This is a genomic window from uncultured Parolsenella sp. (assembly GCF_934660935.1).
GTDB lineage: Bacteria > Actinomycetota > Coriobacteriia > Coriobacteriales > Atopobiaceae > Parolsenella.
The window spans coordinates 1-55329 of the sequence record NZ_CAKUIH010000006.1; the positions used below are offsets into that span (position 1 = coordinate 1).

Sequence of the window (55329 nt, forward strand, 5' to 3'; positions counted from 1 at the left end):
TCGTCGGGCCGCCGCCCCGCGCGCACGCTTTCGCCAAAACCTACCTCTTGTAACGTTTCGAGGCACTTTTCGGCCCCAAACCCTTACAAGAGGTGGGTTTTGTTGCCCGCGTCCCCCGGATTCTGCCCCCGCTTCACGCTCGCCGCCCGGACTCGCGCCCGTCCCCGGCCTGCGCCCCGGAGTTCGCCCCCGGCCCGCGCCCCGGAGTTCGCCCCCGGCTCGCGGCTGCTCCGGCTCGCGTCGACAGCGCATGCCGTCGCGGCGGCGTTCTCGTGTGTTGCGAGTAAACTGCTTGCGACCCATCCTCGACTGTTTTTCTGAACGGCGAATCAGGTTTTTCAACAGGAGCAACGACTCGTCTACCGGCGGCTTTGCTATTTGTCTGAAACGCTTTGGCACGAAATCGCGAAATCCTGTCGGATTCGTGTTTGATTCGCGTCCGGGCGCGTGGGACTTTTTTGCGAATCGCGGTGAATGCGAGCTGCACGCGCTGGAAACTGTCTCCAACTGCGGAAGCGATTTGGAGGCGAGACGAGGGTGGAGCACTCTCCCTGCGCAAGCTATAGCGTTGACGAGGCTCTTGCGGACAAGTTCGCGTCCTTCGAGCGCAGGGGACGCTGCCTCGCTGCTCATTCTGCGGCAGATAAGATGGCGCTTGGAACAAGGCTCCGTAGCGGCATCGTTATCTCCCCATGGAGAGGACTGTTTGCGCGAGGTGAGTATTGGGACGAGCTCAATGCGGCCGAGAGATGCCTTCATGTTGCTCGTAGTCTCGCGGAGCGTAATCCAACCTGGGTGTTTGCGGGCGTCACTGCGGCGCTCGCCTACGGCTTTTCGGTTTCATACTCGCTGCTTGACTCTAATGGCATCCGTATCGAGACGATGGCTGACCGCGGGAGGTCCGCTGGCGTCCGTAATGGCGTGCGGAGGCTATCCTACGCGGAGGACAACCAATGGAGGGCATCGGGTTTGACGGTCACTTCGCCTGTCCTCACCGTATTCGAGTGCGCTTGTAGGCTGCCGTTTGGTGACGCTTTGGCTATCGCGGATTCTGCTCTTAGAAGTGGTCTGGTCAAGAGAGCCGAGCTCGAGTCGATGGTGGACGGCGCTGGACGCGTGCGGGGTATTCGTCGAGCTCGTAGGGTTGTGCAATATATGGACGACAGAGCGGAGAGCGGGGGAGAGTCGCAGACGCGGGCTCGTATGATCGAGCTTGGCTATGAGGTTCCTGATCTGCAGGTTGAGTTTGCGAACCCGCTTGATCCGAAGCGGAACTTTCGGGTCGACATGCTCGTGGATTGTGGCAATGGCAGGCGAGTCGCCGTCGAGCATGATGGCGCCTGCAAATACGAAGACCTGGCGATGCTAAACGGTCGTACGCAAACGCGGGCCTTCATGGACGAGCGACAGCGCGAGGCCTTACTAACCTCTTGTGGAATTGAAGTCATGCGAGTTCGCTGGGCGGACCTACATGACGAGCAGCGCTTCAGGCGGCTGATGGACGCGTATGGCGTACCGAAAAGGTGGGAGCGAGGGGAGTAGCTGACCGTCGCCCGATACACGAAACCCACCTCTTGTAAGGGTTTGGCCGGAAAAACGGGCTCAATTCCTTACAACAGGTGGGCTATGGCGCGAAGTCGGCGCGGGTTGCTGGCGGCAGGCGGCAGGCGGTCGCCGCCTGCCCCGCGCGGGCCGCGACGCGCTAGACCTCGAGGTAGTCGAGGCCTTCGGCGGCGAAGCGCTGGCGGAGCTCAGCCATGATGGCGACGCTGGCGCGGGCGCCGATGCGCTCGGCCCCGGCGGCGACCATGGCGAGCATCGTCTCCGCGTCGCGGATCTTGCCGGCGGCCTTCACCTTGACGTTGGGGCCGACGTTCTCGCGCATGAGGCGCACGTCATCGACGGTGGCGCCGCCCGTCGAGAAGCCGGTGCTGGTCTTGACGAACGTGGGCTCGACCTCGCGGGCGATCTCGCAGAGCTTGAGCTTCTCGTCCTGCGTGAGCAGGCAGTTCTCGAAGATGACCTTCGAGGGGACAAGGACGCCGCGGCGCTCGGTCTCCTCGCGGCAGACATCGACGATCGAGCGCATCTCCTCGGTCACGTAGGTCCAGTTGCCCTCCTTGACCTCGGTAAGGTTGACGACGTAGTCAATCTCGTCAGCGCCGGAGGCGAGGGCGTCTTTGGTCTCGAACGTCTTGGAGGCGATGGAGGTCTGGCCGAGGGGGAAGCCAATCGCTGCGCCAACGTGGATGTCGGTACCCTCGAGCATGGCGTGGCAGCGAGCGCTCTGACCGGAGTTGATGGCGACCATGCAGAAGTGGTTCTCGAGCGCCTCGTCGCAGAGTTTGCGCATGTCGGCGTCGGTGGCGTCCGGCTGGAGGTTCGTGTGGTCGAAGAGGCGGGCGAAGCCATCGAGCGTATAGCGTTTGGTCATGGAGCACTCCAATCGACGAAGAGACACGTGAATACAGCCACCTTATAACGTTACAATACGTATTAAAGTTGGCACGTCGCTTCTTCTCGGCAAGCGGTGCGAGACTAGCGATGTTAATGTCCGAAAAGTGTTCTGGCTGGTTAGGCGTTACTATAAAAAGATCAATGCGTGCCGTTGGGTCGGCGTCTCACTAGAGGCGCGCCGGCGCCCCGGCAGCATGCCGACGGTACTTCATTGCCGCGTTGGCGACATGGCAATCAAACGGAACCGGGAGGTACGGGACATATGGCAAAGCAAGTGATGACATCGTCGCTTATGCCCTTGTACCTGCAGGTTGTTGGTAATATCAAGTACGCTATCGATTCCGGCAAGTATAAGGTCGGCGACAAGATTCCCACCGAGGCCGAGCTGGGCGAGCAGTACGGCGTCAGTCGCATCACCGTTCGCCGCGCCGTGAGCGAGCTCGTTGAGGCCGGATATCTCGTAAAGCAGCAGGGCCGCGGCACGTTCGTCAAGAGCGCGCGCGATCTCATGATGGTTCAGCACAGGACGGACCTCGAGGTCCAGAGCTTTAGCGAGGCCTGCCGCAACAGCGGATACGCTCCCGGTTCAATCGAGACGGAGCACTGCGTTCGCGAGGCGGCTCCGGATGAGTGCGCATTCCTCGGCCTTTCCGAGGGCGACGAGGTCATCTCTTTCACGCGAGTCTGCCTTGCGGACTCGACGCCCATCATGATCGAGACGAACGTGTTCCCGAGGGCTGGCTTCGAGTTCCTCGTGGATGCGAAGCTTGGCGGTATTTCGCTTTACAAGCTGATCGAGGAGAAGGCCGGCAAGGTCCCCCACATGGTGGGCGAGTGCCGAATCAGCTCCATGCGTGCCGACGCCCCGCTCGCAGACGTGCTTGGCGTCTCGGTTGGCGAGCCGCTCTTCGTCTTCACCGCGCAGTATAACGATCAAGACGAGAAGCCCCTCTACATGGGCATTCAGCGCGTCGTGGGCTCGCGCTACACCTTTGCGTTCTAGCGGCGGCGCGCCTCGCGTTCTGGCGCCGGTGCGTCGTGGCCTCGCGCTACACCTTCGCGTTCTAGCGACCCTGCGCCCAAAAATCGTTATCTAGCGGCAAGCTTGAAAGCTGCGCAGGAGCCCCGGGCGTCGCGATGTCCAGGGCTTTTCTCCACCCGGCGTTGTTGATTGTGAATATAACGATATATAACGTTTGCCGGAAGTCTCATACCGTTCACCCCGGTTGGCTGGTCAGATGGCTCCCGGGCGTCTATGGTGAAGCTGTCGTTATAACGATATATGACGTTTCGCAAATGGAAACAAGCGGAGACGACACTTGGAAACAGGCTGAAGCGACACTCAAGGCGACCTCAGACGCGCTCGAATAAAGCGCGGAGCGATGCCGGATGCAAGCGGGGAACGGGGGATGAGGTGAAGATGGCGAACTCGATGGCAGAGAACAGGACGGGCGGCTACGCCGACCTCTTTCTCACGACGCTATGTTGGAGCTTCGTCGGGTTCTTCACAAGGTCTAACACTTGCTCCGCATGGCTCACTTCTGCCGTGGCCTCACTATCCGGCCTGCTGTTCCTTCTCATCGTCGTGCGTCCCACCCTCAGGTTCACCGGGCGCGCCGTGTTCGTTGGCCTTGCGAACTGCGTGATGAGCTTAACGTTCATATTCGCCAATAAGCTTACCTCTGTGGGTAACGCGATCGTTTTGCAGTACAGTTCGACGATCTTCGTCATCATCTACGAGTCGATCGAGCGCCACCATCTCCCCCGAGCCTCAAAGGTTGGCGTCGTGGCGATGGCGTTTGCCGGCATGCTGCTGTTCTTCTTTGACGAACTTACGGCCGAGGGAATGCTGGGCAATCTCCTCTCGATCGTCTCGGGCGCATTCTTCGGCCTCGCGTTCTTCATGAACGCCAAGCCGGGCGCACTCCCCATGCCCTCTTCGCTTGTGGGGTTTGCCGTGACCTCACTCGGATTCCTCGTCGCTGCCCCCGAGGTCCCAAGCGTCTCTCCTATGAATTGGGCGCTCATGCTTGGCCAGGGCATCGTGTGCTCTGGCGTCTCGAGCATCTTCTACGCCCGCGGCATTCGTCGAGTTCCCGCGCTCACGGCGAACATGATCTGCATGAGCGAGGTCATCCTCGCGCCGACATGGGCGTTTCTCGCCTTTGGTGAATCCTTCGGGCGCTTCGCTCTCATAGGCGCCGTGCTGATCGTAGCAAGCATCGTCATCAACCTTGTCCTCGATAGCCGATCGGCGCGTAAGGACGAGGGTCCCACTGGGCATATATTGTCCTGTGAGGGGTGCGAAAGCGCCCGGTGAACTAACCAGGGAGAACGGAGAGCATCATGGCAGAAGCAGGAATCGTCTGGACGCGCATCGATAACCGCCTCGTCCACGGCCAGGTGGGAAACGCCTGGGTGGGCGCCACCGGCGCCAATCTCGTTATCGTCGCTGATGACGCGGCCGCCGAGGACAAGGTCCAGCAGCAGCTCATGAAGATGACGGCGGAGTCCGCGGGCTGCGACATCAAGTTCTTCACGCTCGATCACACCATCGACGTCTTCTCTCGCAAGACCCCGAAGAAGTCGATCCTGCTCGTGGTCCATGACCCCGCGGCAGTTCGCAAGCTCGTCGAGGGCGGCGTGCCCATCAAGAGCGTGAACGTTGGCAACATGCACGCGGACGGCAAGAAGACCGTCTACCACGAGTCCCACGTCTATGTGGATGATCAGGACCTCGCCGATTTCGACGCCGTCAAGGCGGCTGGCGTTGACCTCTTCATCCAGATTCTCCCCACCGACCGCAAGACCGAGATTTAGGAGGCGATGCCTGCACAGCTAGCCGTTTGCACGTGTCTGTTTGGAAGAAAGGAAGGAAAGCATGGAGATTACCCTTGTACAAGGCCTGCTTCTCGCGCTCGTCGCATTTATCTGCGCGCTAGACCAGGTCTTCGAGGCGTTCTATTGGTTCCGTCCGCTGGTCGTGTCGTTCTTTGCCGGCATCATGCTGGGCGACATGCAGCTGGGCATCGCCTGTGGCGCCGTGGCGGAGCTGAGCTATCTCGGCCTGCTCACCGTCGGTGGAACCGTCCCGCCTGACCCGCTGATGGCTGGCCTGATGACCGTGGTCATCGCTTACACTACCGGCCAGTCTGCTGAGGCGGCCCTTGGCCTGTCCCTGCCGTTCGCCCTCCTCGCGCAGTGGCTCGGCATCTTCTTCAACACCGTGTACGTCTCCGTCGCCCACAAGTGCGACGGCTACGCCGCGGCTGGCGACGCGAAGGGCCTCAACCGCACCGTCTGGGGCGCTCTCATCCTGAAGGCCGCCGCGGTGGCGCTGCTCGCGTTCCTCTGCTCCTTCGCCCTCCAGGCTCCGCTCCAGGCCTTCGTCAACACCTTCCCCGTCTGGCTCGTCCACGGCTTTGAGGTCGCTGGCGGCATCCTGCCCGCGGTTGGCCTTGGCCTCCTGCTCATGGTCATGCTCAAGAGCAGCAACATCGCCTACCTGTTCCTCGGCTTTATCATGGCCACGTTCATGAACCTCCCGAACGTCCTGCCCATCGCCATTGCCGCGGTGTGCCTTGCTTACATCAACTTCGTGCATGAGAAGAAGGGTGACGACGCCATTGCCCTCGCCACCTCCTCGCACAGCGACACCGATGGGAGCGACGACGATGACGACATCTAACGAGACCACCGAGCGCAAGCTCACCCGCAACGATCTTTACAAGCTCGGCATCCGCTCCATCGCGATGCAGTCTGGCTTCAGCTTCGAGCGCATGCAGGCCCCTGGCTTCACCATGTCGATGATGCCCACCTTCGAGAAGCTCTACGGCGACTCCAAGGAGGATATGGTCGAGTTCATGACTTACAACATGGAGTTCATGAACACCGAGATGCACATGGGCACCTTCCTCATGGGCCTCATCCTCTCCATGGAGGAGAAGCACGAGGACCGCAAGCTCATCGCCGGCATCCGCAACGGCCTCTTCGGACCGCTCGCCGGCCTGGGCGACGCCATCTTCTGGTTCACCCTCCTGCCGATCTCTGCTGCCATCTGCTGCTCCCTCGCGCAGAACGGCTCCCCGCTCGGCCCGATCCTCTACATGCTCATCTGGGGCTTCTCGGCCATCTCCCGCATCTGGTTCGCTGAGCTCGGCTACAACCTCGGCTCCAAGTTCATCGACAAGATCAGCGAGAATACCAAGTACGTCACCGAGGCTGCCGGCATTCTCGGCACGATGGTCGTGGGCGGCCTGATCCCGTCCTACGTCTCCCTCGCCTTCAGCGAGGAGCTCGTCTTCGGCATCGGCGGCACCACGGTGCAGAGCGTCTTCGATGGCGTGCTGCCCAACATGCTCCCGCTCGCCCTGGTCTTCTTCATCTACTGGCTCTTCAAGAAGAAGGTCAACGTCATCGCGATCATTCTCGGAATCATCGCGTTCGGCATCCTTATGTCGTTCCTGGGCTGGATGTAGTCCGGTCTAGCAACACCCTGGTTAGGGGAGGGGCCTTCGGGCCCCTCCCCGTGGGGGTCCTTCCTGCGACGTCCCGTCTCGGGCGAGCCGTCGCAGGGCGGACCGATGGGGCATCGGTCTTGCTCGTGCGGGCGCATCCGGAAGCGCTCGCGTGCCCCTTCTGCAAATACGTCAATTACCTTGGAGGTTAAAGGTCCATGGCAGAAATGGTCACATTCAACGAGGAGACGATCCTTGCCCAGGGCGAGGCGATCTATGGTCGTCGCGCCGAGATTGAGGCAATGGCCGACGCCGTCACCGAGAAGGGCTTCTCCGGCATTCTCATTTCCTCCTCCGGCGGTTCCCAGGCCATGCTCGCGCCGTTTTCCGCGATGATCGACGAGCTGAGCGATATCCCCTGGCGCGCCGTCCTTTCCGCCGAGCTCGTGCTTACCGGCTGCAACATGGTGGACGAGAAGACCCTCGTGCTCATGACGAGCAAGTCCGGCGACACCACCGAGACCCTTGCCGCTGCCCGCTGGCTCAAGGAGCGTGGCTGCACGATCTTCTCCGTCATTGGCAAGGCGGATTCCCCGCTCGAGGAGATCTCTGACTTCAGCTTCGTCTACGGCGATGGCCGCCCGCAGGAGCTCGTCGTCTACCTCTTCCTGGGCCGTCTACTCCACAACGCCGGCTGCTTCGACGCCTATCCCACCTTTGCTGACGAACTCGCCAACCTTGTTCCGGGCCTCGTCTCCGTGCGCAAGCAGTTCGACGCCCGAGCTCGCGCCTACTGCGAGCGCTATCACGACGCTCCGTACCACATCTGGGTTTCCTCCGGTGACATCTGGCCCACCTGCTACGCCTACGCCATGTGCGTGCTCGAGGAGAGCCAGTGGATTCGCACCAAGAGCGTCTCGAGCCCCGAGTTCTTCCATGGCACGCTCGAGCTCCTCGAGAAGGACGTGCCGCTCACGCTGCTCGTGGGCGAGGGCTCCACGCGCGCCCTTGACCTGCGCGTGAAGGATTTCGCCGAGAAGGTCACTGACGAGCTCACCGTCATCGACGCCGCCGAGTTCGACATGCCCGGCATTTCCGCCGAGACCCGCCACTGGCTTGGTCCCGTCGTGATGAACGCCGCCCTCCAGCGCATCTCCAAGAATATGGAGGACGTCACCGGTCACTCGCTCGACATCCGTCGCTACTACCGCAAGCTGGAGTACTAATGAAGGTCCTCGGCCTGGGAGACAACGTCTTCGACTCCTACGACAACCTCGGCATCGCCTATCCCGGCGGCAACGCCGTGAACGTTGCCGTGAGTGCGTCGCGCCTCGGGCACGAGGCGAGTTACCTTGGCCGCGTGGCGGATGACCTCTGGGGAGAGCGCCTGCTTGGCGCGCTCAAGGCAGAGCGCGTGGACGCGAGCGCCTGCGAGATCGTCCCCGGCGGTACGACCAAGCTCTGTCATCAGGATCGCATTGACGGCGAGCGTCACTTCAAAGGCGTCGAGCTGGGGGAGGCCTGGCCGGGAGCTCCCGTGCCGAGCGCCTCTTCCGTCGAGTACGCCTGTGGGTTCGACGCTATCCTCACGAGCTGTAACGCGAAGGTCGACGATTGGCTGCCCCTGCTCGACGGGCGCCAGGGCGTCCTCTCCTATGACTTCGGCGAGAAGGACAAGTACCGCACGCCTGAGAACCTTGCCAAGATAGTCCCCCATATCGATTTGGCGCAGTTCTCGATGAGTGGCGTCGACCAGACGGTCATTGACGAGTTTCTCGCCAACTGGCAGTTCGATTGCCCCGTGCTCGTTACGAGGGGCAGCCTGCCGCCGCTTCTCTCTTGGAGCGGAGGACGGGCCCACGGAGTCGCTGCTGCGGGCGACGCCGTGGACACGATGGGCGCGGGCGACTCGTTCGTGACGGCGCTCGTGACCTCCCTCGTCGAGAGGGGCTGGCGTCGAGGTGGGGCGTTGCCCGAGGCAAGCCGGCTTGAAGACGCGCTTGCTGCCGCTGCCGCGCACGCGGCGAGGATGTGTCAGGTCGAGGGCGCCTTCGGCCACGCCGCGCGCGATGGCGAGGTTCGTGCCGTCGTCTTTGACATGGATGGCGTGATCATCGAGTCCGAGCCGCTTTACCTCGCGATTATTGATGACTTCCTTACGAGCCGCGGTGCCACCAAGCTCACCGAGGAAGACCGCAACGCGATGTACGGCTGCACGACACAGATTCAGAACATGACTATCGCCAAGCACCTCGACGAGACCGCGGAAGAGATTGCACCTGCCATCACGGCGTATTTCGAAGCACATCGCATCGACTATCGCGAAGCTCTCATTCCCGGTATCCGCGAGCTGCTTGCGTGGCTGCATGAGGAGGGCATCGCCGTTGGTCTTGCCTCCTCAAGCTCCATGCCGGAGATTCGTCAGATGCTCGACGAGTGCGAGCTCGGACACGCGTTCGACGCCGTCGTCACGGGTGATGATTTCGAGGAGTCCAAGCCCAACCCGGAGATCTACTTCCACACGTTTGGCGAGCTTGGTTGCAGTCCGAGCGAGGCAGTCGTCGTTGAGGATTCCGAATATGGCATCACCGCCGGTAGGCGAGCGGGTGCTGAGGTGGTTGCCCTCTGCAAGACGCATGGCAGCATCAGCGACCGCGACGCCACGCTGGCATTCGATACGCATCGGGAAATTCTCGAGTACCTCAAGAGAAGGATTGGAGAGTCCAAATGATCGGTTTGATCGTTACGGGCCACGGTCATTTCGCGACCGGCCTCAAGAGCGCGCTTGCCCTTCTCGGCGGCGAGCCGAGCGACTTCGTCGCCGTCGATTTCCCCGACGGTGACACCACCGAAGACCTCGCCGCGAAGCTGGCGGCGGCGCTCGATGAGCTTGCCGGCTGCGACGGCATTCTCGTCTGCTGCGACCTTCTCGGCGGATCGCCCTTCAAGGCTGCCGTGGTGCTCGCGCAGGATCGCGACGACGTTCGCGTCATCGCCGGCACCAACCTGCCGCTTCTTGTCGAGACGCATCTCACGCGTGCCGGCTTTGACTCCGTCGATGCCCTCGCGGACGCTGCGATTGCCTCCGGTCACGCCTCGCTCGTGAAGTTCGAGATGCCCACGAGCGCCAACGACGATGACGACGAGGATGACGACATCTAAGAAGCACTTTGTCCTTCAGGCCTAACAATGACTCCAAGGGAAGGGAACGGACATGTCCGAAGAGAATCGTCCTACCATGCTCACCTACGTCGAGGAGACTCCGGCTCAGCTCGCCGCTAACATCGAGAACCGCCAGGCGCTCGTTGGTGGCCTCGTCGATGCCTATGTCGATGGCGGCTACCACAACATCTGGATCGTCGCGTGCGGCTCCAGCTCCAACGCCTCTCAGTGTGCCAAGCCGTTCATGATGAAGTACCTCGACGTTGACGTGCAGGTTGTGCCGCCCAACACGTTCATCGCCTACAAGGATCGCCTCGCCGCGGACGACTTCGTCTTCGTGGTTTCCCAGAGTGGTTGCTCCACTAACTCCATCGAGGCGCTCGACAAGCTTCGCGCGATGGGCCGCAAGGCTGTTGGCCTTACCGGCAACCTCGAGTCTGACTTCAAGGATCACGCCGACGTCCTCGTTGACTATGGCGTGGGCGAGGAGTACGTGGGATACGTCACGAAGGGCGTGACCACGCTCGCCGAGTTCCTCATGCTGTTCGCCATCGAGGCCGGTGCCAAGCGCGGCGTCGCCTCCGCCGAGGCTCACGATGCGGTCATCGCCGAGATGAAGAAGTGCCCCGAGCGCCACGTTGCCTTCCAGAAGCAGGTCCACGAGTTCTATGACCGCAACAAGGCTGCGCTCACTTCGATGACGGTCGCCTACTCCTGCGGCTTCGCCCAGGGTTACGGCATTGCCTGCGAGGGCGCCCTCAAGATTGGCGAGACCATCCAGATCCCGAGCTTCGCCTATGAGGCGGAGGAGTTCAACCACGGTCCCAACCTGCAGCTCACGCCCAACTACACGCTGTTCTTCATCGATGACCTTGGCAAGACGTCTGATCGTCTCGTCCAGCTCGCCCGTGCCTCCCGCAGCGTGAGCGACCGCGTCTTTGTGGTCACGAACAACCCCGAGGTCGATGATGCGCACGCGCTGCGTCTGCCCGAGGATATCGAGGAGCCGCTGCTCATGCCTCTCTACGTGCTGCCGCTGTTCCAGATCCTGGCGTATCGCGCGACGACTGACCTCCACAAGTGGGAGAAGCACCCCATGTTCGAAAACTTCAGGAAGCTCTGCGAGTCCAAGACGGCTTCCATCTCGAAGATCATGCCTTTCGAATAGGTTTTGCTAGAGTGTCTCCTGCTTCGCGTTCGAGCGCCACGGCCTGGCGTGGTGGGGCGGCTAGCTTGGCATTGTTGATTTGAGCTGGTGGGGCGTCGGCGTGTCCGGCGCCCCGTCTGTATCCGGGAGAAGGCATATGTATAGGTTTGCGCAGCGTAGGATGGGGATTGTGGCGGCCGTGATTATCGCGGCCCTTGCCATCGTGATCTTTGCGGTGTTTCCGGGCATCTATGCGGACCCGAAGGGTGGTCCCGTCTCCGCGCTGCTGATGGTCGTTGCCGCGACTGCCGTTGCCTATCTGGTGCTGCGTTTCGCGGCAGTCCGCGCGGAGGCCGTGCTCGTGGCACTTCGCGTGCGCCGCGGCAAGATCGCCCTCGCGCGCATTGACAAGATCGAGGAGCTGGGCGAGGCGCGCGACATCTGCCTTATGCCGCACCGTCTTTGCGCGTTCGAGACCGAGGTGTTCGTGCCGGGCGGCGAGAGCTTCTCGTGCCGCATCGTTGAGGACATCGATAAGAGGTTCGAGGTCAAGACACCTGCCTGGGTGTATGTCACCTACGAGGGTGAGGCCGCGCGAGACCGGGTTGGGATCGTGCCCACCTCCGTGCTGTTCGCCACGCCGAGCCTCGAGCCCGTGGTTCGCGAGCTCGAGAAGCGCTGCCACCCTGCCTACGTCGAGGTCTCCCGCGGCCTTCACGGCCTCGCGATGGCGCCGTTCAAGCGCAAGGGCTAGCGAACGCCGAGCGAGCCAGCGACGAAACCTACCTCTTGTAAGGGATTCGGGCCAAAAACGGTGCCAATTCGTTACAAGAGGTAGGTTTTGTGCTCGCGTGGCGCGTGGCGCGGGTCGCGTCGGCGGTAGCGGGCGCGTCGGCGGACCCTGCGAGCTGCCGCGCCGCGGACTCTACGCCACCGTGAGGCCGTTGGCGCGTAGGCGCTCGACGGCGTCCGGACGAACCTCGTCGCAGATGGCGAGGTCGAAATCATCGAGCGTGGCATAGCGGTAAGTGCCCGCGTGGCCGAGCTTGTCTGTGTCGCAGAGCAGCACGTTTACCTCGGCTCGTGCCATCGCCGCCTGCTTGGCGGGAACGTCTTCCATGTCGAGCGTGAGCACGTCGCCAGCCTCGGCCTCGACGCCCACGGCTCCCATGAATGCGGCGTCGAAGCGGTAGGGGTCGAGCGCGCTCGCGGCGAGGTTGCCGACGAACCCGTTGTACTCTGCGTCATACGAGCCACCGGGGCAGAAAGTGCGCACGTTCGCGCCGGCACTGGCCTCGCGCAGGACGTCAACGGAGTTGGAGACGACAGTGAGCGACAGGTCGCTGGCGCCCACAAGCTGGGCGAGGAGGATGTTTGAGGAGGAGAAGTCGAGGTAGACGGTCTGCCTGGGCTTGAGCATCGCAAAGGCCTTGGTGGCGATGGCTTGCTTCTCGGGGCGGAGGAGGTCGACGCGCTCCGCGACGACGCGGTTTACCTCGGGGTCAACACGCGTGGCCCCGCCGTAGACCTTGCGACAGCGACCCTCGGCGACAAGTCTGCGAAGGTCCTTGCGAATGCAATCCTCCGTCACATCGAACTTGCCGGCGAGGTCTGAGACGGTAACGTGGCCCTCCTGGTCGATGAGCTGGGCGATAGCCTCCTGTCGCGCTTCGAGAAACATCGGGCCTCCGTCTCGTTTCGTTCGGTTTCATAGCTTGCGCCCGAATCATACCATCCAAATTGCGCCGAATACGAACAAACTGAGACAGAATAAGAGAAAGTACTTGCAAATCAATAATCTCAGAAGTAATCTGAGCGCAGAGAACGGCGTCGCCGCGAGGCGTCGCAAAAGGAATCGTGCGAGGGTTTGCAAGAGGGTGCTGCGCTCGTCGCCCTCGCCAAAAAAGACCGCTCGCGGTCAGTCGAAGGGATTGCTCATGGAACTCATCATCGATACCGCCAACCTCGACGAGATCAAGAAGCTCGATGCTCTGCTCAACGTCGACGGCGTGACCACCAACCCCACGATCATCACCCGCAGCGGCAAGACCCCCGAGGTCGTCCTCCCCGAGATTATTGAGTATCTCCGTCCGGACCAGAAGCTCTTCGTCCAGGTCGTCTCCGAGGATTACGACGGCATCATGGAGGAGGCCCGCTACATCAACGGCCTTCGCCCGGAGAACACCTACGCCAAGATTCCTGTCACCCGCGATGGCCTTAAGGCCGTGAAGGATGCCCACAACGAGGGCCTCGGCGTCCTCGCCACGGCGATCTTCTCGCCCGAGTCCGCCTTCCTCGCCGCCCTCAACGGCGCCGACTACCTCGCTCCCTACGTGAACCGCATGTCCAACTACGGCGACGGCATTCAGCAGGTCGCCGACCTCATCGAGATGCTCGCCGTCCAGGGTCTCGACACCAAGGTCATGGCCGCGTCGCTGCACAACACCAACCAGGTGCACGAGCTCATCCTTGCTGGCATTCAGGCCATCACCTTCCCGCCGGCGGTCCTCAACACGATGATCGACCAGCCGGGCACCGTGAATGCCGTGCACGATTTCACCGCTTCTTGGGAGAAGAACTACGGCCGCACCACACTGAGGGCGTAGCTCACGGATTCCCAACGGGCCCCAGCCGGCTACGTCTCGCGCTCAGACAGCTTCGCCTTCGGCGAAGAACTCGCGCGAGACGCAGTCGGACTGGGGCCCTTTTCCATATCGAGCTGGCCTTGAGTGCGATCTAGGTTCAGATTCTCTAGCTGCTTTTCGCTTCGCCTGCGGCGCAATGTGCAGGGCTGCTATTCGCTAGCAGAGGGCGGGGGTGCCGGTGGAGGTGATGGCGGTGAGGATGTCGCGGTTCGAGGTGTCCGTGATGACGGCGCTGAAGTCCGAGATGGAGGCATAGCGGTAGCCCGTGCGAATCGCGAACTTCCCCTCTTCTGCCAGGAGGAAGCAATAGGAAGCGTTCTTGATGACCTGCTCGTTCACGCGGCCATCGTCGACAGAGGTCGCCAGGACAGCGTTCTTGGAGAGATCGACGCCGCATGCGCCGATAAAAGCCTTTGAAAACAAGAGCGGCTCAAGAAGGCTGATCGTGGACGGACCCGTGAAGCCATTGAGGTGCACGTTGAGATAACCACCCGTTGCGAGGGCCGTGACCTTGGGATTTCTCGCGAGGCGGGGGAGGACGTCAATCATGTTCGTGGTCACGATAAGGCGCTTGTCGCTTGAGGCGATCATGTCCGCGAGATAGAGGTTCGTGCGAGAGACGCCCAGGAAAATCGCATCGCCATCGCTGATCTCGAGGAAGGCGCGGGCGGCAACGGCTCGGCGCCCGTCGTCCTCGGCATCGCGCTGGAGGGCGACGGTCTCTGCCACGCTATCGTGCTGGGGAGTCTGCGCGGCAGGATTGTCCGCCTTAAGAGCTCCGCCATACTCACGCTTAATCTTCCCCTCTTTCTGAAGTGCCTTGAGGTCCTTTCGGATGCTGTCAACGCTGACGGCAAAGCGCTTGGCGAGATCATCCACGGTGGCAAAACCAGTGGAATTCACGATGCAGACGATCTCTTTGCGGCGCTCTTTCGGGAACAACGTAGACTCCGGTCGAGGGTGGTTTGACGGGTTAATAGGGCGGTTGCTTACATAATAAGTCCGAATTTGTCCTTCACATGCCTGGAGATAATGTGCTAATCGACTCGCATATTAACGAGGCGAGATCTAAAACCCCAGGTAAAACTATTTACTAAGTCGCGCACGAAGTGGATGGAACAGGAAATAAGACAGACCGGCACCTACCGTTCGCGGCTAAAAACCTACCGTAAGCGGGAAGCAAAAAGGACAAAACAGGAAAAACCAGGAAATGTCGAATCTGTTTCTTGCCGGTCGTGTACAATCGGTGAAGAATGTGAGTGGAACTATGCCTTTTTAATGCAGAAAGGGGTTTGTCCATGGCCGGTATGGAGGACATGCTCAAGCGTGAGAACGTGCAGATCATCGAGAAGGTCTCTGACTGGGAGGAGTCCGTCCACGTCGCGGTTCAGCCGCTCGTCGACCAGGGCTACGTCAAGAGCGATTACATCGACGGCATCATCTCGAACGCTAAGGAGTTCGGCCCCTACTTCGTCATCTGCCCCGATCTCGCCCTTCTTCACGCTCGTCCCGAGCAGGGCGTCATCAAGCAGCAGCTCGCCGTTACCGTTCTTCGCGAGCCAGTGCGCTTCAAGGAGGAGGGCCCGGATGTCCGCCTTCTCGTGACGCTCGCCGCCGAGGATGCTGACTCTCACATTGAGGTCATGCGCTCGCTCGCCGTTATGTTCAGTGATCCCGCCAACATCACCAAGATTGCCGAGGCCAAGGACGCGGATGAGGTTTACGCCGATTTCGTCGCCCCTGCCGAGGCGTAACTTTTTGATATTGGCGATCGCGCCGCGCGGAGTGTCCGCAGCCACAAAACGCGGCATTTGTAGGAGTAATTTGGAAGGAAAGGAAGGGAAGAATGGCTGTTATTAACTTTATCGTCAGCATTCTGACCGAGCCGGCACTGCTAGTCGGCCTCCTCGCACTCCTCGGTCTCGCTCTCCAGGGCAAGGCCATGGAGGATATTGTTATGGGCACCGTGAAGACCGTTGTCGGCTTCCTCGTGCTCACTGCTGGTTCTAGCTACCTGCAGTCCGGCTCCCTGCTCGCCTTTGGCGAGCTGTTCAACTACGCCTTCCACATGCAGGGCGTCGTCCCGAACAACGAGGCCGTCGTTTCCATGGCTCTCACCCAGTTCGGCTCTGACTCCGCTCTGATCATGTGCGTTGGCATGGCCCTGAACATCGTGCTTGCTCGCTTCTCCCGCATGCACTATATCTTCCTCACTGGTCACCACACGCTGTACATGGCCTGCATGCTCGCCGTCGTGCTCAGCATCGGTGGCCTCGAGGGCCCGATGCTCATCATCGGCGGTGGCTGCGTCCTCGCTATGATCATGGTTCTCTCGCCGGCTTACTGCCAGCCCACCTTCCGCAAGGTGACTGGCGCTGGTGACGCCGTGGGCTTCGGTCACTTCGGTGGCATCGGCTACGCCATCGCCGGCCAGGTCGGCAAGCTCTTCAAGGGCGGCAAGTCCACTGAGGACATCAACTTCCCGAAGCGCCTCATCTTCCTGCGCGACACCACCGTCGCCATCTCCATCACGATGATGCTCTTCTTCCTCATCGTGACCGGCGTTGCCGTTGCCAACGGCATCCTCGACGCTGACCCGACGCAGTTCTCCAACCTCAACGTTCTCCTGAACGTTGGCACCGAGACCACGACCAACTGGATTGTCTGGGCCCTCGAGTCCGGCATGGCCTTCGCTGGTGGCGTCTACATCGTTCTTTCCGGCGTCCGTCTGATCGTCGGCGAGATCGTCCCCGCCTTCAAGGGCATCTCCGAGAAGCTCGTCCCTGGCGCCATCCCCGCCATCGACTGCCCGGTCTGCTTCCCGTACGCTCCTAACGCGGTCATCATCGGCTTCCTCGTCTCCTTCCTTGGTGGCATCCTGGGCCTCTTCATCCTTATGGCCATCGACGCCAACCTCGCTCCTGTTGCCCTGATTCTCCCCGGCGTTGTCCCGCACTTCTTCTGCGGCGCTTCCGCTGGTGTCTTCGGCAACGCTGAGGGCGGCCTCAAGGGCTGCGTCGCCGGCGCCTTCGTCCACGGCCTGCTCATCACCTTCCTGCCTGCCATCTGCATGCCCGTCTTCACGGCTCTGGGCTTCACCTCCGCTACCTTCTCTGACGCCGACTTCTCCTGGCTCGGCATCGTGTTTGGTAACCTCGCCCAGGCCACCCCTGGCATGCCGCTGTTCGTCATCTGCCTCCTTTGCTTCGTTGTGCCGATCGTTTACAACTTCGTCGCCCCGAAGCCCAAGGCTGCTGCTGCCGAGTAGCATCTGCTGCGGAGGGTTAACGACCAACATGGCGTTCTAGCTCGTGTTATCCGTCTAACCCTTTAATAGTGTCACTTACCGGTTGCGGGGTCGGGGCTGCGGCTTCGGCCCCGCAATTGGGTAATATCTGATATGCGCGGGCATCCGCGTACCGCCAACAAGCGGTTGGCCTTCCGGTCAATCGCGATATGAAAAGAGGAAACATGGAAGTCCGCAGCATTATGTGCGCTTGTGGCTCTGGCCTTGGCTCCAGCCTTATGGTCCAGATGAACATCGAGAGCGTCCTCAAGGAGCTCGGCAAGAGCGACGTCACCGTCGGTCACACCACCACCTCTGACGTTACGCCCGAGATGGCTGACCTCTTCGTCGTCGGCCGCGATCTCGCCGACTTCATCAAGGGTGTTCCTGATGAGCGCAAGGTCGTTCTCACCAACATCGTTGACAAGAACGAGCTCAAGGAGAAGCTGGTCGCTGCTCTCGAGCAGTAGGCATCTCCGCGCCCCACGGGCGCACACCATCAGATTTGATGGAATCCTTTCCAGAGGAACGGGCCCGGTGCTGTCGCGTGGCGAAAGCTGGCGGCAGCCCGGGTCTTTCATTTGAACGTTGCTCTGGAGAGTTTTGTGTCATTTCCGGGTGTGACCCGCCCGCTCTATGCGCGCCCCCTGTTAATCTCCAGCAAACCAAACCAGACTTGCCTTTGAAGCAGGGTGCACCTTTGGCGTGTCCCGCTTTGTAGGCAGGGCGCCTGCGGGCGCTAAGCAAGGGAGGAACCATGGAACTTAACCGCATGATTGATCACACGCTGCTGAAGGCCAACGCCACGCGCGCTCAGATCGAGAAGCTCTGCGACGAGGCCCTCGAATACAACTTCGCCTCCGTCTGTGTGAACACCTGCTGGGTGCCCCTGGCGCACGAGAAGCTGGCTGGCAGCGAGGTCAAGACGTGCTGCGTCGTCGGCTTCCCCCTGGGTGCCATGCTGACTGAGGCCAAGGCCGCCGAGACCCGCCTTGCCGTTGAGGCCGGTGCTGACGAGGTCGACATGGTCATCAACATCGGCTGGCTGCTTGATGGCGAGTATGACGCCGTTCGCGATGACATCGCGGCTGTCGTGAAGGCTGCTGACGGTAAGTGCGTGAAGGTCATCATCGAGGCCTGCCTGCTTACGGATGAGCAGAAGGCCAAGGCTTGCGAGCTCTCCGTCGAGGCCGGTGCGACCTTCGTGAAGACGAGCACGGGCTTCTCCACCGGCGGCGCTACCGTGGCCGATGTCGCCCTCATGCGCAAGACCGTGGGCGACCGCTGTCTGGTTAAGGCCGCTGGCGGCATTCACACCGCCGATGAGGCCCGTGCCATGGTCGAGGCCGGCGCCGACCGCCTCGGTTGCAGCGCCGGAATCCAGATCATGGCCGGCTGCTAACGGATCCCAAGCCGAAAGGGTGGGGGAGGGCCTCGGGGCATACTTGCGCGCTTTGCGCGCTGCGAAAATGCCCCTCAACCCTCCCCCACCCTTTCGGCGGTCGTTAGAGCGCTTTCATTCGCTTCTTTAGAGCGGGCAGGGGAAATGCCTCTCAACCTTCCCCTCGCCCCGCCGCGATCGTTGCAGCGCTTCCATTCGCTTCTTTAGTGCGGGTTTAAGAAGAAGCTAAGGGAAACGTGTCGACAACGTAGAGGAAGGGCCCCATCCCATTGAGGAGCATTTTTCGAGCGCCAAAGGCGCGAGAATGCGACGAAATGGGATGGGGCCCTTCCGGCTTGTGCGTAAGCGAGACTAGAACTGCACCCGGGGTGCGGTGGCGTCGGCCTCGGAAATCTCGAAACCCTTCCTGGGCATGCGGCCGCCGGCGAAGAGGGTGCCGGGGAAGGTCTGGATGGCGTTGTTGAACATGAGGACGCAGTCGTTATAGCTCTGGCGAGCGTAGACGATCTTGTTCTCGGTCTCCTCAAGCTGCGCCTGGAGCTGCTGGAAGTTGACGTTGGCCTTCAGGTCAGGGTAGCTCTCGGAGAGGGCGAAGAGCTGGCGGAGGGCGCCGGTGAGCTGGTTGTCGGCAGCCATGACATCCTCGGGCGTGCTGGCGGTGGTCACGCCGTTGCGGGCGGCGATGACGGCCTCGAGCGTGCCGGACTCGTGCGAAGCGTAGCCCTTGACGGTCTCGACGAGGTTGGGAATGAGGTCACCGCGGCGCTTGAGCTGGGCGTTAATCTGATCCCAGGCGTTATCGCAGCGGTTGGAGGCACGGACGATGTCGTTGCTGATCTTGATGCAGAACGCGACGACGGCAATCGCGATAACGGCGATGACAATAATTGCGGGCATGGCAATCTCCTTGCGGTAATGCCGCTTCCTGCGGCGCTTGGTAGGAAGTATACCCAGGCCTCGCGCCATCCGATGTCCCTCTCGGCCTAATAGAAAAGCGGAACAGCGACCTTGTGATCGCTGCCCCGCTTGCTCGTCAAATGGCGGAGGAGGAGAGATTCGAACTCTCGAGACGGACGAGCCGCCCAACGGTTTTCAAGACCGCCGCATTCAACCGCTCTGCCACTCCTCCGGGCAGAAGAACATTCTACCGAACCCGCGCGCTTCGTGTTGCGCGCAATGCTGGCCGAGAGGCGTCGATGGGGCCAAGCGGTATTGCGAGATGCCGCAACCGAAATGCTCTCGCTATTCGTGGCCTACGGCGATGCCCCTAGTACTCGGGGTTCGGGTCCTCGATCTTGTCGACCTCCTGGAAGGGGGCGAGAGTGGAGACCATCTTGATGGGCTCGTCATACGGATTGTTCACGAAGTGGACCTCGCCCGGGCCAATGTGAATGAAGTCTCCGGCGGATAGCGTGTGCACGACGCCGTCGACCACGATGTCGACCTTGCCCTCGAGGATGAAGAAGTTCTCCTCCATGATGTTGTGGTGGTGGGCCTGGAAGTTCTGGTGGGGCTGGAACTGTACCAGCGCGTAGTTCATGCGCGGGCCCTTCATGAGATACTTAGGGCCAGAATCACCGAAGCGGTACTCGAAGTCGTTCTCGTTGACGACGAAGGTCTCTGCCATGTTTTGCTCCTTTTACTCGCCCAGGTTTGGGCGTGCGGACTGGGACTAATTGATACGCGAGCGCGCGGCCGGACTGCTGGCGTGCAAACGCTCGCGCCTGCCTGATGGGCGGATCGGCGCCGCGGTGACGCACGACTGTGAGCCACCGCGGCGTGCGAGGACGTTACAGGCCGGGCGCGCGCCACATGCTCTTGGTCACGCCGGCCTCGCTCAGCGCAAACTGCGCCTTGTAGACCTCACGCCACGTCTTGTAGAGCTCCTCGTAGACGGCGGCGTTCTCGGGGTTGGGCTCGAAGGTGCGCTCGAACTTGACGACCTGCTTGGCGCCCTCGGAGACGCTCGGGTAGATGCCCACGCCGGTGCCGGCGATGATGGCGGCGCCAAGGGCGGTGGCCTCCTTCACCACGGGGACCTTGACCGTCTTGCCTGTGACGTCGGCGACGATCTGGCTCCAGAGCGGGCTCTTGGAGGCGCCACCGGCGAACATGAGCTCGTCGGGCTCGTTGCCCGTGGCCTCGCGGACGAGGTCGATGTGACCGCGAACAAGCAGCGCCGTGTTCTCGAGGATGGCACGGTAGAAGGTGTACTTGTTGAACTTCTCCGGCTCGAGCTCGAAGTTGGTGAAGGTGGGCGAGGAGTGCGTCCAGTGGATGTAGTTCATGACGTCGCTGAAGCAGCAGAGCATGCCGTAGGAGCCCGCGGGGATCTTCTCGGCGTGCTCGTTCATGACGTCATAGACATCGCGGCCCTCGGCCTTGGCCTGTTCCTTCTCCGCCTGGCAGAAGCCATCGCGGAACCAGCGCATGACGAGGCCCGGCTTGAAGGCGAGTGCCTCGTACTGCCAGACGCCCGGGGTGGCGTGGCAGTTTACGCGCACGCGGCACTGCGGGTCGGTGGCGGCGTTGTCGGTGTTGAACTCGTACTGCCAGAAGCTGCCGCCAAAGACGCCGGCCTGGTTGGGGAGACAGGCACCCACGCCGATCATGCCAAGCTGGCAGTCGCCGCCGCCAACGATGACGGGCGTGCCCTCGGCAAGGCCGGTGTCAGCGGCGCCCTTGGCGTTGACGTGGCCGGCGAGCTCGCCGCTCTCCTTGACTGCGCCGAAGATGTCGGTGCGCAGGCCACAGCGCTCGGCGATGGTCGGGTCCCAGTTGCGGGTCTCGAGGCTCATGATGCCGGTGGTCGAGCCGTTGGAGGGCTCGACGGCCAGCTCGCCGGTGAGCTTGTAGATGAGCCAGTCGTTGAACATGCCGATGCGGGCGGTCTTCTCATAGACCTCGGGCATCTTGTTCTTGACCCACAGCAGGCGCGGGAGGGCGCCGAGGGCGTAGGTCTGGCCGCTCTCGCGGTAGAGCTCCGCCTCAAGCTCCGGGTTCATGGCGATGAGTTCGCCCACCTCGTCGTTTGAGCGGGCGTCGACGTTGGCGCAAGCCCAAATCTCGTTGCCCTCCTCGTCATAGAGGAGGATGCCCTCGCGCATGCAGGTGGTCGAGACGGCGGCGATGTCTGAGGCGTCGATGCCCGTCTCGGCGAGAACCTCGCTCACACAGGTGCGGGCGAGATCCCAGTTGGTGACCCAGTCGAAGTCCATGCTGCCAGGCCAACGGGGATCCTCGTTGTGGGTCCACTCCTTCTGGACGCAGCCCACCTGGTCGCCTTCGGTGGAGAAGATGACAGCGCGCACGCTGCCGGTTCCCGCGTCCATTGCCATCAGGTACTTTGCCATGGCGTACATCTCCTAGCTCTTGGTCGAATACTCGAGGAGTTCCTTTGCCGTTTGTTCGTCCGTAACGAGGACGTTGAAATAGCCGTGCGTGAGGGCCGCGTGCATGGCGGGCACCTTTACGGAGCCTCCCGCCGCGCCGATGACGTTGCGCATGCTCTGGAGCTTGTCGAGGCTCGAGCTGACGATGCGGTCCTCGATGGAGGTGCCAACGGGGTTGCCGCCGGCGTCGATGAAGTGGTTGAGGATGTCTCCCACGGCGCCCTGCATCTTGAGCAGCGCGAAATCCGTCTTGGAGAGGATGCCGTTGCGGATGATCGTGGCGTCCTCGTCCATGCTTCCCACGCCCACGACGGTCATGTCCGCATGGGAAGTCATGCGGAAGACATCCTGGATCGCCGGCTCCTTGAGGAGCTGGTCCCTGAGATCCGCGGAGGAGAGGATCAGGGGAGAGGGCACGAGGTAGAGGTGCATCGCGAAGACATCGGAGCTCACCTTGGGAAGGTAGTAGCTCACGCCGCCCGTAAGGCTCGCGACATTGATGTCGAATCGGCGGTTCGAGGCGAGGTTGTCGAGGATGAGTCCCGTCATGTCGCCATAGCCGATGTTGAGGAAGCCGTCCGCGCGAAGGTGATCTGCAATATAGACGGAGGCCGCCTGGGCGATGCTCTGCGTGAGGTCTGCCGCGTGCGCCGGCGTGGGCACGACGAAGGCGTCGTCGAGGTGGAAATAGCCGATGAGAGCGCGCTCGACCTCCATGCGCATGCGGTCATCGTCGCGGAAGAGGAAGCGGATGACCCCGGTGGCGCGCGCCTCGTCGAGAAGGCGAATGACCTTGGCCCTGCTCACGCCCAAGAGCTGAGAAATCTGCTGCTGGGTGTAGTTCTCCATGTAGTAGTACCAGGTTGCCTTGAGCATCAGCTGGTAGTCCGCATCGGCCATGTGCCGCCCCCTTCCTCGTGCGCGCCTCTCTGTCGCATGGCCATTCCAGTGCCGCGCGACCGCTTTCATGTGGGGCTCTGAATGAACCCTTAAAAGCGAACAAATGTCGAAGCGACCAACAAAAGTACACTTTTGCTATACCCCTCACATAAGGGAGAGTCAATCGAATGCGATGGTAATTCCCGCGAGAGGTCTGAACTCCTAGGCGAACAGCACCAATGGGATGTCAGCGCGTTAATAATCGCATTTATATGGGGTGTAATCCGCATGAAACAAAGCTGCTGCGTGAGATGCAAATCTGTCCGCAATATGTTGGGCCTGGTTGGTGGGCCGCCACAAGCCTGTTATGGCGACACTTGATTGCTTACAATTCTGGACAATCGTCCACCTCGTGAGCAAATTACCGTTCGTTGGCCAATTCCTACCGTTCGGTCTCCACGTCATTTGGCGGGCGGACTCGAATGGATACCGTCTTAGGCGTATCGAAATATTTCGTTGCTGACTGTGTCATTTGTCCAAGGGGAGGGAATCGAATGACCAACGATACCCAGACGACGCCCACGACGGGCGCCACGCATGCCCTCCGCGAGGTTGTCGAGGACATCCAGAGCCGTGACACGCTTCTGTCAGTGCACGACATCTATAAGTCCTTCGGAACCAACGCGGTCCTGAAGGGCATTAGCCTGGAGGTCCGTCCGGGCGAGGTGCTCGCACTCATCGGAGGTAACGGCGCTGGTAAGTCGACGCTCATGAAGATCATCATGGGCATCTACTCGGCTGATAGCGGAGAGATCGAGATCGGCGGAGACAAGGTTGACATCTCCAACCCCAAGGCCGCTCTCGCCCACAGCATCTATATGGTTCCGCAGGAGCCCATGCTGTTCCCGAACATGACCGTGCGCGAGAACATCACGATTGGCTTCAACGAGAAGCCCTCCGTGCTGTCCGAGCGCCTCGAGAAGGTCATGGATACCACGGGTTGGCACATGGACCTCGACCGCAAGGCCCTCACGCTCTCCATCGCGGAGCAGGGCATGGTCGAGATTCTCCGTGGCCTCATGCGCGACCCTGAGGTGCTCATCCTCGACGAGCCCACCTCGGCACTCACCTTCGATGAGGTCCAGAGCCTGTTCAACTGCGTGCATGAGCTGCAGAAGAAGAACATTGGCATCGTCTACATCACCCACCGTCTGGCCGAGGTCTTCGAGCTCGCCACGACGGTCGCCATCCTCCGCGACGGCATCGTCGCCATGCAGGGCAGCGTGAAGGAATTCACGCGCGAGGACCTCGTCCGCGGCCTGCTTCCGCCTGATGCCGGCAACATCGAGAAGGAGAAGGTTGTCGCGTCTGACGTTATCGACTATGACGCGAGGCCCGTTCTCGAGCTCAAGGACTTCAGCGGCTATGGCTTCGCCGATGTCAACCTCAAGGTCTACCCCGGCGAGATCGTGGGCATGGCTGGCGTCGTGGGCGCCGGCCGCACCGAGATGGCGACCACCATCTTCGGCCGCGACAAGGTGCTGGGCGGCAAGGTGCTCCTCGACGGTCGCGACATCACGGGCATGAAGACGCCTGACGTCATCAACGCCGGCGTCAACTACCTGCCCGAGGACCGCTTCGCTGACGCCCTCTTCCGCATTCGCGACGTCTCCGAGAACACGACGAGCTCGCTGCTCTGCGGCAAGAAGATCGGTAGCTTCCTGCTCAACTCCAAGAAGGCTGACGAGATCAGCCAGGGCTACGTCAATGACTTCCGCACCAAGGTAACGGGCCTCGATCAGGAGGTTGGCGGCCTTTCCGGCGGCAACCAGCAGAAGATCATCATCGGCCGCATCTTCGCGACCGAGCCCAAGCTCGTCATCCTCGACGAGCCCACCCGCGGCATCGACGCCGCGGCTCGTGGTGACGTCTACGCCGTGCTCCAGGAACTCCGCAAGACCGGCGTTTCGATCCTTCTCATCTCCTCTGACATGGAGGAGGTCGTCGAGCTCGCCGACCGCGCCGTGGTCATGTTCCAGGGTCGCATCAACAGCGAGTTCAAGAAGGCGGATATCACGCAGGACAACCTCATGGCCGCCGCCTTTGGCGTCTCCGGCGACAAGGAGGCGGTGCCGGCATGAGCCTAAACCGCCAGATCGAAGAGACCCGTTCGGATAGCGACCAGAGGAAAGAGGTGTAATCGATGGAGAAGGTAAAGAAGCTATTCAAGGCGCGCGAGCTCACCAGCCTGATCTTCCTCATCGCGCTGTTTGCCATCGTTGGCTTCATGAACCCGATGTTCTTGAGCCCGTCCAACGTCTCCGCGTGCTTCAACACGTCCGTCGTCTACACGCTTATTGCAGTTGGTATGGCCTTCGTCCTGTTCATTGGTGAGATCGACGTTTCCGTCGGCTCGAACCTCGGCCTCGTCGCCGCTGTCGTCGGCACGTTCCTGCGCGACGGGCAGTCGCTCGTGGTCGCAATCGTCGTCGCCATCATCATTGGCGTCGTCATCGGCCTCATCAACGGTTGGGGCGTCTGCATCATGGGTGCGCCGTCGCTGATCTTCACCCTCGGCGTCAACGGCATCCTGCGCGGCATCATCTACCTGTACACGAATGGTGCCTGGGTTGAGAACCTGCCCAAGTCCTTCAAGGACTTCTCGTCCGTCACGCTGGTTGGCCCCCTGACGGTCTACTACTGCGCCGTCATCGCGCTCGTTATCATCATCCACCTCATCCTCACCCGCACGCGTCAGGGCCGTTACTTCGTGGCCGTGGGCGACAACGCCCAGGGTGCCACGCTCGTCGGCCTGCCCACGCTCAAGACGAAGATGCTCGCCTATGTGATCTGCGCGGTCATGGCCTCCATCGGTGGCGTGATCTTCTGCAGCCGCATCGGCTTCGTCACCCCGATGAGCGGCAACGGCTATGAGATGAAGGCCATCGCGGCCTGCGTCCTCGGTGGCATCTCGCTCGCCGGCGGCGTCGGCTCCGTGATCGGCTCTGCCATCGGCGCCGTCATCATGGCCTCGATCTCCTACCTGCTCGTCTTCATGGGCTTCTCGTCCAACTACGACAACGCGATCACCGGCATCATTCTGCTCGTCATCGTCGTCGTCGACGCCGTGATCCAGCACCGCTCGCTCGTCAACAACCGTCACGCGAGGCTCGCTGCCCGCGTCTCCGCCTCGGCTCCCGCTGCGGAGGCCCCTGCTGCGGATGCCAACGCCGAGAAGGGCGGTGAGCAGTAATGGATAAGCTCAAGAAGGTGCTCACCCACGGCCAGTCCGCCTGGAACATCCTGCTCGTGGTTCTTATCGTCCTGGAGTTCGCCATCTTTGGCGGCGCCAATCCCAAGTTCCTGCGTCCGGCACTCCTCTTCACCAGCATCAACGACAACCTTGCCGTGTTCATCCTGTCGCTCTTCGTCACGCTCGTCATGTGCACTGGCGGCATCGACATTCAGGTTGCCTCGCTCGTTGGCCTCACGTCGATCATCATCGGCGTATCCTGGCAGGACTTCGGCCTGTCCATCTGGGCCGCCGTTGCGCTCGCTACCGTCGTCGTCTGCCTCTGTGGCGCGCTCTCTGGCTTCTTGATTGGCTATTGCGGCGTCCAAGCGATGGTCATTACCCTGGGCGGCAGCTTCCTGTACTCTGGCCTCGCCCTGCTCGTCTCCACGCTTTCCAGCACCGCCTCGTACGAGTCCATCGGAGGCTTCCCCGACGAGTTCAAATTCATCGCGAACTACAAGGTCGGCGGCGAGATCCCGTTCCAGATCATCATCTATGTTGTCATGCTCGTGGTCGCTTACATCCTGCTTCACAAGACCAAGTATGGCCGCAAGGTGATACTCACCGGCGTAAACCCCTCGGCTGCCGAATACTCGGGCATTAATACGCGCAGGGTGATAATGTCCACGTATGTCCTGAGCGCGCTCGCCGCCGCCATCGCCGGTACCGTTCTCACCGCGTACCTCGGCACCGCTAAGTCCGATCTCGGTGGCGATCTCACGATGGACATCATCACGGCCGTCGTCCTCGGAGGCACGCTCTCCACGGGCGGCAAGGGATCGATCATCGGAACCGCCCTGGCATCTCTCGCCATCGCGTTCCTTCGCTTCGGTCTCCCGCTCTGCTTCAAGATCGGCACCCAGTACCTCGACATTCCGGTTGGTGTCCTGCTTGTCGCGGTCATCGTTGGGCGTTCTGCGGCGACAAACACGGGAATCGTCCCGTGGCTGCGCTCGCTGTTTGCAAGGAAGGGTAGTTCGGAGGCAAGTGCCCAATAATGGGCAAGATAAGGGAGGTTCGTTAGTTATGAAGAACATGACTCGTCGCGGATTCCTGAAGGTTGCCGGTGCTGGCGCCGCCGTCGCAGGCCTTGGCCTGGCCGGCTGTGGTGGCTCTGGTTCCGCCGCCACCACCGCTGCCGCCAGCGGTGCTGCCGAGGGTGGAGACATCGCCGGCAAGACCGTCGCCTTCATCCCGAAGGTGACCGGCAACGCCTTCTTCGAGTCCGCCAACGACGGCGCTCAGAAGTACGCCAAGGACTGGGGCATCACCGTTGACTACATCGGCGATTCCACCGCTTCCGCGTCCGCTCAGGTCGCCGTCATCAACCAGGCCGTCGCCAATGGCGTCGACGCCCTCTGCATCTCCACGGTTGACGCCGCTGGTGTGTCTGACGCCCTGAAGAAGGCCACGGACGCCGGCATCGTCGTCACCACCTGGGACTCCGACGCCCAGGTCGAGGACCGTACCCTCATGGTTTCCCAGGGCACCCCTGAGATCCTCGGCCAGATGCTCGTCGATATGTCCGTCGACGGCCTCAAGGAGCGCGGCAAGGATCCCTCTGCCGACGAGATCACCTACGTCTGGCACTACTCTCAGGCCACCGTTACCGACCAGAACTCCTGGCAGGTTGCCGCCGAGGCCATCATCCAGAAGGATTACCCGAACTGGAAGAAGGTCGCTGACAACTACTACAGCAACCAGGACGCCGAGCTCGCCATCACGACCGGCGAGGCCGTTCTCGACGCTTACCCCGACATTGACCTGATCATCTGCAACGACTCCACCGCTCTCCCCGGCCAGCTCCAGGCCGCCGAGAACAAGGGCTACGACGCCACGAAGATCACGATCACGGGCTTCGCTTCCCCGCAGTCCATCAAGAGCTACTGCGAGCACGGCACCATCTACAACTGGGGCCTCTGGGACTGCGCCGTCCAGGGCGCCATGGGCTGCTTCGTCGCTGCCTACCTCGCCGCTGGCAACACCGTCAAGGTCGGCGACACCATCTCCATCCCGAGCATCGGTGACGTCACCGTCGAGGCCAACGACTCCATCTCCGAGGGCGCCGAGACGCTCGACGAGAACAACGGCGTCGTGCTCCTGCCCGAGCGCCTCGTCTTCACCAAGGACAACATGAACGACTACAGCTTCTAAGCTGTCGCTTCGCTCCTTGCAAGGGGGCGTCGCCGCTCGGCGGCGTCCCCGTTTGCCCCGCGTGAGGTCGTTCGCCTGGCGACTCGCGCACGCTCTCACGCGGGGCACACACGAGTGGGGACATTGTTGTCCGATACCACGGAGGCTCCGCCTCATGCTTGCGCAGCGCATTCGCTGACGCGGGCCGCATCTGTCAAATCGCTACCATACTGGCGACCTCCCGCGGGGGCGTGGGAGGCGAACGAGGAAAGGAATCCACCTATGGCTGATCTGGATGGACTGAAGGTCGCTCACGACTACCACGTCGACACCCCGTTTGCGAACGACAAGGGCTTCTACGTCAAGGGCGCCAACAGCCTTGATTGGGGCATGAAGAAGCACCTCTCCAACATCTTCAATCCCAAGAGCGGCAACACCGTGATGTTCGCCTTCGACCACGGCTACTTCATGGGCGCCACCGCCGGTCTCGAGCGTCTCGACCTGCTCCTGCCGCAGCTCGCTCCCTACGTTGACTGCTTCATGGGCACTCGCGGCGCCATTCGCTCCTGCGTCCCGCCCGAGATCACGAAGGGCATCGCCCTCCGCACCACCTCCGGCTCCTCCATGCTCCAGGCTGACCTCTCTCACGAGGTCATCGCTGTTGACGTCGAGGACGCCATCCGCATGAACGCCGACTGCATGGCCGTTCAGACCTTCATTGGCGGCGACGGCCAGCTGTCCTCCATCGACAACCTGAGCCAGACCATCAACGCCGGCTTCCGTTACAGCATTCCGACGCTCGGCGTCTGCGCCGTGGGCAAGGACATGGAGCGCACCCCGCGCTTCTTCAAGCTCGCCACTCGCATCATCGCCGAGATGGGCTGCCAGATGGTCAAGACCTATGACTGCGATGACTTCGAGGAGGTCGTGGCTGCCTGCCCCGTGCCCATCGTTGTCGCCGGCGGCAAGAAGCTTCCCGAGAAGGACGCCCTGCACCTCGCCTATGACGTCATCCGCAAGGGTGCCCACGGCGTTGACATGGGCCGCAACATCTTCCAGTCCACGCACCCCATCGAGATGGCCCAGTGCGTCAACAAGATCGTCCACGAGGGCATGACCGACGTCGAGGCTTGGGAGATGTTCCAGGACATCGCCAAGTAGCATGGCCTTCGCGCTCGCCGCGTATGCGAGCGACGCTAGCTAGTTCTTTCATATGCGACCCCTAGCCACAAGCGAAGGGCCGCTTCCCGCGCCCGGGTCCAGTTCCTCCCCTTCCACTGGATCCGGGCGCATTAGGTATGCTGTAGGTTCGATAACCGCCGTGCGGCGGCGAAGGCGGGCGAGGGGAGAGCGCCATGACGGACGAGGATTACATGCGCCTGGCGCTTGATGAGGCACGCCTGGCCGCCGAGGAGGGCGAGGTGCCCATCGGCGCCGTCGTCGTGTGCGATGGCGAGGTCGTGGCGCGGGCGCACAATCGTCGCGAGACCGATCGTGACCCCTCGGCTCATGCGGAGTTCTCCGCCATGTGCGCCGCCGCCCGCACGCTTGACCGCTGGCGCCTAACGGGCTGCACCGTCTACGTGACGCTCGAGCCCTGCATCATGTGCGCAGGTCTTATGGTCAACTCGCGCATCGATAGGTGCGTCTATGGCGCGCCGGACCCAAAGGGCGGTGCGCTTGGCACCCTTTTTGACGTAAGCCATGACGAGAGGCTCAACCACGAGTTCGAGGTGACGTCCGGAGTACTCCAGCAGGAGTGCGCGGACGAGCTGAGGACGTTCTTCCGGGAGAGGCGCGCCAAGAAGAAGGCGGCGTCTGTCGCGAGCGAGATGGCCGCAAGCGAGGCCTGACCACATGGCTGGATCGCCTATTCGACAACCGCGGCGTAAGAGTATGAGAAAGGGCCATCGACCTGCGTCGATGGCCCTGCTATTGCGTGTCGTTCGTTTCGCGTCCGCGCTTTCGTGTTCCCGCGTCGCCTAGAAGTGCCTTCCGTAGCGGCCGCCACGAGGGCCGCGGCCGCGACCGCGTGAGCCGCTGAAGAGGCTGCGGGTGGGCTTGGAGGTGCTGCGGCGCTCGTTGGGAACGATGCGGCCCTCAGAGTACGAGAATCCCTCGAGGTCAAAGAGGGGGATGAGCTTCTTGGTGAAGTACTCGATCTCTCGAAGCGGGCTCACCTCGTCTGGCGCCATGAAGGTGTAGGCCTGTCCCGCGGCACCGGCGCGGCCCGTGCGGCCGATGCGGTGGACGTAATCCTCCGGGTCCATGGGGACGTCGAAGTTCACGACGGCGTCAATGCCGGAGACATCGATGCCGCGGCTCATGACGTCCGTGGCGACGAGCACGCGAATCTTGCCATCGCGAAAGCGCTCGAGCGCCTTCTCGCGAGCCTTCTGCGGGCGGTCTGCGTGCATGACATCGACCTTGATCCCACTCTTCTTCAAGGTGCCGCACACGCCGTCGACACGCATCTTGGTGCGGCAGAAGACGAGCACGCGCTCAAAGCTCTCCTGCTTCATGAGGGCCTCGAGCAGCGAGATCTTGTCGCCCTGGGTGACGGGGCAAAGGTGCTCGTCAACCGTGGCGGCCGTCTCGCCGACGCGGGCGATCTCGACCACGACCGGATCCGGGAGCATGGCGTCGACCGTGCCCTTGATGCTGGGCGGGATGGTCGCGGAGAACAGGAGCGTCTGGCGCTTCTCGGGGCAGGCCTTCACGATACGGCGGACGCTCGGCCAAAAGCCCATGTCGAGCATGCGGTCAGCCTCGTCGAGAACGAGGACCTGGACCTCGGAGAGGCTCACGTGGTCATGCTCCATGAGGTCGATGAGGCGGCCGGGGGTGGCGACGAGGAGGTCGCAGCCCTTCTCAAGCGCACGAATCTGCTTGTCGAACTTGGCGCCGCCCATCACGACGACGGTCGACTGGCCGGTCTGCGCGCAGACCTCCTTCGTGACGTCCTCGATCTGCGCCGCGAGCTCGCGCGTGGGCGTGATGACGAGGGCGCGGGGCTTCTTGGGCGAGGCCTTGCCCTTCGTCTCGGCGATGCGCTGGAGCGTCGGCAGGGTGAAGGCGCAGGTCTTGCCCGTGCCGGTCTGCGCGCTGGCGAGCACGTCTCTGCCGTCGAGGACGGCGGGGATGGCGGCTGCCTGGACGGGAGTTGGCTCCGTGAAGCCGAGGGCGTTGACCCCGGCGAGAATCTGCTCGTTTAGCCCGAGCTCGGCAAATGAAGTAGTCATAGCTGCAAGTATGCAGCAACGCCCCCGTCTCTGCACGCGAGACGGGGGCGTTGGTCCCATCATATGGGGCTGATGTCTCTTAGAACACCGGGATGACGGAGCCCTTGTAGGTGTCCTCGATGAACTTGCGGGCGGTGTCCGAGGTGAGGGCCTTCAGGAGGGCCTGGGTCTTCTCGGAGTCCTCGTCGCCATTGCGGACGGCGACGATGTTGGCGTAGGTCTGGGCGGCCTCGGAGTCGGCATCCTCGCTGGCGAGGGTGGCGGAGGTGTCAAGGCCGGCGGAGAGTGCGTAGTTTCCATTGATCACACCGAAGTCGGCGTCCTGGAGGGAGCGGGGAACGGCGGCGGCCTCAACCTCGACGAGCTCGACGTTGTGCGGGTTCTCGACGATGTCGTTGGCGGTGGCCTCGAGGCCCACGCCGTCGGTGAGCTTGATCACGCCCTGGTCCTGGAGCAGCAGCAGCGCGCGAGCCTCGTTGGTGGCGTCGGAGGGAACGGCGATCTTGGCGCCGTCGGGGACGTTGGTGATGTCGGAGCTCTTGCCGGCGTAGAGACCCATCGGCTCGAAGTGGATGGCGCCAGCGCTCGCGAGGTCAGTGCCGTTCTCGGTGTTGTAGTTCTCCAGGTAGGGGAGGTGCTGGAAGTAGTTGGCGTCCAGATCGCCCTCGGAGAGCGCGACGTTGGGCTGGACATAGTCGCTGTACTCGACGACCTTCAGCTCGTAGCCCTGGGCCTCGAGCTCGGGCTTGATTGCCTCGAGGATCTCTGCGTGGGGCGAGGGGGAGGCGCCGACGGTGATGACGTTGTCAGAGGCGGCGCCGGAGGAAGCGGCCGCGGTGGTGGCGGCGCCGGAGTTGCCGCCGCAGGCGGTCAGGGCGAGGGCGAGGCCGGCGGCGGCCACGATGCCGGCGAGCGGCTTGATGTGCTGCTTGATGGACATGGCGGTTCCTTTCGAACGAGAACGATTTGACTGATCGTGGTGGGCAATTTCGATATGAGTAGCCAAAGGGCATCGCCCGAGGGCAAGACTCCGAGTTTGGATTGCGCCGTCTGGCGCTGACTATGTGCGCTCGCTAGGAGCGCATTCGCTTGTCGCAGACGCGAACGAGCAGGTTACACACCGTCTGGATGACCTGGACCATGATGATGAGGATGATTACGGTCGCGAGCATGACGTCGTCCTGATAGCGCTGGTAGCCATAGCGGATGGCGATGTCGCCCAGACCGCCGGCGCCAACGGTGCCGGCCATCGCGGTGTAGCCGAGAATCGTGATGATCACGATGGGGAGGCCGCGGAGCAGGCTGGGAAGGCCCTCGTGCAGATAGACCTTGACGATGATCTCCCAGGTGGAGGCTCCCATGGAGCTGGCCGCCTCGATGAGGCCGCGGTCGACCTCTGCCTCGCTCGACTCGACCATGCGGGCAACGAACGGGGCCGCGGAGATGATGAGGGGGAATACCGCCGCCGGCACGCCGAGGGTGGTGCCCACGACGACGCGCGTCACGGGGATGATGAAGAGCAAGAGGATGATGAACGGCAGCGAGCGCGCCATGTTGACGAGCCAACCAAGGGCGGAGTAGGCGATGCGGTTGGGACGCAGGCCGTCCGGCCCAAGCACTGTGAGGAGCGTGCCCAGGACGATGCCGATGACATAGGCGCCGAGCGTCGATGCGAGCACCATGACCGTGGTGTCGACGGTACCCTGCGCGAGAAGCTCGCCGTACTTGTCGAAGAATGCGGACAGCTCCATTAGCGCGTCTCCCCCTCGAACTGGAGCAGGGCGCGCGTGACGTCTGCCTGCGGGTTGTTGAAGATCTCCTCCGCGGTCCCCTGCTCGACCACACGGCCGTGATCCATGACGACGACGTGGTTGCAGATGCGGCGGGCAACGGCGAGCGAGTGGGTGATGAGGACGATGGTCACGCCGAGCTCCTCGTTGATGCGCGCAAGGAGATCGAGGACCTGGCTGGTGGTGAGCGTGTCGAGGGCACTCGTGGCCTCGTCGCACAGGAGGGTCTTCGGGCGCGTCATGAGTGCGCGGGCGATTGCCACGCGCTGCTGTTGGCCGCCGGAAAGCTGGGAGGGGTAGGAGCCCTCCTTGCCCTCGAGGCCGACGAGGCGCAGGAGCTTGCGGGCGCGCTCCGGAGCCTCGGCGCGGGAGATGCGCTTGCCGGTGCTCGCGAGCGTTGCGGGGAAGATGACGTTGTCGAGCACGGTGCGCTGCTGGAACAGGCTGAAGCTCTGGAAGATCATGCCGATGTCCGCACGGAGTTCGCGAAGCTCACGGCCGCGAAGGCTCGTAACGTCGCGGCCGTCGATAGCGACCGTACCGCTCGTGGGCTCCTCGAGAAGGTTGATGCAGCGCACGAGGGTGGACTTGCCGGCGCCGGACTCTCCGATGATGCTGAAGATGTCGCCAGAGCCGATGCTCAGCGTGACGTCATCGATGGCGTGGAAGGGGCCGGCGGGCGTGTCGTAAACCTTGGATATGTTAGTCAGCTCGATCATGCGGACGAGTATATCAGCGAATCTGAAAGCCGAGCTAAATAAAACCCTATAACCCCACCATGAATTACTGATACGAAACCATAGGACAAAACTATGGCTATCCAGGGAAAAGAGCCGCTGCCTGCATTGCGCGGGCGGCGGCCGGGAGATGTGTTGCGTGGCGGCCGGGAGGTGGGCTGCGCGGTGCCCGGGTGGCGCGGAGATGCCCCGGCGAGTCGATGACGGACCGGCGGCGTCTGCCCGGGCCTTGGGGTGCCTGGCTATTTCACGTAGGTGACGCGGCCTGCGAGGCGCTCGACAGCGGGCTTCTCGCCGCCCTCGTCTGCGTAGCCGAGGATGCAGTGGCCAACGCCGCGCCACTCGCCCTCGACGCCCCACTTGGCGAGCAGGGCCTTGCCCTCCTCGCTCTCGAACTCCTCCTTGGCACGGTGGATCCAGCAGGAGGCGACGCCAAGGCTGTGGGCGGCTGCCATGAGGTTGCCCATGACGAGCGCGCCGTCCTCGACGCAGGTGGCGTTTGCGGGGTTGGAGAGGACGACGATGACGGTCTTGGCTCCGTAGAACGGATCGCCCTCACTGCCCATGATGGCGGCGTTCATGCGGCTGAGCTCGGCGACCGTATCCGGATCAGTAACGACGACGAGGTGCGTGCCCTGCCTGCCCATGCCGCTTGCCGCCCAGAGGCCGGCATCGACGATCTGCTGGAGCTTCTCAGGCTCGACGGACTGGTCAGTGTACTTGCGGCAGCTGCGGCGCGACTCAAGCGTATCGATGAACTCAGACATGGTGTTCCCCTCTCTTGCCCGGATGGGCGAATACATCTGCATGCCTCGGAGATACCCCGTTCGCGATGATTGATATCGCGGAAACGGTAAACAGCCGAAGCGTTTTTGGCGCTTGGGGATTTGTCGTGCGTCTCGCGCCGCGCGGCGAAAGGTGGGCGCCTGCATCTGTCGCGCGGGCGTAACGGCTCCGGCGTGTTGCTGCGCGTCCATGGCTGGGCCGCTCGCCGTGTCCGTCTCGCATGCGATCGGCCGCCTGCGGTACCATTTAGCTTCGTATCTATGCTTGCCGGCGGCAGACCGTCCGGCACCATGGCTCGCGCCGGGTCTCATTCGCCGGGCGCCAGGGCCCAGAAAGGTCTTTTGCTCCAATGCCCATCAACATCCCAGACGGCCTGCCCGCCAAGCGCATCCTCCAGCAGGAGCGCATTTTCGCCCTCGAGGAGGACGTGGCTAGCAAGCAGCAGATTCGTCCGCTGCGCATCGCTCTGCTCAACCTGATGCCCACGAAGATCGAAACGGAGACGCAGATCCTCCGCCTCATTTCGAAGTCGCCCATCCAGGTGAGCGTCGACTTCATGCGCGTCTCGAGCCACGAGGCCACGCACGCGGCGGACCACCTCGTGAAGTTCTACGACACGTTCGACGACCTCAAGTCCAACAACTATGACGGCCTCATCATCACGGGCGCCCCCGTCGAGCAGATGCCGTTCGAGAGCGTCGACTATTGGGACGAGCTCTGCCGCATCATGGACTGGGCCCAGGAGCACGTGCTCTCCACGATGTTCCTTTGTTGGGGCGCATTTGCGGGCCTCTATCACCTGCACGGAGTCCACAAGCGCCTTCTGGGCAGCAAGCTCTTTGGCGTGTTCCCGCAGCGCCTCTGTGATGAGTACAACTTCCTCACGAACGGCTTCGACGAGATTCACAACATGCCGCACAGCCGCCATGCCGCGCCCGATGAGAAGGAGATCGACGCCGATCCGTCTCTCCAGGTGCTCAGCCGCGGTGAGACGAGCGGTCCGGCCCTTATCGCCACGCGCGACTTCTGCGAGATCTACGCGCTCGGCCACTTCGAGTACGGCCGCGACACGCTGGCGGACGAGTACTGGCGCGACTTCCACGCGGGCCTGCCCATCCAGCTGCCGGTGAACTACTTCCCCGACGATGACCCGGAGAAGCAGCCCATTTTCACTTGGCGCAGCCATGCCAACCTGCTCTACCGCAACTGGATCAACTACGTCTACCAGACGACGCCTTACGAGTTCGAGCGCATTCCCGAGGTCGTCCGCGAGCTTCGCGAGCATACCGAGGCGCTCCTCGCAAAGGGTGGCATTCCGACGAAGTTCTAGCGGGTCCTCGCGCCCGCATCCAGCGCCATGGGCTCCGCGCCCGTGCGGATCCGAATGACAAGCGCCCCGGACCATGGGTTCCGGGACGCTTTTCTCGTCCGTATGGGGTTTGTTGCGGCGCGCTACGCCTCCATGACGACCTGGTGAACGGCACCGTTCTCGTAGATGCCATAGCTGTGCGTGCCGTCCTTGGGGATGGAGACGCTGCCGGGGTTGAACGCCCAGACGCCCTCGTGCGTGGGCGCGGGTTCGCTCACCTTCTTGTGGGTGTGACCGTAGAGCAGGATGGAGCCGGCGGGGAGCTCCGGCAGCTTGTCGACGCTGTTGTGGAAGCCCGCTCCGTAGACGTGGCCGTGCGTGAGGAAGAGCTCGCAGCCGGCCTTCTCGCGTGCAGAACCATCCGCGGCGAGCGCGGCCGCGGGGTCGAAGATGGTGGTGTAGTCCGCCATGCAGGGGAAGTTGAGGACCATCTGGTCGACCTCCGCCTCGCAGTTGCCGCGGACGGCGATAATGCTCGACGCGAGCGGGTTGAGCATGGCGATGACCTCCTTGGGCGCGTAGCCCTCGGGAAGGTCGTTGCGCGGGCCGTGATAGAGGATGTCACCGAGGAGGAGCAGGCGGTCGGGCTGCTCGGCGTCGAGGGCGTCCATGAGGCGATGGCACCAGGTGGCGGAGCCGTGGATATCGCTTGCGATGAGGAACTTCATGAGGTTCTCCTTACTCGCACTGCAGAAGGGCGCGATAGGTCTCGAGTCCGCGGACGAGCACGTCCTCGTCCATGCGGAACTCATCCGAGTGAAGCGGAATGCCGGTGCCAGTGCCGAGCAGCATGAACAGGCCTGGCAAATGGCGCTGGTAGAAGGCGAAGTCCTCGGCGATGAGGAGGGGCTCGGGCACGAGCTCGAGCGTGTCCCCGAGGGCGGACTTCGCGAGGTGATAGAGCGCCGCGTCGTTCGTGACGGGCGGGTAGCCGTCAGCGAAGTCGAGGTCATAGGTGCAGCCGTAGGCGGCGCAGGCGTCCGCAAGGCGCTGCTCGACGCCGGCTCGGGCGCGATCGAACATCTCGTCCGAGAAGACACGCAGGCTGCCGGCGACCTTCGTCTCCGCACTGATGGCGTTGCAGACCGTACCGCTCTGCATGAGACCGAACTTGAGCAGGCATGGCTCCTCGGCGGAGAGCTCCGCCATGAGGGCCTCGACGCCGGTGAGGAAGTGCGCGCCGGCGAGCAGCGCGTCGTTGCCGTCCGCACTCTTGGCGATGTGGCTCGAGGTGCCGTGGATGGTCACGTGGGTCTCGCTCGCGCGGGCGAGAAGGGCGCCCGGGCGCGTCGCGACGACGCCGGCGGGAAGGTCCGGCCAGACGTGGAAGCCAAAGATGCGGTCTGCGTGGTAGCGCTCGAACACGCCGCTCTCGCAGACGATGCGGGCGCCGCCTGTGGTCTCCTCCGCGGGCTGGAACACGAACAGGACGTTGCGCGGCAGGGGGCAGGCGCCGCCGTCGCGGACGCCTCGCAGCACCTCGTCCACCCAGCAGGCCGCGGCGAGAGCCATGGCCATGTGGCCGTCGTGGCCGCAGGCGTGCATGTGGCCGGGCTTGGAGGAACAGAACTCGACGCCGCTGTTCTCGGTGATGGGGAGGGCGTCCATGTCTGCGCGGATGGCGGTGGCGGGGCCGCCGGGCTCACGCCCGCAGGCGGCGTCGACGTCGAAGAAGGCGGCGACGCAGCTCTCACAGGGGGCGGTCACCTCGCAGGAGAGGCTCTCGAGGACATCGCGCACGTAGGCGCATGTCTCGGGGAGGTCAAAGGAAAGCTCCGGTATGCGATGTAGGTCGCGGCGAAACTTCGTGAGCAGCTCAAGATTGGTCATGGGACCTCCGTTGCGTGGTGTTGGTGAGCGCGTGCGGCTCGAGTTCGCGCGGCGCCCGCAGGTGCGGGTGCCGCGCGCATCGTTTTCGTTACGAGAATATACGCCACGCCGGGAGTGCTGCGGCCGGAAAGACAACGGGCGCGACAGCCTCGAGTGACGTGCGCCCGGGGGGCGACCGCCCGAGACGCTGCGCGCCTGAGGCGGGCCAGCTACTCGGCGCGCTCCGCCTCGCGGACGTCGCCTCCGCCGTAGTCGATCATGACGCGCTCGATGGAGGAGGAGACCTTGGCGTCCCCCTCGGGCGTCAGGCGCCACTCGGTGAGGAGGAGGTCCATCGTCTGGGGACCGTCCTGAACTTCGAGCGTCACCGTGAGCGTGCCGTCCTTCTCGGAAACGGACTCGATCTTCTGGCCGGGGATGGATGCGCCGCAAAGCTGGAGCTGGATAAAGCCCTCGCGTGGGGCCCAGACGTCGCCGGTCAGGATGGCTCCATCGCCGTCCGCACCCTCGCGTGCGAGGTAGTCGAGGGAGTCGTCCGCGGCGGCGCTCCAGGAGACCTCCTGCTTCCGGCAGGCGGTGAGGCCGAATGCCGCGGTGGCGGCGCTGAGTAAGAACGCCCTTCTCGTGATGAGCATGGCTCCTCCTTAGGGGGAATGTCATGTCGACGTCTCGTAGGCCTTATTTTACCGGATATGGTTTTCGCTGCTTTGGGGGCATGTTTGTGGTAGGGTTGCCCCACTGATAGAGGTGCGGGAGAGAGGGCGCACGGGCGAGCCGGCAGGCATCGACCCCCTGCGTGGGCAACCCCGCCGAACCTGGGCGCCGGGCACGGCGAACCGGGTGGGCCGTCGGGGGAGACCCGCCGGACTGTCTGCAGTGGCCGCGCCGCGGGCGTGGCTCACCGTCCCTGCAGGAGCGCTATCGATTGGAGCCGCATGAGCGCGCCGGAAGACACCTGTCTGCCCACTGGGGCAGCGCAAGGTGAGACGTCGGGGGTCCGCACCACCGCTGACCTCGATCGTCTCCCAAACCATGGGTATGACCTCAAGGTCCCCTTCGCCAGCAAGGCCATGCTTGAGTCCCTGGCGGAGAAGTACCCCACGCCCTTCCATCTGTATGACGAGGCGGGCATTCGCCGCAACATGGAGGCCATCCGCGAGGCCTTCTCGTGGAACCCCGGTTTTCGCGAGTACTTCGCCGTGAAGGCCAATCCCAACCCCGCGCTGATCTCCATCCTGCGCGAGTACGGCTGCGGATGCGATTGCTCGAGCTACACGGAGCTCATGATTGCCGAGGCCGTGGGCGCCACCGGTCAGAACATCATGTTCTCGAGCAACGACACGCCCGCGGCGGACTTCGCCCTCGCCCGCAAGCTGGGGGCGATCGTCAACTTCGACGACATCAGCCACATCGACTTCTTCGAAAGGGTCGCCGGCCCCATCCCCGAGACCGTGAGCTGCCGCTTCAACCCGGGCGGCCTCTTCCAGCTCGCCAACGGCATCATGGATAACCCCGGCGACTCCAAGTACGGCATGACGACGGAGCAGCTCTTCGAGGCGTTCTCCCAGCTCAAGGCCAAGGGTGCCAAGAACTTCGGCATCCACGCGTTCCTCGCGAGCAACACCGTGACGAACGACTACTACCCCAAGCTCGCGCGCATCCTGTTCAAACTGGCTGTCGAGCTCGAGGAGAAGACGGGCGCGCACGTGGCGTTCGTCAACCTCTCCGGCGGCGTGGGCGTGCCCTACCTCCCCGGCCAGACCGCGAACGACATCCGCGCGATCGGCGAGGGCGTGCGTGCCGCCTACGAGGAGATCCTCGTTCCCGCCGGCATGGGGGACGTCGCGATCTATACCGAGATGGGCCGCTTCGTGTTGGCGCCCTATGGCTGCGTCGTGGCGCGTGCCATCCATGAGAAGCGCATCTACAAGGACTACATCGGCGTTGACGCGAGCGCCGTCGACCTTATCCGCCCCGCGATGTACGGCGCCTATCACCACGTGAGCGTCGTGGGCCAGCCCGGCGGCGAGGACAAGACGCGTGCCCAGGCGAGCGAGACCTATGACGTGACGGGCAACCTCTGCGAGAACAACGACAAGTTCGCCGTCGACCGCCATCTGCCGAAGATCGAGATGGGGGACCTCCTCGTCATCCATGACTCGGGCGCTCACGGCTATTCGATGGGCTACAACTACAACGGCCGCCTGCGCGCCGCCGAGGTGCTTCTCCGCGAGGATGGGGGAGACGAGCTCATTCGCCGCGCCGAGACCCCGACGGACTACTTCGCCACGTTCGACGTGCTCCCGGGCGTTCACGCGCGCCTCGCGGCCGAGTCCGAGGGGCTCGCGGGGATCAAGTAGCTTCGCGTGGTCGTGCGGACCGGATCGTGCGGCGGGTGTCGGACGTCTGGCCGCAAGGCTCGCTCGATAACCGGCTGAGAAGTCAAACAACCAGGTATCAGGCTTGTTCGGCAGTCATGCCGGACAATCACATAAGGAGAAAACCATGGACGTACGCAAACTCGAAGGCTCGATCGTAGCCCTCATCACGCCGTTCAACGAGGACGGCTCGGTCAACTTCGACCAGCTCGAGCGCCTGCTCGAGTTCCACGTCGAGAATGGCACGGACGCGATTCTCACGCTCGGCACCACGGGCGAGAGCGCCACGATGACGGACGAGGAGGACAACTCCGTCGTCAAGTTCGTCGTGGACCACATCGCGGGCCGCATCCCCGTCATCGCGGGTTCTGGCTCCAACAGCACCGCCGCCCAGACGGCCAAGAGCCTCAAGTACCAGGAGCTTGGCGCGGATGCCCTGCTCATCATCTCGCCCTACTACAACAAGTCGAATGAGGAGGGTATCTACCAGCACCTCAAGCAGACTGCCGATGCGGTGGACATCCCCTGCATCCTCTACAACATCCCCGGTCGCACGGGCTGTTCCATCTCCGTGCGCAACGTCGAGCGCCTCGCCGCCCATCCCAACGTGATGGGCATCAAGGAGGCAAGTGGCAACATGGCCTATGCCGCGAGCATCGCCCACTGCCTGTCCGATGACTTCCGCCTGTACTCCGGCGAGGACGCGCTCACCGTGCCGCTCATGGCCCTTGGCGGCTCCGGCACGATCAGCGTCTGGGCCGACGTCCAGCCGGCGCTCGTCCACGAGATGTGCCGTGCCTACCTCGATGGCGACACGGGACGCGCCACGCGCATCCAGGTCGAGGGCCAGCCGCTCATCTCTGCCCTCTTCGGCGAGGTCAACCCGATCCCGGTCAAGGAGGCGCTCGCCCAGATGGGCATGATCGACGCCAACTACCGCCTGCCGCTGTACCCCATGAGCGAGGGCCCCAAGGCCAAGCTCGTCGAGGCCATGAAGGGGGCTGGGCTCCTTGACTAACGAGATGCCTGTGCAGAAGGCACCTATCAGGCTCGCCATCATGGGCGAGGGCCGCATGGGTTCGCTCATCCGCTCCACGGCGGAGACGGTTCGCAACGAGGACGGTTCTGCCGCGTTCGAGGTTGTCGCGCAGATCGGCTTCGACCTCTCCGTGGCGGATTCCGCGCCCGCGGCGGACGTCCTTATCGACTTTTCGAACGTCGCGACGCTTCCCGCCGTGTGCGCATATGTGCTTCGCACGGACGCCGCTCTCGTCTCGGGCACCACGGGCTACTCTGACGACCAGATGGCCGAGCTTCGCGAGCTCGCCGAGACCAGTGCCGTGCTGCACTCTGGCAACTACTCGCTGGGTATCGCGGCACTGCGCCATGCCACGGCGCTTGCCGCTCGCGAACTTGCTGGGTTCGACGTGGAGATCGTCGAGACGCACCACAACCAGAAGGTCGACGCCCCGAGCGGAACGGCGAAGCTGCTGCTCGACGCAGTGGTCAAGACCGAGGCCGAGGAAGGGCGTGGCGAGTATTACCCCGTCTATGGTCGCGAGGGCATGCTGGGCAAGCGCGATTCGCGCGAGATCGGCGTCCACGCGCTGCGCGGCGGCACCGTCGCCGGCGTGCACACCGTGAGCTTCTTTGGGACGGACGAGGAGGTCTCGCTCACGCACCGCGCCACGAGCCGCCAGATCTTCGTGAACGGCGCCCTCGCCGCCGCGCGCAAGATGGTGGGACGCGAGCCGGGCTTCTATGGGTTCGACGAGGTTATGTTCGGCTAGGAATCGATTGTTGCCCGTACGGTGGGATATGCCCCATCGCGCGGATTGGAACGCTCGCTCGTCTCCGTCGCTCGCATGGGTGCGGGCGGAGGCGGGCGACTCACTACGAAAGGACGCGCCGCATGGACGCACAGGAGATTATCAACTACATCGCGACGGCTCCCAAGAAGACGCCGGTCAAGGTCTATATCCGCCTGAAGGAGGGTGCCTCCGTCGACCTTTCCTGCGCCGACCATGTCTTTGGAACGGACAAGAACAAGGTCGTCTTTGGTGACTGGGCGCTCCTCGAGCCGGTGCTCGATGCCGCTGCTGGCTCCATCGAGGACATGGTGGTCGAGAACGACGGCCGCAACACCGGCGTGCCGATGCTCGACAAGAAGGGCATTCACGCCCGCATCGAGCCGGGCGCCATCATCCGTGACAAGGTGGAGATTGGCGACAACGCCGTCATCATGATGGGCGCCGTCATCAACATCGGATCGGTCATCGGTGACGGCACGATGATCGACATGGGCGCCGTGCTGGGTGGTCGCGCCACGGTGGGCAAGAACTGCCACATCGGTGCCGGCACCGTGCTCGCGGGCGTCGTCGAGCCGGCGAGCGCCACGCCCGTCATCATCGAGGACAACGTGCTTATCGGCGCGAATGCCGTCGTGCTTGAGGGCGTTCGCGTGGGCGAGGGCGCCGTGGTCGCCGCGGGAGCCGTTTGCGTCGAGGACGTGCCTGCGGGTGCCGTGGTGGCTGGCGTGCCGGCAAAGGTCATCAAGCAGGCGAGCGAGGTGGCCGAGGGTAAGGTGTCTCTGGTCGACGCCCTGCGCAACCTGTAGGAAGTCCGGGCGCGGGGTGGCGGAAACGTCGTCTCGCGCCTGCGTGCTTGCGCGCTCGTGCACCTGCGTGCCCGCGCCCGTGCGGACGCGCGAGGACATGCGGCCCGCGCCTATGGCGTCGCGCGGTGCCGACACATCCGACACATAACAGGAGAGGGAGACGAGCCTTGCGGTTCGCCTCCCTCTCGCTTTTTGCGCCTAGCCCGAAAGCCCCCTTGTGGCGCTGGGCATTTGCCCAAGCCGGACTACCTCTCCGTAGTCCGGCAAATCGCCCGGATGAATCCGAGCGTCCCCCAACTAGTTAGTCCTCAGCGATCTCGGTGATCGCGCCGGCCGGGCAGGCCTCCTGGCAGGAGCCGCAGGCAACGCAGGAGTCCTCGTCCTTGACCTGAGCGGAGTCGTCGCCGAGCTCGAGGACATCGCACGGGCAGGTGTCAACGCAAACGCCGCAGGCGACGCACTCGTCAGTATCGATTACGGGGTGAGCCATGATAGATCCCTTCTCCAAAAATGCCATAGCAATGTGATCCCAGTTGCTGGGGCAGCCAAAAAGTAAGCCTTGGTAACCTCTCTAGCTGCTCCTTTACGTGAGAATACCAATCGGCGGCGCGAATGCAAGACGTTGTCGAAAATTGCATGGCTTGCATTCGCGAACGGCATACTTCGAGGTAAAACCCCACCTTTAATAGGGTATTTAACCGGAACGAACGGCCGGTGGCGGTTTGGAGTGCATGCGCAGCCCAGAGCTGGGGGTTTGCCTCACGGTGATCCCTAAAGTGTCCAAAACAAGAAATCTATCGTAAAGCGACTTAGATTTTGTATAAGTTGAGCGCGCAAAGGATATATAGTGTGCAGTAACAAACGCGCCCGCAGATGCGGGCAGGCCGGCAGGGCACCTGGCTGGCCGGCCAAGCGAGCGCGGAGGCATCACGCATTCGCGCGCAAGAAGAAAGGAACGTGCCAACTATGAGCAAGATTCTCGGCATTGACCTCGGTACCACCAATTCCGCCATGGCAGTCCTCGAGGGCGGCCAGCCCACCATCATCGTGAACGCCGAGGGCGACCGCACCACTCCGTCCGTCGTTGGCTTCCGTGCCGAGGGCGATCGTATCGTCGGTAAGTCTGCTAAGAACCAGGCGGTCACCAACCCGCAGAACACCGTCTTCTCCATCAAGCGCTTCATGGGCCGCAAGTACTCTGAGTGCACCTCTGAGCTCAAGACCGTCCCGTACAAGGTCAAGGAGGGTCAGGGCGGCCGCGCCGTCGTCGAGATTGACGGCGAGGACTTCACGCCCGAGCAGGTCTCCGCTATGGTCCTTGCCAAGATGAAGGCTGACGCCGAGAAGTACCTCGGTGAGACCGTGACTGACGCCGTCATCACCGTCCCTGCCTACTTCAATGACGCCCAGCGTCAGGCCACCAAGGACGCCGGCAAGATCGCCGGTCTCAACGTCAAGCGTATTGTCAACGAGCCCACCGCCGCGGCCCTCGCCTACGGCCTCGACAAGAAGGGCACGGAGCAGAAGGTTCTCGTCTTCGACCTCGGCGGCGGCACCTTCGACGTCTCCCTGCTTGACCTCGCTGACGGCGTCTTCGAGGTTCTCGCCACCAACGGCGACAACCACCTCGGCGGCGATGACTGGGATCAGCGCGTGATTGACTGGATGGCTGACAAGTTCCAGCAGGAGAACGGCGTTGACCTCCGCAAGGACCCGATGGCCCTCCAGCGCCTCAAGGAGGCTGCCGAGAACGCCAAGAAGGAGCTCTCCGCTGGCCAGCAGACCACCATCAACCTGCCGTTCATCACGATGAACCAGTCTGGTCCTCTGCACCTCAACTACACGCTGACCCGCGCTGAGTTCGAAAAGATCACGCGTGACCTGCTCGATCGCTGCAAGGCTCCTGTTACCAAGGCCCTGCACGACGCCAACATGCAGATCTCTGACGTCTCCGAGGTCATCCTCGTCGGCGGCTCCACTCGTATGCCCGCCGTCCAGGAGCTCGTCAAGCAGATCACCGGCAAGCAGCCCAACATGTCCGTGAACCCGGACGAGGTCGTCGCTGACGGTGCCGCCGTCCAGGGCGGCGTTCTCACCGGCGATGTCGAGGGCATCCTCCTGCTCGACGTGACCCCGCTGTCCCTTGGCGTCGAGACCATGGGCGGCGTCATGACCAAGATGATCGACCGCAACACCACCATCCCCACGTCCAAGACCGAGGTCTACTCCACCGCCGCTGACAACCAGACCAGCGTCGAGATCAACGTCCTCCAGGGCGAGCGCGAGATGGCCGCCGACAACAAGAGCCTCGGCAAGTTCCAGCTCACCGGCATCCCCGCCGCGCGTCGTGGCGTGCCGCAGATCGAGGTCACCTTCGACATCGATGCCAACGGCATCGTGAAGGTCACCGCCAAGGACAAGGGCACCGGCAAGGAGCAGCAGATTACCATCTCCGGCTCCACCGCCCTCTCTGACGACGAAGTCGACCGCATGGTCAAGGACGCCGAGTCCCACGCCGAGGAGGACAAGAAGCACAAGGACGAGATCGAGGTCCGCAACCAGACCGACAGCCTCGCCTACTCGACCGAGCAGACCGTCAAGGAGCTTGGCGACAAGGTCCCCGCTGACATGAAGCAGCAGGCTGACGATGCCGTCGCCGAGGCCAAGAAGGCCCTCGAGGGCACTGACATCGATGCCATCAAGGCTGCCGGCGAGAAGCTCCAGGAGGTTGGCCACAAGCTCGCTGAGGTCGTCTACTCCAGCGCTCAGGCTGACGCTGGCCAGGCTGGCGCTCAGGGTGGCGCCCAGGGCGGCTCTGACGACGTGGTCGATGCTGACTACGAGGTCGTCGACGACGATCAGAACAACCAGTAAGCGGGAAGTGAGTCACGATGGCTCGCACCACCAGTAAGAACAACCAGGCGGGAGCCGCCACGGCTCCCGCGCCGGACCCCAAGGGGGGCGACGTGAAGGTCGACATCGAGGTCGAGGGCGAGGAGAAGCCCGAGCAGGTTGAGAAGCCCGAGGCTGTCGAGGCCGAAGTGATCGAGCCTGACGAGGTGGCGGAGGACGCTGCCGAGGATGACGCCGATGACGAGGCGGCAGAGCGCGCCCGCGTAGAGGCTGCCATCAAGGCGGGCGAGGCCGCTGCGGACGAGGACTTCAAGTCCGAGGCGGACGGTCTTCGTGCTGAGCGCGACGAGCTTGCCAAGAAGCTTGCCGGCGTCTCGGATGAGATCGACGCCGCCAAGGCCGAGGCTGCTGCCGCGACCGATCGCCTCTCAAGGCTCCAGGCCGATTGGGACAACTACCGTCGTCGCATGGACCGCGAGCGCGCGATCGAGCGCGAGCGTGCCTGCGAGGGCCTCGTGAAGGATCTCCTGCCGGCAATCGACGACCTCGAGCGTGCGATTGCGCATGCAAGCGCCGCCGAGGAGAACGAGGTTGCCAAGCAGCTCGTGGACGGTATCACCGCCGTTCACGCCAAGGTCGTTTCCGTCCTTGAGAAGCAGGGCGCCGAGGTCATCGACCCTGCTGGCGACCCCTTCGATCCCCAGGACCACCAGGCCGTGGGTCGCGTCGAGGACGCGGAGGCCTATGACGAGACGGTCCGCGACGTCTACCAGAAGGGCTATCGCCTTGGCGGCAAGGTCGTGAGGCCGGCCATGGTCACGGTGACCTACGGTGGCCCGAAGCGCCCGGTCGAGCCCAAGGAAGACGAGGCAAAGCCTGAGGCAGACGCCGAAGCTAAGTAGGTTCAAGCGTGCGCCCGGGCGGAATCCCGGGCGCACGCATCTGTACGCAATCAGGCCGGCGTGAGGGCAAGCTCCTTCATGCCGGCCGTGTGACTAGGAAAGGGGGTGCCCTTCGCCATGGCACAGAGAACGTTCTACGACGTACTTGGCGTCAAGAAAGACGCCACTGCCGACGAGATCAAGAAGGCATTCCGCAAGCTCGCGGTGAAGTATCACCCCGATGCCGGCGGAGACGAGCAGAAGTTCAAGGAGATCAGCGAGGCGTACGAGACCCTCTCTGACGAGAAGAAGCGCCGTGAGTACGATCAGATGCTCATGTTCGGTGGCATTCCCGGAGGTGGCTACGGCGCTCCGGGTGGCGGCTACTCGTACACCACGAATGTGGGTGGCAACTGGTCTGACATCTTCAACAACGTGCGGAGCGGAGACGGCGCCTTCGGAGCCAACTTCGATTTCTCCCAGATATTTGGCGGCGCCGCGGGTGCCTCTCAGGCGCGCAGGTCGATGCGTGGCGGCGATTTGACGCTCACCATCAGCCTCACTCCGGAGGAGGCCTTCAAGGGCACGAGCCGCGACGTCTCTTATATGGTGCCGTCATCCGGCGAGCGCGCGAAGCTCACCGTGAAGGTGCCGGCAGGAGCCTATGACGGCATGAAGCTCCGCTACCATGACCGTGGTGAGTACGGCAGGAACGGCGGCGGTCGTGGCGACCTCGTCATCACGACGAGCGTCGCGGAGCACCCGATCTTCAAGCGCGATGGCGCGGACGTGAAGATGGAGCTTCCCATGAGCATGTGGGATCTTGCTCTGGGCACCTCGGTTGACGTTCCCACGCCTTCCGGAGCCACGGTGCGCCTGCGCGTTCCGGCGGGCACCCAGGATGGTCGCACCTTCCGCTTCCGCGACCTGGGAGCTCCCAGCGTGAAGCGCAAGGGCTCGTGGGGCGCGTTGTTCGTCACCGTTCGCGCCAAGGTCCCGACTCGCCTTACCACCAAGGAGCGCGATGCGCTCGAGGCTCTTCGCGACGCGGACGAGCGCAGCTATCATGCCGAGGTAGACAAGTACATCGGCACCAAGGAGTAGGGACGCTAGAGAGAAGCCGCCCGCCAGCGACGCCCGGCGGGCTCTGGGAGAGGGAGGGCCACCATGGCCCACAAGAAAGAGGAGAGCCGCAACAAGCCGCTCTACATGATCAGTGTCGCCGCCGAGCTCACGGGCATGCACCCGCAGACGTTGCGCGTCTACGAGCAGAAGGGCCTCGTGAACCCCGGTCGCTCTCGCGGCAATACCCGCCTGTACTCCCAGGCTGACATCGAGCGCCTTGAGCTCATCGGCCGTCTCACTGACGAGGGCATTAACCTCGCCGGTGTGGTGCGCATCCTCGACATGCGCGAGCACGAGGAGGAGATGGAGCGCGAGATTGACGAGCTTCGCGACCGTGTGCGCGAACTCGAGGACCAGGTGCGCGAGTTCAAGACCCGCGAGCGCATCACGGCTCTCGCCCCTTACGAGGGCATGACGCCCGAGAAGGTCATGCGCGGTCTTCTCGGCGGCAGTGTCGAGAAGCCACAAGACGAATAGCGCCTTCAAGATATCCGCAATACCAGGCCGCGGCGCCCCTCCCGGGTGCCGCGGCCTTGCTATCCGCGCGACCTGCAAAACCTGAAAAAGGGACAGTCCCTTTTTCAGGTTGAGTTGACAAAGGGACTGTCCCTTTGTCAACTTGCAAACCCTGCGTGTTACAAGGTTAGGAAATCTATAGCAGCGGCACTTAGATTTATGTTTGCGGGCGGCGCGTGCGGGGTACAATCAACAGCGATAAACAGCGAGCCCACCGCGGGGATACCGTCGCGGCGGGCGCCCAAGAGAGGTGATAACTATGAGGCTAGATAAAATGGCCGTCACGGCCCAGGAGGCTCTTCAGGCCGCCATCGGCATCGCCTCGGATGCACAGGCGGGCTCCGTCGAGTCCATCCACCTGCTCAAGGCCCTGCTCGACTCCGGGGAGCGCAACCTGAGCTCCATCATCGAGCGTGTCGGGGCGGATCCTGACGCCGTCGCGAAGGCGGTCGATGACCAGATCGCGCGCGAGCCCAGGGTAAGCGGTTCGGGTCAGCAGGTTGGTCTCGCCAACGAATTCGTCAAGGTCGTTGACGCCGCGGAGAAGCTCGCCACCAAGATGGGTGACTCCTACGTCACGAGCGAGCACCTCCTCTGCGCCCTTGCGGACGATCGCTCTGACGCCGGCCGCATCCTCAAGGATGCGGGCCTCACGGGCAAGCGCATCCAGGAGGCCTACAACGACCTCCGCGGTGACGAGCGCGTGACCAGCCAGGATTCCAAGCCGGAGTTCGAGGCGCTCGAGCGCTACGGCCGCAACGTGACGGACCTCGCCCGCCAGGGCAAGCTCGACCCGGTCATCGGCCGTGTCGAGGAGATTCGCCGCACCATCCAGGTGCTCTCGCGCCGCACCAAGAACAACCCCGTGCTCATCGGCGAGCCCGGCGTGGGCAAGACCGCCATCGTCGAGGGCCTCGCAGAGCGTATCGTCGCGGGCGACGTTCCTTCCACGTTGAAGGATAAGGAGCTCGTTGAGCTCGACATGAGCGCCCTGGTTGCCGGTGCCAAGTACCGTGGCGAGTTCGAGGACCGTCTCAAGAGCGTGCTCAAGGAGGTCGCAAAGGCAGACGGCCGCGTCATCCTGTTCATCGATGAGCTCCACACTATCGTCGGTGCGGGCGCGACGGAGGGCTCCATGGATGCCGGCAACATCCTGAAGCCGGCCCTGGCCCGCGGCGAGCTCCACGCGATCGGTGCCACGACGCTTGACGAGTACCGCAAGTACATCGAGAAGGACGCTGCCCTCGCCCGTCGTTTCCAGACGGTGCTCGTGTCGGAGCCCACGGTGGAGGACACCATCTCCATCCTGCGCGGCCTGAAGGAGAAGTACGAGATGCACCACGGCGTGCGCATTACCGACGCCGCCCTCGTCTCCGCCGCAGACCTCTCCAACCGCTACATTGCGGACCGATTCCTCCCTGACAAGGCGATTGACCTGGTCGATGAGGCGGCGAGCCGTCTGCGCATGGAGCTCGACAGCATGCCGTCGGACATCGACGCCGTCGACCGCCAGCTCACCCAGATGCAGATCGAGGAGCAGGCCCTCATGAAGGAGGAGGACGCCGCCAGCAAGGAGCGCCTCGAGACCCTCCGCAAGGAGATTGCCACCACCCGCGAGAAGCTCGATGGTATGAAGGCCAAGTGGCAGAACGAGAAGGGTGCCATCGACCAGGTGCAGGACCTCAAGCGTCGGATCGATGACGCGAAGACCGAGGAGGAACGCGCCACCCGTGCGGGTGACCTCGCCCATGCCTCGGAGCTTCGCTACTCCACGATCCCGGAGCTGCAGAGGCGTTATGACGAGGCGGAGGCGGCCCTCACCGCCAAGCAGCAGGAGGGCGGCCTTCTCAAGGAGGAGGTCACGAGCGAGGAGATCGCCGAGGTCGTGAGCGCCTGGACCGGCGTGCCCGTGTCGAAGATGATGCAGGGCGAGGTCGAGAAGCTCCAGAACCTCGAGGCGGAGCTGCACAAGCGCGTCGTGGGCCAGGACGCCGCCGTGAACGCGGTCGCCGCGGCCGTGCGCCGCAGCCGTGCCGGCCTTGCGGACCCAAATCGCCCGCTCGGCAGCTTCTTCTTCCTCGGCCCCACCGGCGTCGGCAAGACCGAGCTCGCGAAGGCACTCGCGGACTACCTGTTCGATGACGAGCGCGCCCTCGTGCGCATCGACATGTCTGAGTACATGGAGAAGTTCAGCGTCCAGCGCCTCATCGGTGCCCCTCCCGGATACGTGGGCTATGACGAGGGCGGTCAGCTGACCGAGGTCGTGCGTCGTCGCCCGTACTCCGTCATCCTCATGGACGAGATGGAGAAGGCACACCCCGACGTCTTCAATATCCTTCTGCAGGTGCTTGACGATGGTCGCCTGACTGATGGCCAGGGTCGTGTCGTGAGCTTCAAGAACACGATCATCATCATGACGAGTAACGTCGGAAGCCAGGTGATCGCCGCGGGCGAGCAGAACGGAGAAGACAAGGCCGTCGTCGACCGGAAGGTCAATGACGCCCTTCGCGCTACCTTCAAGCCGGAGTTCCTGAACCGTATCGATGACATCGTCGTCTTCCATCCGCTTGGTCTGGCAGACATCGAGAAGATCGTGGACATTCAGCTCAAGGGCGTTCGCGAGCGTCTCGATAACGAGCGCATCTCGCTTACGCTCACGCCTGCCGCGATCGAGGCGCTGGCCCTCGATGGCCTCGACCCGGTCTATGGCGCGCGCCCGCTCAAGCGCCTGATTCAGCGCCAGGTCGTGGACAACGTCGCCAACCTCATCATCGCCGGCGAGCTCCACGAGGGCGACTCGGTTAAGATCGATGTCCGCGGCAACAACGAGTTCTTCGCCGAGCGCGCCGCCGCGTCAGGCGTACCCGTCACGGCAGATGAGGTGGAGTAGTGGCTATCCCGGACGATTTGATGGAGAGCCCCGCGACGCAGGCCGGCGCTTCTGACGCCGGTGCTGCACGGCCCGAGGCGCGCAAGACGCCCGCGACCGACCCGTTCCTCCGTGCGGAGAACGAGGATGACGACGGCTACGACCCCTTCTCGGATCGCAGGCCGACGCCCGAGCCCCTCTTTGAGCGCGACCCGTGGTCGTAGTAGCGAGGAGACATCCCCGCTAGCCCTGCGGCCACCGCTCCGCGCCGCGCCGCAGCATTCACCGCGCTGCCGCGCCCCGTGGCCACGCAGCCGCTGCGCCTATTAGGGCCGTAACACATAAGAGAGCCCGTCAGACCGGTTTTACGCCGGCTGGCGGGCTCTTTGCATTCTATGGGCGGGGCGGGCCGAAAAGGGGCTTTGATGGGGACTCAACGTCTTCTGAGCGGAAATCCCACGCCTTCGGCCCTCTTGCCCGTGTGTTGCGACGCCCTACTTGGGCCAGAAAATGATGAGCAGGATCGCAACGATGGCCACCACGGCGATGCCGATGATCACGATGTGGCGCTTCTGCTCCTTTTCATGCGAGCCGAAGATCTCGCGGTTGCCTTTTGGGACGGAGAGATACTGGCCGTATTTGAGCTCCTGGCGCACCTTCTCCTGCTGGGAGCGGGAGTGGCGATAGGCGCCCCTTGAGGGCGCGACGCGATTCTTGAGCGTGTAGCTCGAGTCGAAGGAGTAGTTGTTCTCGTAGGCCTCGTCCGCCTGGAGGTCATTCACAGGCGGCTGGCGGCGATGAGGCTTGGGTTGACGCACGTACGCGGGACGCCCCTCGCCATCTCGCTCAAAAGACTCCTGCGAATATGCGGGACGCTCCTCTTGGCCCTCCCCAGAGGGTTCCTGTGCCCCGGCGCCCATAGCGTCGATTTCATCCGTGGAATTGCGGTCTTGATCGTTCGTCATTCCAGTCCCCTTTTGGAGCATGTCTCAGTCCCTGTGAGTGTACCCCCTCAGGGCTGGTATGGCTCAATTTCTCATGACCTTTACCCATGCCGGGATAGTGCCGTTCGTACGTCTCGACGCGAATGTGCCGCGTGGGCGTGGCGTTGGAGCGGGGAGGGGAGGGCGGCGGAGCGACGGAAGCTTGCACGGGCTCTTGTTCTCTTATGAGACCTTATATAGACAGACTTAGATTTTATTAGCAAAAAAGACTAAGAAATCTTGTATTGACGTGTTTAGAAACAATCGTCGCGGGAACATATACCAGCGACACAAGGGGCACAGGCAATGCGAGGTGCCCACAACCACAAAAGGAGTGGTAACCATGGCAAGCATGATTCCGTATGATCGTTACAACCGTCTCGCGCGTGTGGCTTTCCCGTTCGACGACGTCTTCGATAGCTTCCTCGCTCCGGCCACTGCGGCGGTAGACTTCAAGATGGATGTCGAGGATGCTGGCGATGCCTATGTGGTCAGCGCTCACGTTCCTGGCGTCACGCGCGATCAGATCGATGTCGAGCTCAACGAGGGCCGTCTTTCCATCACGGTTGATAAGAAGGACTCTGACGAGCAGAAGGCAAAGAACTACCTGCAGCGCGAGACCGGCGAGTACACCTGCACGCGCGGCGTCTTCCTGAAGGATGCTGCTACGAGTGGCCTGTCCGCCAAGCTCGCCGATGGCGTCCTGACCGTCAACGTCCCGAAGCAGGACGAGAAGGCCAACGTCACCAAGGTCTCTATCGACTAGATGGGTTCAGCCACGCTAGATTCGCGGCGTAGCGAGTGCGATTTTTTGAGGAGGGGCTGTCGCTTAGGCGGCAGCCCCTCTTTTTATGACTAATCTGGAATGGATAACACGAGGTAGAGCGTTTGCGTAAGCAAACATTAGTTCGATTTAGTGTCAGATAGGGGCTGTATCCTCTGTCTATCAGAGGCCAAGAGATGGGAGATGGTATGCGCGACATCACGATCACGTCTGATGGATGCACGGTTCTGGCAAGGCGTTGCTCTTCTCGGGAGACGGTCCAGGTGGGCCTTGTCGAGAAGCCAGAAGGCGTGCTTGTCGTTTGCCGTACGGAGGGCGATACCACGCTTGATGTCTATGATGCGCCGTGGCATATTGGCTGCGCGTGTGTGACGGCCCAGAATCTGCCTGCGCTCATTGAGGTGCTGGCCGGCCCCCTCCCCAGCGTTGAGAGGACTCTGCCCGCACTGCTCACGGCGCTCTTCGCGGATGATGAGGTGCAGTTTTCGGATCTCCTCGACATCCTTGATGCGGCGAAGGTGCCCTATGCCTATCGAGCGTTTGGCCCGGATGCAACGGCGGTTCGCCTCGAGGGAGACGAGGCACTGATGGGAGCCTTGTTCGAATAGCCACTTGCGATGGGCTGTCTGCTGGGCCCGTGCGTGGGCGTGATTGACGCTCCGGCCGAGCCCCCTGGCGCTTTCCTAGGCCAGGGGAGGCTTGGCTCTATTTGGAGCGAGGCACCTCGGCTCTATTCGTCTCGGCTCTATTCAAGCTGGAAGATGGCTTTGCCGCGATACAAAAAAGCAGGTGGCCGTCCGAAGACAACCACCTGCGTCTTTTTAATGGTGCGGCATATAGGATTCGAACCTATGACCTTTTGATTCGTAGTCAAACGCTCTATCCAGCTGAGCTAATGCCGCAGCGCAGTTAGATATACTCGCATTCGACCTACCCTTCGTCAAGTACTTTTTCGAAATTCAGTAAAAAATTTTTGAGCAACGTCCTTGAGCAGGGGTTTTCCAATCAGACACCAATGGCTGATCTTGGGGGAGAATAGAAGGCGCGTGTCTTTGCACCCGTAGGGGATCTTCTTTGTTGGGAATCTCGTATGGCGAGCATGACACGCGGGCATTTGGGTATGCATGCAATCGGATCAACAGTCCGTTCAATACGTTGGAAGGAAGACTCCATGGCTATCAACGAGAACGTCGCCAAGGTGCTTGAGGACCAGATCAACAAGGAGCTCTACAGCGCCTATCTCTATCTCACCTTTGCTGACTACTACGAGGACCGCGGCCTCAAGGGCTTTGCCAACTGGTACATGATTCAGGTCCAGGAGGAGACGGACCACGCTAAGGCTCTCCGTCGCTATCTGCTCGACAATGACTACAAGCCCACGATGGAGGCCATCGACAAGCCCGACAAGACCTTCTCCAACGACCTCGAGCCGCTCGAGGCCGGCCTCGAGCACGAGGAGTACGTCACGAGCCTCATCCACCACTGCTACGAGGTCGCCCAGGAGGCCCACGACATTCGCGCCATGCAGATGCTCGACTGGTTCGTGAAGGAGCAGGGCGAGGAAGAGGCCAACGCGCGCGACATGATCAGCAACATGAAGCTCTTCGGCACTGACCCCAAGGGCCTGTACGATCTTGATCGCGAGTACGCCACGCGCACTTATATCGCGCAGACCACGCTGCCGATGTAGTCTCCACCGCCAATACCTCGTGTCGCTCGAGACGCCGTGCCACGGCGCTCGTCCCGCATGTGCCATACTGGGCGACATGAATATCGCTCCTGACACCAACATCGCACGCCCGACGGCGCCCAAGCGCGTCGTCGGGCGTTTTGCGCCCACGCCGTCCGGGCGCATGCACCTGGGAAACGTTGCATCGTGTCTCTTGGCGTGGCTGTCGGCTCGCTCTGCGGGCGGACGTATGATCCTCCGCATCGAGGACCTCGACCCTCGCGCCCAGAGTCGCGAGGCAGCCCGGCTTATCATGGATGACCTGAACTGGCTTGGCCTTGACTGGGACGAGGGCCCCTTCTGGCAGAGCGAGCGCGCCGAGGTCTACGCCGCCGCGATTGACCGCCTCGGCGGCAGCGGCATAGAGGCCGGTTCGAAGGGCCTGCGGCTCACGTATCCGTGCTTCTGCACGCGGAGCGAGCTCCACGCCGCGACGGCGCCCCACGCGAGCGACGGCACCTATGTCTATGCCGGTACGTGTCGTGGTCTTTCTGCCGATGAAGTTGCGGCGCGAGCTGTCGCACGTCCCCCGGCGACGCGCCTGCGGGTGCCCGACGCCGCCGATCCCGCGGGCACCATCGACTT

At 62.8% G+C, this 55329-nt stretch carries 54 protein-coding genes and 2 tRNA genes (1 of these 56 only partly in view); 37 read left to right on the forward strand and 19 right to left on the reverse strand.

What is annotated here, in order from left to right:
• Positions 1-1203 precede the first annotated feature (1203 nt).
• Positions 1204-1542 carry a hypothetical protein gene (locus Q0H23_RS04150; protein WP_293836038.1) on the forward strand — a complete coding sequence of 113 codons (339 nt, stop codon included), beginning with the start codon at positions 1204-1206 and terminating at the stop codon, positions 1540-1542.
• 160 nt (positions 1543-1702) lie between these two features.
• On the opposite strand, the gene deoC (Q0H23_RS04155) is transcribed toward Q0H23_RS04150, so the two are convergent.
• Positions 1703-2434, reverse strand: coding sequence for a deoxyribose-phosphate aldolase (gene deoC / locus Q0H23_RS04155; RefSeq protein ID WP_293836040.1), 732 nt, complete (start codon positions 2432-2434; stop codon positions 1703-1705).
• A 285-nt stretch (positions 2435-2719) separates the two neighbouring features.
• Here deoC (Q0H23_RS04155) and Q0H23_RS04160 point away from each other — a divergent pair, with 285 nt between their 5' ends.
• The 10 genes from Q0H23_RS04160 to Q0H23_RS04205 all read left to right on the forward strand — a co-directional run bounded on the left by Q0H23_RS04160 (position 2720) and on the right by Q0H23_RS04205 (position 11977).
• Positions 2720-3460: a GntR family transcriptional regulator gene (locus Q0H23_RS04160; RefSeq protein WP_293814807.1), complete on the forward strand. Its 741-nt coding sequence runs from the start codon at positions 2720-2722 to the stop codon at positions 3458-3460.
• Positions 3461-3889: 429 nt separating this feature from the next.
• Positions 3890-4777, forward strand: coding sequence for an EamA family transporter (locus Q0H23_RS04165; protein ID WP_293836042.1), 888 nt, complete (start codon positions 3890-3892; stop codon positions 4775-4777).
• Between the two features lie 26 nt (positions 4778-4803).
• Positions 4804-5277: a PTS galactosamine transporter subunit IIB gene (gene agaB, locus Q0H23_RS04170; RefSeq protein WP_293814804.1), complete on the forward strand. Its 474-nt coding sequence runs from the start codon at positions 4804-4806 to the stop codon at positions 5275-5277.
• Positions 5278-5338: 61 nt separating this feature from the next.
• Complete coding sequence (locus tag Q0H23_RS04175; protein WP_293814803.1) at positions 5339-6145, forward strand: PTS sugar transporter subunit IIC; 807 nt, start codon at positions 5339-5341, stop codon at positions 6143-6145.
• Complete coding sequence (locus Q0H23_RS04180) at positions 6132-6935, forward strand: PTS system mannose/fructose/sorbose family transporter subunit IID (RefSeq protein ID WP_293814802.1); 804 nt, start codon at positions 6132-6134, stop codon at positions 6933-6935. The genes Q0H23_RS04175 and Q0H23_RS04180 overlap by 14 nt, the downstream gene beginning before the upstream one ends.
• A 197-nt stretch (positions 6936-7132) precedes the next feature.
• A complete protein-coding gene (locus Q0H23_RS04185; protein ID WP_293836044.1) occupies positions 7133-8140 on the forward strand; it encodes an SIS domain-containing protein in 1008 nt (335 codons plus the stop codon).
• Positions 8140-9645 (forward strand): PfkB family carbohydrate kinase, encoded by a 1506-nt coding sequence (locus Q0H23_RS04190; protein ID WP_293836046.1) that lies wholly within the window; start codon positions 8140-8142, stop codon positions 9643-9645. Before Q0H23_RS04185 ends, Q0H23_RS04190 begins: the two co-directional genes overlap by 1 nt.
• Positions 9642-10076, forward strand: coding sequence for a PTS galactosamine/N-acetylgalactosamine transporter subunit IIA (agaF, locus tag Q0H23_RS04195; RefSeq protein ID WP_293836049.1), 435 nt, complete (start codon positions 9642-9644; stop codon positions 10074-10076). The genes Q0H23_RS04190 and agaF overlap by 4 nt, the downstream gene beginning before the upstream one ends.
• 52 nt (positions 10077-10128) lie before the next feature.
• A complete protein-coding gene (locus Q0H23_RS04200) occupies positions 10129-11244 on the forward strand; it encodes an SIS domain-containing protein (protein WP_293836052.1) in 1116 nt (371 codons plus the stop codon).
• 136 nt (positions 11245-11380) lie between these two features.
• Positions 11381-11977: a hypothetical protein gene (locus Q0H23_RS04205; protein ID WP_293836054.1), complete on the forward strand. Its 597-nt coding sequence runs from the start codon at positions 11381-11383 to the stop codon at positions 11975-11977.
• 171 nt (positions 11978-12148) lie between these two features.
• On the opposite strand, the gene Q0H23_RS04210 is transcribed toward Q0H23_RS04205, so the two are convergent.
• Positions 12149-12904 carry a DeoR/GlpR family DNA-binding transcription regulator gene (locus Q0H23_RS04210; protein ID WP_293836056.1) on the reverse strand — a complete coding sequence of 252 codons (756 nt, stop codon included), beginning with the start codon at positions 12902-12904 and terminating at the stop codon, positions 12149-12151.
• Between the two features lie 256 nt (positions 12905-13160).
• Here Q0H23_RS04210 and Q0H23_RS04215 point away from each other — a divergent pair, with 256 nt between their 5' ends.
• Positions 13161-13829: a transaldolase family protein gene (locus tag Q0H23_RS04215; RefSeq protein WP_293814790.1), complete on the forward strand. Its 669-nt coding sequence runs from the start codon at positions 13161-13163 to the stop codon at positions 13827-13829.
• Between the two features lie 195 nt (positions 13830-14024).
• On the opposite strand, the gene Q0H23_RS04220 is transcribed toward Q0H23_RS04215, so the two are convergent.
• Entirely contained in the window at positions 14025-14810 is a 786-nt protein-coding gene (locus tag Q0H23_RS04220) for a DeoR/GlpR family DNA-binding transcription regulator (RefSeq protein WP_293836059.1), read from the reverse strand.
• Positions 14811-15166: 356 nt separating this feature from the next.
• Here Q0H23_RS04220 and Q0H23_RS04225 point away from each other — a divergent pair, with 356 nt between their 5' ends.
• The 4 genes from Q0H23_RS04225 to deoC (Q0H23_RS04240) all read left to right on the forward strand — a co-directional run bounded on the left by Q0H23_RS04225 (position 15167) and on the right by deoC (Q0H23_RS04240) (position 18556).
• Entirely contained in the window at positions 15167-15622 is a 456-nt protein-coding gene (locus Q0H23_RS04225; protein ID WP_293814788.1) for a PTS sugar transporter subunit IIA, read from the forward strand.
• Between the two features lie 92 nt (positions 15623-15714).
• Complete coding sequence (locus Q0H23_RS04230) at positions 15715-17136, forward strand: PTS ascorbate transporter subunit IIC (RefSeq protein WP_293836062.1); 1422 nt, start codon at positions 15715-15717, stop codon at positions 17134-17136.
• A gap of 203 nt (positions 17137-17339) precedes the next feature.
• Positions 17340-17624, forward strand: a complete 285-nt coding sequence (locus Q0H23_RS04235) for a PTS sugar transporter subunit IIB (protein ID WP_293814784.1) — start codon at positions 17340-17342, stop codon at positions 17622-17624.
• 287 nt (positions 17625-17911) lie between these two features.
• On the forward strand, positions 17912-18556 hold the full coding sequence (gene deoC / locus Q0H23_RS04240; RefSeq protein WP_293836065.1) for a deoxyribose-phosphate aldolase: 645 nt from the start codon (positions 17912-17914) through the stop codon (positions 18554-18556).
• A 351-nt stretch (positions 18557-18907) separates the two neighbouring features.
• Here deoC (Q0H23_RS04240) and Q0H23_RS04245 read toward each other — a convergent pair whose 3' ends face one another.
• From Q0H23_RS04245 to Q0H23_RS04265, 5 genes are all read right to left on the reverse strand, one after another.
• Complete coding sequence (locus Q0H23_RS04245) at positions 18908-19453, reverse strand: LemA family protein (protein ID WP_293836067.1); 546 nt, start codon at positions 19451-19453, stop codon at positions 18908-18910.
• A gap of 141 nt (positions 19454-19594) precedes the next feature.
• Positions 19595-19685: transfer RNA gene (locus Q0H23_RS04250), tRNA-Ser, on the reverse strand.
• Positions 19686-19823: 138 nt separating this feature from the next.
• Positions 19824-20183, reverse strand: a complete 360-nt coding sequence (locus Q0H23_RS04255) for a cupin domain-containing protein (protein ID WP_293814779.1) — start codon at positions 20181-20183, stop codon at positions 19824-19826.
• Between the two features lie 163 nt (positions 20184-20346).
• Positions 20347-21909 carry an autoinducer-2 kinase gene (lsrK, locus tag Q0H23_RS04260; protein ID WP_293836070.1) on the reverse strand — a complete coding sequence of 521 codons (1563 nt, stop codon included), beginning with the start codon at positions 21907-21909 and terminating at the stop codon, positions 20347-20349.
• Between the two features lie 12 nt (positions 21910-21921).
• A complete protein-coding gene (locus Q0H23_RS04265) occupies positions 21922-22848 on the reverse strand; it encodes a sugar-binding domain-containing protein (RefSeq protein WP_293836072.1) in 927 nt (308 codons plus the stop codon).
• Positions 22849-23381: 533 nt separating this feature from the next.
• On the opposite strand from Q0H23_RS04265, the gene Q0H23_RS04270 reads away from it, so the two are divergent.
• From Q0H23_RS04270 to tadA, 6 genes are all read left to right on the forward strand, one after another.
• Positions 23382-24968: a sugar ABC transporter ATP-binding protein gene (locus Q0H23_RS04270; protein ID WP_293836075.1), complete on the forward strand. Its 1587-nt coding sequence runs from the start codon at positions 23382-23384 to the stop codon at positions 24966-24968.
• Between the two features lie 62 nt (positions 24969-25030).
• Entirely contained in the window at positions 25031-26080 is a 1050-nt protein-coding gene (locus tag Q0H23_RS04275) for an ABC transporter permease (protein ID WP_293836077.1), read from the forward strand.
• A complete protein-coding gene (locus Q0H23_RS04280) occupies positions 26080-27120 on the forward strand; it encodes an ABC transporter permease (protein WP_293836080.1) in 1041 nt (346 codons plus the stop codon). Before Q0H23_RS04275 ends, Q0H23_RS04280 begins: the two co-directional genes overlap by 1 nt.
• Before the next feature lie 28 nt (positions 27121-27148).
• Positions 27149-28276 (forward strand): substrate-binding domain-containing protein, encoded by a 1128-nt coding sequence (locus Q0H23_RS04285; RefSeq protein ID WP_293836083.1) that lies wholly within the window; start codon positions 27149-27151, stop codon positions 28274-28276.
• A 261-nt stretch (positions 28277-28537) separates the two neighbouring features.
• Positions 28538-29416 carry a 3-hydroxy-5-phosphonooxypentane-2,4-dione thiolase gene (gene lsrF, locus Q0H23_RS04290; protein WP_293814765.1) on the forward strand — a complete coding sequence of 293 codons (879 nt, stop codon included), beginning with the start codon at positions 28538-28540 and terminating at the stop codon, positions 29414-29416.
• Positions 29417-29610: 194 nt separating this feature from the next.
• Positions 29611-30108, forward strand: a complete 498-nt coding sequence (tadA, locus tag Q0H23_RS04295; protein WP_293836086.1) for a tRNA adenosine(34) deaminase TadA — start codon at positions 29611-29613, stop codon at positions 30106-30108.
• A 129-nt stretch (positions 30109-30237) separates the two neighbouring features.
• Here the strand turns inward: tadA and Q0H23_RS04300 are convergent, their stop codons facing one another.
• The 5 genes from Q0H23_RS04300 to Q0H23_RS04320 form a co-directional block, all read right to left on the reverse strand.
• Positions 30238-31497 (reverse strand): DEAD/DEAH box helicase, encoded by a 1260-nt coding sequence (locus tag Q0H23_RS04300; protein WP_293836092.1) that lies wholly within the window; start codon positions 31495-31497, stop codon positions 30238-30240.
• Between the two features lie 79 nt (positions 31498-31576).
• Entirely contained in the window at positions 31577-32437 is an 861-nt protein-coding gene (locus Q0H23_RS04305; protein WP_293836096.1) for a MetQ/NlpA family ABC transporter substrate-binding protein, read from the reverse strand.
• Positions 32438-32570: 133 nt separating this feature from the next.
• Positions 32571-33248 carry a methionine ABC transporter permease gene (locus Q0H23_RS04310; RefSeq protein ID WP_293836100.1) on the reverse strand — a complete coding sequence of 226 codons (678 nt, stop codon included), beginning with the start codon at positions 33246-33248 and terminating at the stop codon, positions 32571-32573.
• Positions 33248-34006 carry a methionine ABC transporter ATP-binding protein gene (locus Q0H23_RS04315; RefSeq protein WP_293836102.1) on the reverse strand — a complete coding sequence of 253 codons (759 nt, stop codon included), beginning with the start codon at positions 34004-34006 and terminating at the stop codon, positions 33248-33250. Before Q0H23_RS04315 ends, Q0H23_RS04310 begins: the two co-directional genes overlap by 1 nt.
• A 260-nt stretch (positions 34007-34266) precedes the next feature.
• Positions 34267-34791 carry a nitroreductase family protein gene (locus tag Q0H23_RS04320; RefSeq protein ID WP_293836105.1) on the reverse strand — a complete coding sequence of 175 codons (525 nt, stop codon included), beginning with the start codon at positions 34789-34791 and terminating at the stop codon, positions 34267-34269.
• A 368-nt stretch (positions 34792-35159) separates the two neighbouring features.
• Between Q0H23_RS04320 and metA the strand changes: the two genes are divergently transcribed.
• On the forward strand, positions 35160-36140 hold the full coding sequence (metA, locus tag Q0H23_RS04325; RefSeq protein ID WP_293836108.1) for a homoserine O-succinyltransferase: 981 nt from the start codon (positions 35160-35162) through the stop codon (positions 36138-36140).
• Between the two features lie 122 nt (positions 36141-36262).
• On the opposite strand, the gene yfcE is transcribed toward metA, so the two are convergent.
• The 3 genes from yfcE to Q0H23_RS04340 all read right to left on the reverse strand — a co-directional run bounded on the left by yfcE (position 36263) and on the right by Q0H23_RS04340 (position 38644).
• Entirely contained in the window at positions 36263-36847 is a 585-nt protein-coding gene (yfcE, locus tag Q0H23_RS04330; RefSeq protein ID WP_293836111.1) for a phosphodiesterase, read from the reverse strand.
• 10 nt (positions 36848-36857) lie between these two features.
• The gene (locus Q0H23_RS04335; protein ID WP_293836114.1) at positions 36858-38009 is read right to left on the reverse strand and encodes an amidohydrolase; all 1152 of its coding nucleotides are present in this window, start codon (positions 38007-38009) and stop codon (positions 36858-36860) included.
• Positions 38010-38218: 209 nt separating this feature from the next.
• The gene (locus Q0H23_RS04340; protein ID WP_293836116.1) at positions 38219-38644 is read right to left on the reverse strand and encodes a hypothetical protein; all 426 of its coding nucleotides are present in this window, start codon (positions 38642-38644) and stop codon (positions 38219-38221) included.
• Between the two features lie 300 nt (positions 38645-38944).
• Here Q0H23_RS04340 and Q0H23_RS04345 point away from each other — a divergent pair, with 300 nt between their 5' ends.
• The 4 genes from Q0H23_RS04345 (at position 38945) to dapD (ending at position 43004) form a co-directional block, all read left to right on the forward strand.
• Positions 38945-40369 (forward strand): diaminopimelate decarboxylase, encoded by a 1425-nt coding sequence (locus Q0H23_RS04345; RefSeq protein WP_293836119.1) that lies wholly within the window; start codon positions 38945-38947, stop codon positions 40367-40369.
• A 145-nt stretch (positions 40370-40514) separates the two neighbouring features.
• A complete protein-coding gene (dapA, locus tag Q0H23_RS04350; RefSeq protein ID WP_293836122.1) occupies positions 40515-41405 on the forward strand; it encodes a 4-hydroxy-tetrahydrodipicolinate synthase in 891 nt (296 codons plus the stop codon).
• Positions 41398-42177 carry a 4-hydroxy-tetrahydrodipicolinate reductase gene (gene dapB / locus Q0H23_RS04355; RefSeq protein ID WP_293836125.1) on the forward strand — a complete coding sequence of 260 codons (780 nt, stop codon included), beginning with the start codon at positions 41398-41400 and terminating at the stop codon, positions 42175-42177. The genes dapA and dapB overlap by 8 nt, the downstream gene beginning before the upstream one ends.
• Positions 42178-42299: 122 nt before the next feature.
• The gene (dapD, locus tag Q0H23_RS04360) at positions 42300-43004 is read left to right on the forward strand and encodes a 2,3,4,5-tetrahydropyridine-2,6-dicarboxylate N-acetyltransferase (protein ID WP_293814751.1); all 705 of its coding nucleotides are present in this window, start codon (positions 42300-42302) and stop codon (positions 43002-43004) included.
• A 301-nt stretch (positions 43005-43305) separates the two neighbouring features.
• Here dapD and Q0H23_RS04365 read toward each other — a convergent pair whose 3' ends face one another.
• Positions 43306-43494, reverse strand: a complete 189-nt coding sequence (locus tag Q0H23_RS04365; protein WP_293814750.1) for a ferredoxin family protein — start codon at positions 43492-43494, stop codon at positions 43306-43308.
• A 476-nt stretch (positions 43495-43970) separates the two neighbouring features.
• Between Q0H23_RS04365 and dnaK the strand changes: the two genes are divergently transcribed.
• The 6 genes from dnaK (at position 43971) to Q0H23_RS04395 (ending at position 51472) form a co-directional block, all read left to right on the forward strand.
• Positions 43971-45878: a molecular chaperone DnaK gene (gene dnaK / locus Q0H23_RS04370; RefSeq protein WP_293814749.1), complete on the forward strand. Its 1908-nt coding sequence runs from the start codon at positions 43971-43973 to the stop codon at positions 45876-45878.
• 17 nt (positions 45879-45895) lie between these two features.
• Positions 45896-46759 (forward strand): nucleotide exchange factor GrpE, encoded by an 864-nt coding sequence (locus tag Q0H23_RS04375; RefSeq protein ID WP_293814748.1) that lies wholly within the window; start codon positions 45896-45898, stop codon positions 46757-46759.
• A gap of 117 nt (positions 46760-46876) precedes the next feature.
• A complete protein-coding gene (locus tag Q0H23_RS04380) occupies positions 46877-47842 on the forward strand; it encodes a DnaJ C-terminal domain-containing protein (protein ID WP_293814747.1) in 966 nt (321 codons plus the stop codon).
• A gap of 63 nt (positions 47843-47905) precedes the next feature.
• Positions 47906-48340 (forward strand): MerR family transcriptional regulator, encoded by a 435-nt coding sequence (locus tag Q0H23_RS04385; RefSeq protein ID WP_293836128.1) that lies wholly within the window; start codon positions 47906-47908, stop codon positions 48338-48340.
• Between the two features lie 298 nt (positions 48341-48638).
• Positions 48639-51269 carry an ATP-dependent chaperone ClpB gene (clpB, locus tag Q0H23_RS04390; protein WP_293836130.1) on the forward strand — a complete coding sequence of 877 codons (2631 nt, stop codon included), beginning with the start codon at positions 48639-48641 and terminating at the stop codon, positions 51267-51269.
• Positions 51269-51472: a hypothetical protein gene (locus tag Q0H23_RS04395; protein ID WP_293836133.1), complete on the forward strand. Its 204-nt coding sequence runs from the start codon at positions 51269-51271 to the stop codon at positions 51470-51472. Before clpB ends, Q0H23_RS04395 begins: the two co-directional genes overlap by 1 nt.
• 270 nt (positions 51473-51742) lie before the next feature.
• Here the strand turns inward: Q0H23_RS04395 and Q0H23_RS04400 are convergent, their stop codons facing one another.
• Positions 51743-52213, reverse strand: a complete 471-nt coding sequence (locus tag Q0H23_RS04400; RefSeq protein ID WP_293836135.1) for a hypothetical protein — start codon at positions 52211-52213, stop codon at positions 51743-51745.
• A 361-nt stretch (positions 52214-52574) separates the two neighbouring features.
• Here Q0H23_RS04400 and Q0H23_RS04405 point away from each other — a divergent pair, with 361 nt between their 5' ends.
• Positions 52575-52997: an Hsp20 family protein gene (locus Q0H23_RS04405; RefSeq protein WP_293836137.1), complete on the forward strand. Its 423-nt coding sequence runs from the start codon at positions 52575-52577 to the stop codon at positions 52995-52997.
• Between the two features lie 206 nt (positions 52998-53203).
• A complete protein-coding gene (locus Q0H23_RS04410) occupies positions 53204-53623 on the forward strand; it encodes a hypothetical protein (RefSeq protein WP_293836141.1) in 420 nt (139 codons plus the stop codon).
• Positions 53624-53840: 217 nt separating this feature from the next.
• Here Q0H23_RS04410 and Q0H23_RS04415 read toward each other — a convergent pair.
• Positions 53841-53917: transfer RNA gene (locus tag Q0H23_RS04415), tRNA-Arg, on the reverse strand.
• A 269-nt stretch (positions 53918-54186) separates the two neighbouring features.
• Here Q0H23_RS04415 and Q0H23_RS04420 point away from each other — a divergent pair.
• Positions 54187-54705, forward strand: coding sequence for a ferritin (locus tag Q0H23_RS04420; RefSeq protein ID WP_293814735.1), 519 nt, complete (start codon positions 54187-54189; stop codon positions 54703-54705).
• A 76-nt stretch (positions 54706-54781) separates the two neighbouring features.
• Positions 54782-55329: the 5' portion of a tRNA glutamyl-Q(34) synthetase GluQRS gene (gluQRS, locus tag Q0H23_RS04425; protein WP_293836144.1), read on the forward strand. 475 nt of this gene lie beyond the right edge of the window; only the first 548 of its 1023 coding nucleotides appear in the window; it begins with the start codon at positions 54782-54784; the stop codon falls past the right edge of the window.

Excerpts from the sequence above, each read along its gene's own strand:
- Q0H23_RS04150 (WP_293836038.1), top strand. The coding sequence starts at position 1,204 with ATGATCGAGCTTGGCTATGAGGTTCCTGATCTGCAGGTTGAGTTTGCG.
- deoC (WP_293836040.1), bottom strand. The coding sequence starts at position 2,434 with ATGACCAAACGCTATACGCTCGATGGCTTCGCCCGCCTCTTCGACCAC.
- Q0H23_RS04160 (WP_293814807.1), top strand. The coding sequence starts at position 2,720 with ATGGCAAAGCAAGTGATGACATCGTCGCTTATGCCCTTGTACCTGCAG.
- Q0H23_RS04165 (WP_293836042.1), top strand. The coding sequence starts at position 3,890 with ATGGCAGAGAACAGGACGGGCGGCTACGCCGACCTCTTTCTCACGACG.
- agaB (WP_293814804.1), top strand. The coding sequence starts at position 4,804 with ATGGCAGAAGCAGGAATCGTCTGGACGCGCATCGATAACCGCCTCGTC.
- Q0H23_RS04175 (WP_293814803.1), top strand. The coding sequence starts at position 5,339 with ATGGAGATTACCCTTGTACAAGGCCTGCTTCTCGCGCTCGTCGCATTT.
- Q0H23_RS04180 (WP_293814802.1), top strand. The coding sequence starts at position 6,132 with ATGACGACATCTAACGAGACCACCGAGCGCAAGCTCACCCGCAACGAT.
- Q0H23_RS04185 (WP_293836044.1), top strand. The coding sequence starts at position 7,133 with ATGGCAGAAATGGTCACATTCAACGAGGAGACGATCCTTGCCCAGGGC.
- Q0H23_RS04190 (WP_293836046.1), top strand. The coding sequence starts at position 8,140 with ATGAAGGTCCTCGGCCTGGGAGACAACGTCTTCGACTCCTACGACAAC.
- agaF (WP_293836049.1), top strand. The coding sequence starts at position 9,642 with ATGATCGGTTTGATCGTTACGGGCCACGGTCATTTCGCGACCGGCCTC.
- Q0H23_RS04200 (WP_293836052.1), top strand. The coding sequence starts at position 10,129 with ATGTCCGAAGAGAATCGTCCTACCATGCTCACCTACGTCGAGGAGACT.
- Q0H23_RS04205 (WP_293836054.1), top strand. The coding sequence starts at position 11,381 with ATGTATAGGTTTGCGCAGCGTAGGATGGGGATTGTGGCGGCCGTGATT.
- Q0H23_RS04210 (WP_293836056.1), bottom strand. The coding sequence starts at position 12,904 with ATGTTTCTCGAAGCGCGACAGGAGGCTATCGCCCAGCTCATCGACCAG.
- Q0H23_RS04215 (WP_293814790.1), top strand. The coding sequence starts at position 13,161 with ATGGAACTCATCATCGATACCGCCAACCTCGACGAGATCAAGAAGCTC.
- Q0H23_RS04225 (WP_293814788.1), top strand. The coding sequence starts at position 15,167 with ATGGCCGGTATGGAGGACATGCTCAAGCGTGAGAACGTGCAGATCATC.
- Q0H23_RS04230 (WP_293836062.1), top strand. The coding sequence starts at position 15,715 with ATGGCTGTTATTAACTTTATCGTCAGCATTCTGACCGAGCCGGCACTG.
- Q0H23_RS04235 (WP_293814784.1), top strand. The coding sequence starts at position 17,340 with ATGGAAGTCCGCAGCATTATGTGCGCTTGTGGCTCTGGCCTTGGCTCC.
- deoC (WP_293836065.1), top strand. The coding sequence starts at position 17,912 with ATGGAACTTAACCGCATGATTGATCACACGCTGCTGAAGGCCAACGCC.
- Q0H23_RS04245 (WP_293836067.1), bottom strand. The coding sequence starts at position 19,453 with ATGCCCGCAATTATTGTCATCGCCGTTATCGCGATTGCCGTCGTCGCG.
- Q0H23_RS04255 (WP_293814779.1), bottom strand. The coding sequence starts at position 20,183 with ATGGCAGAGACCTTCGTCGTCAACGAGAACGACTTCGAGTACCGCTTC.
- lsrK (WP_293836070.1), bottom strand. The coding sequence starts at position 21,909 with ATGGCAAAGTACCTGATGGCAATGGACGCGGGAACCGGCAGCGTGCGC.
- Q0H23_RS04265 (WP_293836072.1), bottom strand. The coding sequence starts at position 22,848 with ATGGCCGATGCGGACTACCAGCTGATGCTCAAGGCAACCTGGTACTAC.
- Q0H23_RS04270 (WP_293836075.1), top strand. The coding sequence starts at position 23,382 with ATGACCAACGATACCCAGACGACGCCCACGACGGGCGCCACGCATGCC.
- Q0H23_RS04275 (WP_293836077.1), top strand. The coding sequence starts at position 25,031 with ATGGAGAAGGTAAAGAAGCTATTCAAGGCGCGCGAGCTCACCAGCCTG.
- Q0H23_RS04280 (WP_293836080.1), top strand. The coding sequence starts at position 26,080 with ATGGATAAGCTCAAGAAGGTGCTCACCCACGGCCAGTCCGCCTGGAAC.
- Q0H23_RS04285 (WP_293836083.1), top strand. The coding sequence starts at position 27,149 with ATGAAGAACATGACTCGTCGCGGATTCCTGAAGGTTGCCGGTGCTGGC.
- lsrF (WP_293814765.1), top strand. The coding sequence starts at position 28,538 with ATGGCTGATCTGGATGGACTGAAGGTCGCTCACGACTACCACGTCGAC.
- tadA (WP_293836086.1), top strand. The coding sequence starts at position 29,611 with ATGACGGACGAGGATTACATGCGCCTGGCGCTTGATGAGGCACGCCTG.
- Q0H23_RS04300 (WP_293836092.1), bottom strand. The coding sequence starts at position 31,497 with ATGACTACTTCATTTGCCGAGCTCGGGCTAAACGAGCAGATTCTCGCC.
- Q0H23_RS04305 (WP_293836096.1), bottom strand. The coding sequence starts at position 32,437 with ATGTCCATCAAGCAGCACATCAAGCCGCTCGCCGGCATCGTGGCCGCC.
- Q0H23_RS04310 (WP_293836100.1), bottom strand. The coding sequence starts at position 33,248 with ATGGAGCTGTCCGCATTCTTCGACAAGTACGGCGAGCTTCTCGCGCAG.
- Q0H23_RS04315 (WP_293836102.1), bottom strand. The coding sequence starts at position 34,006 with ATGATCGAGCTGACTAACATATCCAAGGTTTACGACACGCCCGCCGGC.
- Q0H23_RS04320 (WP_293836105.1), bottom strand. The coding sequence starts at position 34,791 with ATGTCTGAGTTCATCGATACGCTTGAGTCGCGCCGCAGCTGCCGCAAG.
- metA (WP_293836108.1), top strand. The coding sequence starts at position 35,160 with ATGCCCATCAACATCCCAGACGGCCTGCCCGCCAAGCGCATCCTCCAG.
- yfcE (WP_293836111.1), bottom strand. The coding sequence starts at position 36,847 with ATGAAGTTCCTCATCGCAAGCGATATCCACGGCTCCGCCACCTGGTGC.
- Q0H23_RS04335 (WP_293836114.1), bottom strand. The coding sequence starts at position 38,009 with ATGACCAATCTTGAGCTGCTCACGAAGTTTCGCCGCGACCTACATCGC.
- Q0H23_RS04340 (WP_293836116.1), bottom strand. The coding sequence starts at position 38,644 with ATGCTCATCACGAGAAGGGCGTTCTTACTCAGCGCCGCCACCGCGGCA.
- Q0H23_RS04345 (WP_293836119.1), top strand. The coding sequence starts at position 38,945 with ATGAGCGCGCCGGAAGACACCTGTCTGCCCACTGGGGCAGCGCAAGGT.
- dapA (WP_293836122.1), top strand. The coding sequence starts at position 40,515 with ATGGACGTACGCAAACTCGAAGGCTCGATCGTAGCCCTCATCACGCCG.
- dapD (WP_293814751.1), top strand. The coding sequence starts at position 42,300 with ATGGACGCACAGGAGATTATCAACTACATCGCGACGGCTCCCAAGAAG.
- Q0H23_RS04365 (WP_293814750.1), bottom strand. The coding sequence starts at position 43,494 with ATGGCTCACCCCGTAATCGATACTGACGAGTGCGTCGCCTGCGGCGTT.
- dnaK (WP_293814749.1), top strand. The coding sequence starts at position 43,971 with ATGAGCAAGATTCTCGGCATTGACCTCGGTACCACCAATTCCGCCATG.
- Q0H23_RS04375 (WP_293814748.1), top strand. The coding sequence starts at position 45,896 with ATGGCTCGCACCACCAGTAAGAACAACCAGGCGGGAGCCGCCACGGCT.
- Q0H23_RS04380 (WP_293814747.1), top strand. The coding sequence starts at position 46,877 with ATGGCACAGAGAACGTTCTACGACGTACTTGGCGTCAAGAAAGACGCC.
- Q0H23_RS04385 (WP_293836128.1), top strand. The coding sequence starts at position 47,906 with ATGGCCCACAAGAAAGAGGAGAGCCGCAACAAGCCGCTCTACATGATC.
- clpB (WP_293836130.1), top strand. The coding sequence starts at position 48,639 with ATGAGGCTAGATAAAATGGCCGTCACGGCCCAGGAGGCTCTTCAGGCC.
- Q0H23_RS04400 (WP_293836135.1), bottom strand. The coding sequence starts at position 52,213 with ATGACGAACGATCAAGACCGCAATTCCACGGATGAAATCGACGCTATG.
- Q0H23_RS04405 (WP_293836137.1), top strand. The coding sequence starts at position 52,575 with ATGGCAAGCATGATTCCGTATGATCGTTACAACCGTCTCGCGCGTGTG.
- Q0H23_RS04410 (WP_293836141.1), top strand. The coding sequence starts at position 53,204 with ATGCGCGACATCACGATCACGTCTGATGGATGCACGGTTCTGGCAAGG.
- Q0H23_RS04420 (WP_293814735.1), top strand. The coding sequence starts at position 54,187 with ATGGCTATCAACGAGAACGTCGCCAAGGTGCTTGAGGACCAGATCAAC.